The organism is Sphingopyxis sp. QXT-31, assembly GCF_001984035.1.
Taxonomy (GTDB): domain Bacteria; phylum Pseudomonadota; class Alphaproteobacteria; order Sphingomonadales; family Sphingomonadaceae; genus Sphingopyxis.
In genome coordinates, this window is sequence record NZ_CP019449.1 from 2142766 (window position 1) to 2199389 (window position 56624).

At 66.8% G+C, this 56624-nt stretch carries 50 protein-coding genes, 1 other RNA gene, 1 pseudogene and 2 riboswitches (1 of these 54 running past the window's edge); of the genes and pseudogenes, 38 read left to right on the top strand and 14 right to left on the bottom strand.

What is annotated here, in order from left to right; translation table 11 throughout:
- The 3 genes from BWQ93_RS10275 to BWQ93_RS10285 all read right to left on the bottom strand — a co-directional run.
- Positions 1–594, bottom strand: the 5' portion of a protein-coding gene (locus tag BWQ93_RS10275) for a dipeptidase (protein ID WP_077030464.1). It extends 549 nt beyond the left edge of the window; the window shows 594 of its 1143 coding nt (coding positions 1–594); its start codon is at positions 592–594; its stop codon lies beyond the left edge, outside the window.
- A 178-nt stretch (positions 595–772) separates the two neighbouring features.
- Positions 773–1780: a dipeptide epimerase gene (locus BWQ93_RS10280; RefSeq protein WP_077030465.1), complete on the bottom strand. Its 1008-nt coding sequence runs from the start codon at positions 1778–1780 to the stop codon at positions 773–775.
- Positions 1780–3759, bottom strand: a complete 1980-nt coding sequence (locus BWQ93_RS10285; RefSeq protein ID WP_077030466.1) for a serine hydrolase domain-containing protein — start codon at positions 3757–3759, stop codon at positions 1780–1782. The genes BWQ93_RS10280 and BWQ93_RS10285 overlap by 1 nt, the downstream gene beginning before the upstream one ends.
- 140 nt (positions 3760–3899) lie before the next feature.
- Here BWQ93_RS10285 and BWQ93_RS10290 point away from each other — a divergent pair, with 140 nt between their 5' ends.
- Entirely contained in the window at positions 3900–4541 is a 642-nt protein-coding gene (locus tag BWQ93_RS10290) for a helix-turn-helix domain-containing protein (RefSeq protein ID WP_077032321.1), read from the top strand.
- 179 nt (positions 4542–4720) lie between these two features.
- Here BWQ93_RS10290 and BWQ93_RS10295 read toward each other — a convergent pair whose 3' ends face one another.
- Entirely contained in the window at positions 4721–4981 is a 261-nt protein-coding gene (locus BWQ93_RS10295; protein ID WP_077030467.1) for a hypothetical protein, read from the bottom strand.
- Positions 4982–5096: 115 nt separating this feature from the next.
- Here BWQ93_RS10295 and BWQ93_RS10300 point away from each other — a divergent pair, with 115 nt between their 5' ends.
- The 3 genes from BWQ93_RS10300 to BWQ93_RS10310 are packed head-to-tail and all read left to right on the top strand — an operon-like array spanning position 5097 to position 8744.
- Positions 5097–6566 (top strand): ATP-binding protein, encoded by a 1470-nt coding sequence (locus BWQ93_RS10300; protein ID WP_077030468.1) that lies wholly within the window; start codon positions 5097–5099, stop codon positions 6564–6566.
- Positions 6567–6620: 54 nt separating this feature from the next.
- A complete protein-coding gene (locus BWQ93_RS10305) occupies positions 6621–7247 on the top strand; it encodes a LuxR C-terminal-related transcriptional regulator (protein WP_077030469.1) in 627 nt (208 codons plus the stop codon).
- On the top strand, positions 7248–8744 hold the full coding sequence (locus tag BWQ93_RS10310; protein ID WP_077030470.1) for a hypothetical protein: 1497 nt from the start codon (positions 7248–7250) through the stop codon (positions 8742–8744). It abuts the gene before it with no gap.
- A gap of 137 nt (positions 8745–8881) precedes the next feature.
- On the opposite strand, the gene BWQ93_RS10315 is transcribed toward BWQ93_RS10310, so the two are convergent.
- Positions 8882–10891, bottom strand: coding sequence for a transglycosylase domain-containing protein (locus BWQ93_RS10315; protein WP_156878347.1), 2010 nt, complete (start codon positions 10889–10891; stop codon positions 8882–8884).
- A gap of 336 nt (positions 10892–11227) precedes the next feature.
- A riboswitch (cobalamin riboswitch) is annotated at positions 11228–11450 on the top strand.
- A 177-nt stretch (positions 11451–11627) separates the two neighbouring features.
- Here BWQ93_RS10315 and BWQ93_RS10320 point away from each other — a divergent pair.
- From BWQ93_RS10320 to BWQ93_RS10395, 16 genes are all read left to right on the top strand, one after another.
- Positions 11628–13478 (top strand): TonB-dependent receptor plug domain-containing protein, encoded by a 1851-nt coding sequence (locus BWQ93_RS10320; protein WP_077030472.1) that lies wholly within the window; start codon positions 11628–11630, stop codon positions 13476–13478.
- A complete protein-coding gene (gene cobO, locus BWQ93_RS10325; RefSeq protein WP_077030473.1) occupies positions 13478–14089 on the top strand; it encodes a cob(I)yrinic acid a,c-diamide adenosyltransferase in 612 nt (203 codons plus the stop codon). The genes BWQ93_RS10320 and cobO overlap by 1 nt, the downstream gene beginning before the upstream one ends.
- A complete protein-coding gene (locus tag BWQ93_RS10330; protein ID WP_077030474.1) occupies positions 14086–14943 on the top strand; it encodes an ABC transporter substrate-binding protein in 858 nt (285 codons plus the stop codon). The genes cobO and BWQ93_RS10330 overlap by 4 nt, the downstream gene beginning before the upstream one ends.
- Positions 14940–15941, top strand: a complete 1002-nt coding sequence (locus tag BWQ93_RS10335; RefSeq protein ID WP_077030475.1) for a FecCD family ABC transporter permease — start codon at positions 14940–14942, stop codon at positions 15939–15941. Before BWQ93_RS10330 ends, BWQ93_RS10335 begins: the two co-directional genes overlap by 4 nt.
- Positions 15935–16711, top strand: a complete 777-nt coding sequence (locus BWQ93_RS10340) for an ABC transporter ATP-binding protein (RefSeq protein WP_077030476.1) — start codon at positions 15935–15937, stop codon at positions 16709–16711. Before BWQ93_RS10335 ends, BWQ93_RS10340 begins: the two co-directional genes overlap by 7 nt.
- A gap of 30 nt (positions 16712–16741) precedes the next feature.
- Positions 16742–16931, top strand: a riboswitch (cobalamin riboswitch).
- Between the two features lie 147 nt (positions 16932–17078).
- Positions 17079–19016, top strand: coding sequence for a TonB-dependent receptor plug domain-containing protein (locus BWQ93_RS10345; RefSeq protein WP_077030477.1), 1938 nt, complete (start codon positions 17079–17081; stop codon positions 19014–19016).
- The gene (locus tag BWQ93_RS10350; RefSeq protein WP_077030478.1) at positions 19016–19558 is read left to right on the top strand and encodes a hypothetical protein; all 543 of its coding nucleotides are present in this window, start codon (positions 19016–19018) and stop codon (positions 19556–19558) included. Before BWQ93_RS10345 ends, BWQ93_RS10350 begins: the two co-directional genes overlap by 1 nt.
- 10 nt (positions 19559–19568) lie before the next feature.
- A complete protein-coding gene (locus BWQ93_RS10355; RefSeq protein ID WP_077030479.1) occupies positions 19569–19976 on the top strand; it encodes a DUF1636 domain-containing protein in 408 nt (135 codons plus the stop codon).
- Positions 19973–20989, top strand: a complete 1017-nt coding sequence (cobT, locus tag BWQ93_RS10360) for a nicotinate-nucleotide--dimethylbenzimidazole phosphoribosyltransferase (RefSeq protein ID WP_077030480.1) — start codon at positions 19973–19975, stop codon at positions 20987–20989. The genes BWQ93_RS10355 and cobT overlap by 4 nt, the downstream gene beginning before the upstream one ends.
- Complete coding sequence (locus BWQ93_RS10365; RefSeq protein ID WP_077030481.1) at positions 20986–21546, top strand: histidine phosphatase family protein; 561 nt, start codon at positions 20986–20988, stop codon at positions 21544–21546. The genes cobT and BWQ93_RS10365 overlap by 4 nt, the downstream gene beginning before the upstream one ends.
- Entirely contained in the window at positions 21543–22262 is a 720-nt protein-coding gene (locus BWQ93_RS10370; protein ID WP_077030482.1) for an adenosylcobinamide-GDP ribazoletransferase, read from the top strand. The genes BWQ93_RS10365 and BWQ93_RS10370 overlap by 4 nt, the downstream gene beginning before the upstream one ends.
- Positions 22259–23233, top strand: a complete 975-nt coding sequence (locus BWQ93_RS10375; RefSeq protein WP_077030483.1) for an aminotransferase class I/II-fold pyridoxal phosphate-dependent enzyme — start codon at positions 22259–22261, stop codon at positions 23231–23233. The genes BWQ93_RS10370 and BWQ93_RS10375 overlap by 4 nt, the downstream gene beginning before the upstream one ends.
- Complete coding sequence (cbiB, locus tag BWQ93_RS10380; RefSeq protein WP_077032322.1) at positions 23226–24164, top strand: adenosylcobinamide-phosphate synthase CbiB; 939 nt, start codon at positions 23226–23228, stop codon at positions 24162–24164. The genes BWQ93_RS10375 and cbiB overlap by 8 nt, the downstream gene beginning before the upstream one ends.
- Positions 24152–25609 carry a cobyric acid synthase gene (locus BWQ93_RS10385; protein WP_077030484.1) on the top strand — a complete coding sequence of 486 codons (1458 nt, stop codon included), beginning with the start codon at positions 24152–24154 and terminating at the stop codon, positions 25607–25609. Before cbiB ends, BWQ93_RS10385 begins: the two co-directional genes overlap by 13 nt.
- On the top strand, positions 25606–26139 hold the full coding sequence (gene cobU, locus BWQ93_RS10390) for a bifunctional adenosylcobinamide kinase/adenosylcobinamide-phosphate guanylyltransferase (protein ID WP_077030485.1): 534 nt from the start codon (positions 25606–25608) through the stop codon (positions 26137–26139). Before BWQ93_RS10385 ends, cobU begins: the two co-directional genes overlap by 4 nt.
- A 57-nt stretch (positions 26140–26196) precedes the next feature.
- Entirely contained in the window at positions 26197–29721 is a 3525-nt protein-coding gene (locus BWQ93_RS10395; RefSeq protein WP_077030486.1) for a DUF2339 domain-containing protein, read from the top strand.
- A gap of 46 nt (positions 29722–29767) precedes the next feature.
- On the opposite strand, the gene ssrA is transcribed toward BWQ93_RS10395, so the two are convergent.
- Together ssrA and mscL are read right to left on the bottom strand one after the other, a co-directional pair.
- Positions 29768–30125, bottom strand: a transfer-messenger RNA (tmRNA) gene (gene ssrA / locus BWQ93_RS10400).
- Positions 30126–30159: 34 nt separating this feature from the next.
- Positions 30160–30576 carry a large conductance mechanosensitive channel protein MscL gene (gene mscL / locus BWQ93_RS10405; protein WP_077030487.1) on the bottom strand — a complete coding sequence of 139 codons (417 nt, stop codon included), beginning with the start codon at positions 30574–30576 and terminating at the stop codon, positions 30160–30162.
- A 123-nt stretch (positions 30577–30699) separates the two neighbouring features.
- Here mscL and BWQ93_RS10410 point away from each other — a divergent pair, with 123 nt between their 5' ends.
- The 5 genes from BWQ93_RS10410 to BWQ93_RS10430 all read left to right on the top strand — a co-directional run bounded on the left by BWQ93_RS10410 (position 30700) and on the right by BWQ93_RS10430 (position 34018).
- On the top strand, positions 30700–31296 hold the full coding sequence (locus BWQ93_RS10410) for a LemA family protein (RefSeq protein ID WP_077030488.1): 597 nt from the start codon (positions 30700–30702) through the stop codon (positions 31294–31296).
- 2 nt (positions 31297–31298) lie between these two features.
- Positions 31299–31841, top strand: a complete 543-nt coding sequence (locus BWQ93_RS10415; protein WP_077030489.1) for a TPM domain-containing protein — start codon at positions 31299–31301, stop codon at positions 31839–31841.
- Complete coding sequence (locus BWQ93_RS10420) at positions 31838–32662, top strand: TPM domain-containing protein (protein ID WP_077030490.1); 825 nt, start codon at positions 31838–31840, stop codon at positions 32660–32662. The genes BWQ93_RS10415 and BWQ93_RS10420 overlap by 4 nt, the downstream gene beginning before the upstream one ends.
- A gap of 13 nt (positions 32663–32675) precedes the next feature.
- Positions 32676–33356, top strand: a complete 681-nt coding sequence (locus BWQ93_RS10425; protein WP_077030491.1) for a TPM domain-containing protein — start codon at positions 32676–32678, stop codon at positions 33354–33356.
- 113 nt (positions 33357–33469) lie between these two features.
- Complete coding sequence (locus BWQ93_RS10430) at positions 33470–34018, top strand: NUDIX hydrolase (RefSeq protein WP_077030492.1); 549 nt, start codon at positions 33470–33472, stop codon at positions 34016–34018.
- 94 nt (positions 34019–34112) lie between these two features.
- On the opposite strand, the gene BWQ93_RS10435 is transcribed toward BWQ93_RS10430, so the two are convergent.
- The 3 genes from BWQ93_RS10435 to carB all read right to left on the bottom strand — a co-directional run bounded on the left by BWQ93_RS10435 (position 34113) and on the right by carB (position 38658).
- Positions 34113–34748, bottom strand: a complete 636-nt coding sequence (locus BWQ93_RS10435) for a rhomboid family intramembrane serine protease (protein WP_077032323.1) — start codon at positions 34746–34748, stop codon at positions 34113–34115.
- A 16-nt stretch (positions 34749–34764) separates the two neighbouring features.
- Positions 34765–35241 (bottom strand): transcription elongation factor GreA, encoded by a 477-nt coding sequence (gene greA / locus BWQ93_RS10440; protein WP_077030493.1) that lies wholly within the window; start codon positions 35239–35241, stop codon positions 34765–34767.
- Positions 35242–35337: 96 nt separating this feature from the next.
- Entirely contained in the window at positions 35338–38658 is a 3321-nt protein-coding gene (gene carB / locus BWQ93_RS10445; RefSeq protein WP_077030494.1) for a carbamoyl-phosphate synthase large subunit, read from the bottom strand.
- Positions 38659–38741: 83 nt separating this feature from the next.
- Here carB and BWQ93_RS10450 point away from each other — a divergent pair, with 83 nt between their 5' ends.
- Positions 38742–39098 carry an endonuclease domain-containing protein gene (locus tag BWQ93_RS10450; RefSeq protein ID WP_077030495.1) on the top strand — a complete coding sequence of 119 codons (357 nt, stop codon included), beginning with the start codon at positions 38742–38744 and terminating at the stop codon, positions 39096–39098.
- Positions 39099–39268: 170 nt separating this feature from the next.
- Here BWQ93_RS10450 and BWQ93_RS10455 read toward each other — a convergent pair whose 3' ends face one another.
- Positions 39269–39574 carry a hypothetical protein gene (locus tag BWQ93_RS10455; protein WP_077030496.1) on the bottom strand — a complete coding sequence of 102 codons (306 nt, stop codon included), beginning with the start codon at positions 39572–39574 and terminating at the stop codon, positions 39269–39271.
- The gene (gene carA / locus BWQ93_RS10460; protein WP_077030497.1) at positions 39571–40767 is read right to left on the bottom strand and encodes a glutamine-hydrolyzing carbamoyl-phosphate synthase small subunit; all 1197 of its coding nucleotides are present in this window, start codon (positions 40765–40767) and stop codon (positions 39571–39573) included. The genes BWQ93_RS10455 and carA overlap by 4 nt, the downstream gene beginning before the upstream one ends.
- A 132-nt stretch (positions 40768–40899) precedes the next feature.
- Here carA and BWQ93_RS10465 point away from each other — a divergent pair, with 132 nt between their 5' ends.
- From BWQ93_RS10465 to BWQ93_RS10500, 8 genes are all read left to right on the top strand, one after another.
- Positions 40900–41352, top strand: coding sequence for a GatB/YqeY domain-containing protein (locus tag BWQ93_RS10465; RefSeq protein ID WP_077030498.1), 453 nt, complete (start codon positions 40900–40902; stop codon positions 41350–41352).
- Positions 41353–41407: 55 nt separating this feature from the next.
- Positions 41408–43207, top strand: coding sequence for a DNA primase (gene dnaG / locus BWQ93_RS21240; protein WP_232314585.1), 1800 nt, complete (start codon positions 41408–41410; stop codon positions 43205–43207).
- A gap of 245 nt (positions 43208–43452) precedes the next feature.
- Complete coding sequence (gene rpoD, locus BWQ93_RS10475; RefSeq protein ID WP_077030499.1) at positions 43453–45474, top strand: RNA polymerase sigma factor RpoD; 2022 nt, start codon at positions 43453–43455, stop codon at positions 45472–45474.
- A 299-nt stretch (positions 45475–45773) separates the two neighbouring features.
- Positions 45774–46625 carry a polysaccharide deacetylase family protein gene (locus BWQ93_RS10480; RefSeq protein ID WP_077030500.1) on the top strand — a complete coding sequence of 284 codons (852 nt, stop codon included), beginning with the start codon at positions 45774–45776 and terminating at the stop codon, positions 46623–46625.
- The gene (locus tag BWQ93_RS10485) at positions 46622–47395 is read left to right on the top strand and encodes a formyltransferase family protein (protein ID WP_077030501.1); all 774 of its coding nucleotides are present in this window, start codon (positions 46622–46624) and stop codon (positions 47393–47395) included. Before BWQ93_RS10480 ends, BWQ93_RS10485 begins: the two co-directional genes overlap by 4 nt.
- A 318-nt stretch (positions 47396–47713) precedes the next feature.
- Positions 47714–48010 carry a PspC domain-containing protein gene (locus BWQ93_RS10490; protein ID WP_077030502.1) on the top strand — a complete coding sequence of 99 codons (297 nt, stop codon included), beginning with the start codon at positions 47714–47716 and terminating at the stop codon, positions 48008–48010.
- Positions 48011–48227: 217 nt separating this feature from the next.
- A complete protein-coding gene (locus tag BWQ93_RS10495; RefSeq protein WP_077030503.1) occupies positions 48228–48896 on the top strand; it encodes a DUF6975 family protein in 669 nt (222 codons plus the stop codon).
- An 86-nt stretch (positions 48897–48982) separates the two neighbouring features.
- On the top strand, positions 48983–49828 hold the full coding sequence (locus BWQ93_RS10500; RefSeq protein WP_077030504.1) for an AAA family ATPase: 846 nt from the start codon (positions 48983–48985) through the stop codon (positions 49826–49828).
- A 147-nt stretch (positions 49829–49975) separates the two neighbouring features.
- Here BWQ93_RS10500 and BWQ93_RS10505 read toward each other — a convergent pair whose 3' ends face one another.
- Together BWQ93_RS10505 and BWQ93_RS20810 are read right to left on the bottom strand one after the other, a co-directional pair.
- Positions 49976–51373, bottom strand: coding sequence for a methyl-accepting chemotaxis protein (locus BWQ93_RS10505; RefSeq protein ID WP_077030505.1), 1398 nt, complete (start codon positions 51371–51373; stop codon positions 49976–49978).
- Positions 51374–51477: 104 nt separating this feature from the next.
- Entirely contained in the window at positions 51478–51810 is a 333-nt protein-coding gene (locus tag BWQ93_RS20810; RefSeq protein WP_156878203.1) for a hypothetical protein, read from the bottom strand.
- 443 nt (positions 51811–52253) lie between these two features.
- On the opposite strand from BWQ93_RS20810, the gene BWQ93_RS10510 reads away from it, so the two are divergent.
- The 4 genes and pseudogenes from BWQ93_RS10510 to BWQ93_RS10525 form a co-directional block, all read left to right on the top strand.
- The gene (locus BWQ93_RS10510) at positions 52254–52682 is read left to right on the top strand and encodes a hypothetical protein (protein WP_156878204.1); all 429 of its coding nucleotides are present in this window, start codon (positions 52254–52256) and stop codon (positions 52680–52682) included.
- Positions 52683–53313: 631 nt separating this feature from the next.
- Positions 53314–54492, top strand: coding sequence for a vWA domain-containing protein (locus tag BWQ93_RS10515; RefSeq protein WP_077030507.1), 1179 nt, complete (start codon positions 53314–53316; stop codon positions 54490–54492).
- 188 nt (positions 54493–54680) lie between these two features.
- Positions 54681–55487, top strand: coding sequence for a lipid II flippase Amj family protein (locus BWQ93_RS10520; protein ID WP_077030508.1), 807 nt, complete (start codon positions 54681–54683; stop codon positions 55485–55487).
- Positions 55480–56328 (top strand): annotated as a pseudogene (locus BWQ93_RS10525) (DUF817 domain-containing protein); the annotation flags it as partial. The gene BWQ93_RS10520 and the pseudogene BWQ93_RS10525, both read left to right, overlap by 8 nt.
- Positions 56329–56624 lie beyond the last annotated feature (296 nt).

Consider the following 56624-nt stretch of genomic DNA (forward strand, 5'->3'; position numbering starts at 1 on the left):
CGCGGCGCCATAGTCGCTGACCCCGCCGTCGACGCGCTCGGTGCTGCCGGATCCGATGCGGTTCTGGCTGTTGTAGGTGAGCTGCGCGCAGCGCAGGCCAAGGCGGCGGAAGGTCGCGACATCCTCGACGCGCGCAAAATGCTCGGCATTCTGGATGCCCATGACGACGGCGCATTTCCTGTCGGCCTTGGCGCGATCGAGGTCGGCGACGTCGCCGACGATGGTGAAGACATGCGCATTATGCCCGGCGAAATGCTGCCACGCGGCGAGATATTCGAGCGCCTGTTCGCGCGCATCGGGGCCGCCGAGGCCATAGGCGTTGTGGAATCCCGTGATCCCGCTGGCACGGAACTCGGCGGCTTCGGCGTCGGTCAGGCGGCGCGTCACATAGTCGGGCGACAGCGTGATCTTGAGCGGCGCGAGCATGTCGATGACCAGCGACGAGGCGACGAGATCGACCGCGCGGCGCGAATAGCGCTTCGCCGACGCGCCCGCAAAAGCGAAGGCGCCCCGATTGATCATCGGCGCGGACAAAGCGGCACCGACCGCACCCGCGATGACCGCGCGGCGCGTTACTGGGAATGACGTTGCCATCCCGATCCGACCTCCTGAAATTACAAATTCGAGACTATTGTCCTAATCAGAGAATTGTCAACCCAAATAGGACATCCATCTATCTATTTTCGTCACCCCGGGCTCCACTCGGGGTCCGCTCGGCCACATCGAATAGCGGGACCCCGGATCAAGTCCGGGGTGACGGAGGGGCTGGACCTCAGCCACCCCAGATTGCGTCCGGGCAATGGATCATCCCCCCGCGATATTCGACGCCCGGTTCGCGGTCCCGCGCGAGGAAGGTCGGGCCGTCGAGGTCGACGATGTCGCAGAGCTGACCCACCAGATAGGAGGGCGCCATCGACAGGCTGGTGCCCATCATATTGCCGACCATCACGTCGAGCCCGAGTTTCTTCGCCTGCCGCGCGATCGCGAGCCCCTCGGTCAGCCCGCCGCATTTATCGAGCTTGATGTTCACCACATCGAAGCGCCCGACGAGCGAGGCGGTGTCGGCGAGCGTCAGCGCGCTTTCGTCGGCGACGAAGGGGAGCGGGCGTTTCAGCCCGTCGAGATCGGCCTCGCGCCCGCGCTTCAGCGGCTGTTCGAGCTGCGCGACGTTATTTGCGGTCAGTATCGGGAGCAGTTTGCGCAGGGTGGCGACATCATAGCCCTGATTGGCATCGACCCCGATCCAAGCGTCCGCCCGTGCGGCACGGATCGCCTCGACGCGCGCGATATCGTCGTCGAGATCGCCGGTGAGCTTCACCTTTACCGGCGCCTCGGGATCGATGGCGAGCGCTGCGCGTGCCATCTTGCCCGGTTCGTCGGCGCCGAGGGTCAGCGTCGAGCGCAAGGCCTTGGGCGCGTCCAGCCCGGCGAGCTCCCACACGGGCCGCCCCGCCTGTTTCGCCTCGAGCTCCCAGAAAGCGCAGTCGAGCGCGTTGCGCGCGCCGCCCGCGGGGAGCAGGCTTTGTAATTCGGCACGCGTCGCCCCCGCCTCGATCGCCGCACGCACGCTCTGCGCCTGGCCCAGCATATGGTCGATATCGTCGCCGAGATAATAGACCCCCGCCCCCTCGCCGCGCCCCGCGTGCGTGCCGTCGGAAAGCTCGGCGACGAGCAACGCGGTCTCGGTGAAGACATGCCCCGAGATGCGGAAGGGCTGGTGGTAGGGAAAGCGCTCGACCCGAAGGTCGAGCGCCAGTTTCTGCCGGTCCATCGTCGCCATCAATACACCATGTCGAAGCCGTAGAGGTGGAAGACGAGCGTCACCCAGACGAGGACCAGCGCGGCGAGCACGAGCAGCACCGCGCCGAGCTTCATCGTCCAGGCGCGCTTGTCCTTGAAGGTGCGCATCAGATGCCAGCCCGCCGTCGCCAGCAAACCGAAGCTCGCGAGCGGGGTCAGGATGCGCAGCAGGTGGATCAGCCAGTCGAGCGGCCCGCCGATGCTGCCGATATCGGCCGAGAAGGCCGCGATCAGCGCGCCCCAGCCGACCAGCGCCGCGATAACCAGCCACGCGAAGACGCGCGACAGCCGGTACGCGCGAAGCGACGGCCCGGTGAGCGCGAACTCGGCCTTGTAGCTCCGCCGCACCAGCGAGCGCACCGGCCAGGCGAGCGCGGCGAGCACCACCATCGCCAGCGCGAAGAGCATCGCGGGGCTGAGCCAGGCGCTGTTGGTCGCCGCGGGCGCGGGTTCGAATACCATGAAGGGCGAGCCCGCGTCGACGCTCATCCGCACGACGCGGCCGTCCTTGACCTCGGCGGCGAGCCGCTCGCCGGTGCCGGTGTCGCGCCACACGAAGGGTTCGACCTCGACCCAGTCGCGCGCGCCCGCGCCGAGCCCGTCGAGCGCGGGGAAGCTGAGCTTGCCGTCTTCGGTCACCCCGATCTGCGCCTGCCCGAGCAGGCCGAGCACGCTCAGGAAGTTGGTGAAGCTGCCGCGGCTGCTGACATAATGGCCGACCATCATCTGCGCGTGCTGCTTCGCGGTCTTGGCGTCGACGGTACCGGGCTTTTCGGTGCCGGGCAGGTAGCGGTCGGCGAATTTGTGGAACAGCGCACTGCGCACCGCGCCCGCATCGCCCGCCTTCCCCGGGGCGTTCATCGAGATATAGACGCCGATGTCGCTGTCAGGGAAGAGCCACAGATAGGAGTGGAACCAGACGGTGTCGCCGCCGTGCGCGATCGCGCGGTGGCCGTTGACCCATTGCTCGTAGAAACCGAGCGCCATGCTGTTGAGCGGACCCACGCCGGGCGCCTTGTAATCGTGCATCATCTTCGCGGTTTCGGGCTTCATCAGCCCGGCGCCGTCGTTGAGGTGCGCGATCATGAACTTGGCCATGTCGGCGCCCGACGCCGACAGGCTGCCCGCGGGTGCGGGGATCACCATTTCGAAGGGCTGCGCCTTCTGCGTGATGTCGGGATAGCCCTTCGACATATGCGCTTCGAGGGCCTTGGGCAGCGGCTGGCGGAAGGTCGCGTGCGTCATGCCGAGCGGCTTGAAGACATGGTTTTCGACATAGCTATCGAAATCCTCGCCGCTCACCCGCTCGACGATATAGCCCGCGAGCGCGGTGGCGTAGTTCGAGTAAGCGGGGGTCGTGCCCGGCGCGAAGACGCGTTCGGGCAGCGCCAGCGGCATCTGTTTCTTCAGCGTCATCACCGCCTTGGGATCGCTGCTGATCAGGTGGCGCACCGATTCCTCGAAGCCCGCGGTGTGCGTCATGATGTTGCGCATCGTGATCGGCTTGCCCTGATAGGCGGGAATCTTGAAATCGAGATAGGCGTTGACGTCCTTGTCGAGGTCGATCTTGCCCTGCTCGACCTGCTGCATCACCGCGGTCCAGGTGACGAGCTTAGACACCGAGCCGGGGCGGAAGAGCGTCGATTCGGGGAGCACCGGCGCGCGTTTCGCGACGTCCGAATAGCCATAGCCCTTCTCCAGCACGACCTGACCGTCCTTGACGACGACAACCACCGCGCCCGGAATACGCCCGCGTTCGAGCGCATAAGGAAGATAACCGTCGAGCCACGCCTCGAGATCGGCGCGGTCGAGCGCGACCGGCGCGGCGGGCACTTTCACCGCGGGCAGCGCGGGCGCCTCGGCCTTTTTGACGGGCGGCGCGGGAACCGGCCCCTGCGCCATCAGCGGGACCGCGGCGAGCGCCGCCAGTCCGATCATCAGCTTGCGAACGAAACGCATCGCCACCTCCCTTTTTGCGGCGCCCTCACTGGCCCTTGCAGCGAGCGGCGCGACCCCTTACCAAGGACCGACACATGTTAGCCCAATAGGGACATAATGATCCTGATTAGAAAATTGTCAAACGGCTTATGGCGACCTTGATGGCAAACCGCACCAAACCGCCGACGCTCGGCGAGGTGATGCGCGGGATAAGGTCGCGGAATCGCTGGACGCTCAAGGAAATGAGTGCGAAATCGGGCATCCCCGTGTCGACGCTGTCAAAGGTCGAGCACGACCGGCTGACGCTCAGCTATGACAAGCTGCAGCAGCTCAGCCAGCGGCTCAACATGCGCATGTCCGATCTGTTCGCCGAAGAATCGGAAGAAAGCTCGCCGCGCGTGACCGGGCGGCGCAGCGTCGGCACGATCGACAATGCGGTGCGCGTGACCACCGACAATTACGATTATCATTATCTGTGCACCGATCTCCGCCAGAAACGGATGATCCCGATCCTGACGCGCATCCGCGCGCACAGCGCGACCGAATTCGGCGAGCTCGTCCACCATCAGGGCGAGGAGTTCATCTATGTTCTCGAGGGCCGGATGGCGGTGCACACCGAATTCTACGACCCGATCGTGCTCGAGGTCGGCCAGGGCATCTATCTCGATTCGTCGATGGGCCACGCCTATGTCGTCGCCGAGGGTTGCGACGAGGCGCTGGTGCTGGGGGTATGTTCGAGCGCCGACGACGGGCTGATGGATTCGCTGATGAGCCTTCACGCGGAGGGGGAGGGGGGGCTGTAAAGCCCTCTCCCCTTGAGGGGAGAGGATAGCGCAGCTTGCTCCGTCAGGAGCTAGCGAAGCTTGGAGAGGGGTGCTTGGACGCTGGCGGTCGGAAACCCCTCTCAACTCCGGCTAGGCAGCAAGCTGCCAAGCCTGCGCATCTCTCCCCTCAAGGGGAGAGAACAACGCTTCGCTCCGACTCAGCCCTCCCCAGCCCTATCAATCAGATCCATGAAATCGCGCGCCGAATTGCGGTCGGCCTCGTCCTTGAAAGCCACATCCAGATCGGGCGCCGCGCCGAGCATGTAGAGCAAGGCCCACAAGGCAAAGCGCCGCGCGCCGTTGGTTTCGAGCCCGAAATCGACCTGCATCCGCTCGGTTCCCGCGGCGAGCGCCGCAGGCGGGATCGCGCCGAGGTCGGCGGTGCCGAAATAGCGGCGGAGCTGGTCGTCGAAGTCCATGGCCGCCCTCCTCGCCCCGCGCGAGACGCTTGGCAAGCATCGACCGCGTAAAAATCCGACGGACCGCGCCGCGCTCCGGTTGTCATCGGCATGGGCGCCCGATAGGGCGGCGCGCGTGAATATCAGCATCGACATCGGAACCGACGCCGGGGGGCAGCCGGTGCAGATCGACGTCCAGGAACTGCTGGCGACGCGGTTGCTCGTCCAGGGCAATTCGGGGTCGGGCAAGTCGCACCTGCTGCGCCGCCTGCTCGAGGAAAGCGCTGCGATGGTGCAGCAGGTGATCATCGATCCCGAGGGCGATTTCGTCACCCTCGCCGACGCCTACACCCATGTCGTGATCAACGGCGGCGACTATAACGAGCGCGAGATCGCGGCGATGGGCGCGCGCATCCGCGAGCATCGCGCCTCGGTCGTGCTCAGCCTCGAATCGCTCGACCTCGAGGCGCAGATGACCTGCGCCGCGGCGTTCCTCAACGCATTGTTCGATGCGCCGCGCGAGCACTGGTTCCCCGCTTTGGTCGTAGTCGACGAGGCGCAGATGTTCGCGCCCAGCGTCTCGGGCGACGTCTCCGACACCGTCCGCCGCGCCAGCCTGAGCGCCATGACCAATCTGATGTGCCGCGGGCGTAAACGTGGTTTGGCGGGCGCGATAGCGACGCAGCGGCTCGCCAAGCTGGCGAAGAATGTCGCCGCCGAGGCCAGCAATTTCCTGATGGGGCGCACCTTCCTCGACATCGACATGGCGCGCGCCGCCGACCTGCTCGGGATGGAGCGCCGCCAGGCCGAGGCGATCCGCGACCTCGAACGCGGTCATTTCCTGGGGCTCGGCCCCGCGATCTCGCGCCGCCCGCTGTCGGTGCGCATCGGCGCGACGCGGACCGCGACGCGGATGGGGACGCACAGCCTGATGCCGCTGCCGAGCGCCGACGGCGCCGACATGCGCTCGATGCTGTTCACCGAGATGGAGGCGCCCGTCGCGCCGCGCGTCGCGCCCGAGCCCGAGCCGGTGGCGGCGGATGAGCTGCTCGAACGCATCGCCGCGCAGGACGCGCCGCACGAGGGCGAGGAAGGCCCGCCGGTGCTCGACATCGTCGCGGCGGTGGAGGTGGCCGAGGCGAGCGACGCCGTGATCGTCTCGACGCTCGAGGAAATGCTCGCCGACCCCGATTGCGCCTTCCACCCCGAGGCGTTCCTCTACCAGGATTTCACCGTCCGCTGCCGCATGCAGCGCCTGTCGAAGGTGCCGCTCGACCTCGCCGCCTTCCGCCGCCGCTTCGCGCTCGCCAAGGGCGGCGTGCTCGACCCCGGCGAGACGCGCTGGCGTGAGGCGCTGGTCGTGGCGGGCCGGCTGCCCGACGAGATGGTCGCACCCTTCCTGCAGATCGTGCGCGCCGCGATGGACGGCGAGCCCTGCCCCGACGACGAGATCCTCGGCCGTGCCTATGGCAGCCGCTCGCCGGGGCGCATCCGCCGGCTGGTCGAGTATATGGAAAAGCAGGGCGCGATCGTCGTGCGCTCCGATTTCGGCGGGCGCCGCTCGATCGGCATCCCCGAACTGGGGCTGAGCACCGAGGCCGAATAGCGCTGGAAACGCCGGATCCTTTTCCGTAGCTTGGGTGCGGGGGGAACAGCGGCCATGCAGGTCCTGATTTGCGACGATCATCCGTTCATGGCGCGGGCGCTCGCGATGGCGATGGAGCATGCGCTCGATGCTGAGGTGACCGTCGTTCACCGCTTCGCCGACGCCGCCGCGACCGCCGCGACGCTGAGTGACCTCCGCCTCTGCCTTGTCGATTTCCATATTCCCGGCGAGGATAGCGCCACGGGGCTCGGCGCCTTGCGCGCGGCGGCGCCGGAGTCGCGGCTGCTCGTTTTTTCGGGGTCGGAGGCTGACGCCGATTTGCGTATCGCGCTCGCGGCGGGGGCGCATGGTTTCCTGCCCAAATCGGCATCGCCCGATGTGATCGAAGCGGCGGTGAAGCTGGTCCTCGCGGGCGGGCGCTACCTGCCCGAGCGCGTCGTGACGCTGGCGTTCGGTACGGCCGAAGCAGCCCCGGCCCTGCCCCGCGCCGATACGCTCACCGGCCGCCAGCGCGACGTGCTCGATCATGTCGCGCGCGGACTGTCGAACAAAGAAATCGCACGCGAACTCGCCATCTCGCCCGCAACGGTGAAGGTGAATGTCGCGCAGATCATCGGCATCTTGGAGGCGAGCAACCGCACCGAGGCCGTGGCGAACGCGCGCCGCGCCGGGCTGATCTGATTGTCCGCGGCCGATCCCTTAACTGACGAACGGCAGGTCCACCGCGAAATCCGCGCGAGCGAATCGCGGCTCGAATTCGCGATGGCGGGCATCTTCACGATCCTGATCGCGGGGACGCTCACCTATGTCTACCAGCTGTTCGCGCCGCTGGTGCCTGCGACGAACCTCCACATATGGGCGTCGTTCACCGCCTTCGTCACGCTGGTGATGGCGGTGACGCCGATTATCTTCTTCATCCGCCGCCCGAGCGAGCAAGCGATCGAACGTTACTGGAGCCCCTTCGGCAAGCTCGTCGCGATCCTGTTCGACCTGTCGGCGGCGGCGAGCGTGTGGCTGCTGCTCCCTTTCGCCAGCGAACCGCTGCAACTCTTGATGGTGATCTTCTATTCGGCGGCGATCAGCGGACAGGTGATCTCGACCGCCGAATCGATCGGCACCAATGTCTTCGCGGTGCTCAGCATCTTCGGCTCGGCGGCGATCTTCTTCCTCCAGGCCGATACCGAATATGCGGGGTCGGTCGCGGCTTTCCTGATGGCGTTCGGCGGGCTGATGATCGTCGTCGCATTGATTTTGAAACAGGCGATCCGCTCGGCGATCGCCAGCCGCCTCGCCGCCGAAAGGCTGTCGGGCGAACTCGCGATCGCGCTCGAGGATGCGCAGGACGCGCGCGAAGGCGGCGACGCGCTGCGATGCGGCGTCGGCCGGGTCGAGCGCGATCGCCCGCTCGGCCGCCACCCCCGTGAGCCCGAGGTCGCCGTTCATATAGGCCGCCGACGCCAGCGCCGCGAGCGCGCGACCGTCGGCGGGACGGAGCAGCGCGGCGCGCGCAAAATGGTCGGCGGCCTGGTCGTATTTCCCTTGGTCGAAGGCGACGCGCCCCGCCATCGCCGCGGGCCAGTACTGCCCCGGCTCGGCGCGCCCGGCGAGGTCGTAGCCCGCCTGCGCGAGGTCGAGGGCCTGGGCGTCGGTCTCGCCGCGCATCTGCCAAGCGAGCGCGAGCAGCGCCTGATTGCCGCCGTGGCGCGGCTGGGGCGCTACGAGTTCGGAAAGCAGTCCGATCGCCTTGGCGCTGTCACCGCTGCGCAGCGCCGCGGCGCCCTGCCCCGCCAGCGCCGCGGGGCTTTCGGCCGAGAGGTCGACGGGCGCGGGTTCGCGCTTGCGCGCTTCGGCGGGCGGCGCCGCGAAGGCGAGCAAGGACGCGCCGGCGAGCGCCAGCCTCAGCGAATGACGGTTCATGATTTTTCCGCTGAGCCGCGGGGCGCCGGACGCAGCGATCGGCGCGCCCCGCGGCGTCGATGCGATAGGTGTCGTTTTCGCGCGGGCAGGTCGTGGGCAGATAGCCCATCGCCATCGGCTGGCCCGTGCGGTTCAGGCTGGCGCCGCACACGTCGCGCCCTTCGCGCACGAGCAGCCGTTCGTGGCTCGCGCGCTGGCAGACCGGCGGGACCGAAGGCTCGGCAGCGGCGATGGCAGGCAGTGCGCCTGCTGCCGCGATGATCGCGATGATCAAACCCACTGCAGGATCAAGCCGCATTGCCGACTCCCCTTTCACGCAGGAGGAGTGTGCGGCGCGGCGGCGGCGGGCGCATCGCCCGGACGGGCTAGCCCGATGGCCTAGCCCGGCTGCCCTTGGCCTATGGAGGCTGCGGCTGGGGTTCGGGCGGCGGCGGCTCGGATTTGGGGATCGGGAGCTTCAAGTCGATGCGCGTGCCGCCGATCTCGGTCGTGATCACCGCATTGCCGTCCTGCACGCCGACCTGCGTCGACTCGCCCACCGGGATCGCGCCGATGTCGGGGACGTCGAGCGGCTGGACGGGGTCGGTGGGGCGGCTCTTCACCGGCGCCGCACGCTGGCCTTTGCCCGACGCCTGCACCATGAAGTCGCGCCAGATGCGCGCGGGGATGCTGCCGCCGGTCACCCCCGCGAGCGGGGTGTTGTCGTCGTTGCCGACCCACACGCCGACGACGAGCCCGTTGGCATAGCCGACGAACAGCGCGTCGCGGCTATCCTGGCTGGTCCCGGTCTTGCCGAAGTTGGCGGTCGGCAGCCGCGCTGCGCGGCCGGTGCCGCGATTGACCGCGGCGCGCAGCAATTGTTCGATCGCCTCATGATCGCCCGACGAGAAGCTGTCGGGGCCCGACATGAGGCTCTCGAACCAGCCCGGCTCCTCAGCCTTGAAGGCATGCGGCTCGACCGGGTAGCGGTTGCCGGCCACCCCGGCATAGGCCGCGGTGAGTTCCATCAGCGTCATGCTCGACGTGCCGAGCGCGAGGCTGGGGTCGCCCTCGGCGAGCGGCGCAGTGACGCCGAGCGCGCGGGCGAGCGCGATGACCTTCTCGCTCCCGACCTCGTTGAACAGGCGCACCGCGGCGACATTGCTCGACGTGGCGAAGGCATCCTCGAGCGTGATGGTGTCCGAATAGGCGCCGCCAGCATTCTTGGGCCGGTACGAACCCGTCTCGATCGCCCGATTGTCGATGGTGTCGTCGGGGTCCCAGCCGGCTTCGAGCGCGGCGAGATAGACAAACAATTTGAAGGTCGAGCCCGGCTGGCGCCGCGCCTGCGTCACGCGGTTGAAGGGCGAGGCGGCATAGTCGCGCCCGCCTACCATCGCGACGACCTCGCCATTGGGGCGCATCGCGACCAGCGCGACCTGCGCCTTGCCGAGCGCCGCGCCGTTCACCGCGCGCCGCGCCGCGGCCTGCAGCCGCGAATCGAGCGTCGTGGTGATCGTCTGGCGCGAATAGCCGACGTCGCTCTGCTTGCGCGCTTCGGGCAGCGCCCAGTCGGCGAAATAGGTCCCCGTGGGCAGCGTATTGCGCGTGCGGACGTCGATGCGCGGGGTGCGCATCGCCTTGGCCTCGGCCTCGGTCAGGTAACCGACGTCGGCCATCGCGCCGAGCACCAGCCGCATCCGCGCTTCGGCGAGCTTGGGGTTCTTGGTCGGCGCTAGCCGCGAGGGCGCCTGCACCAGCCCCGCGAGCATCGCCGCCTGCGCCTTGGTCAGCTTTTCGGGCTGGCGATAGAAATAATGCATCGACGCGGCGCGCAGCCCATAGGTGTTGTCGCCGAAATAGGCATTCGAGAGATAACGCTCGAGGATCTCGTCCTTCGAAAGCCAGGCCTCGAGCCAGAAGGCGATCAGCGCCTCGCGCGCCTTGCGGCCGAGCGTCTTCTTGGGCGAGAGGAAGGTGAATTTCGCGAGCTGCTGGGTGATCGTGCTGCCGCCCTGCGTGCGCCCGCCGGTGACATTGGCCCAGACGGCGCGCGCGATGCTGCGCGGATCGACCCCCCAATGGCTGTAGAAGCGCCGGTCCTCGATCGCGAGAAAGGCCTGTTTCACATGGTCGGGCAGCGCGTTCGCCTTCACCGGATCGTCGACGATCGCCCCCATGCGCGCGATCGGCGTGCCGTCGGAGGCGAGCAGGGTGATCTGCGGCGGCGCGATCGGTTCGAGCGACTTGGACAGGGGCGCGGTGATCGCGAGCCAGCCGACGAGCAACAGGAAGAGCAGGAAGGCGATGCCGAGGACGCGGCGCACGCGCCGCCAGCGGCGCCGGCGCGGCGATTCAGGTGTAGGCGCGGGCCCGGCGCCGGGGTCGGGGATCGGCGCGAGGCCCGGCTCTTCGGTCGCGGGCGGCATGGTCACGGGACGGCGAAATGAAAACATCTTCGGCGCCGTATTAAATGGCCAATACAGCCTTGGCAAATGACTTGGTGGGTTGGGGGTGTGAGGGCGCTGGCGAGCGGCGGCTTTGGGGTGGGGAGCTGCCGTTGATTTTATGGATCGTCATCCCGGCGAAGGCCGGGATTTCACCCTATCCGCCTGACGCACCGTTGAGATCCCGGCCTTCGCGGGGATGACGATAGTGGAATAGGCGAATGTCCACTTCCGCCCGAAACCCGCCACGCCCCATCCGCAAAAGCCGATTGCCAAAACCTCCCGCTCGTTTATGGGCACCCCCGCGAAAGCCTCGGCTTCCGCAAAGATCGCGCCGGTGCCCGAAAGGGCTTAAAATGGGAACGCGGTGAGAAGGGCCTGCCACCAGGGCCTTCGATTCCGCGGCTGTCCCTGCAACTGTAAGCGGCGAGCGCGATGCACCGGTCCGGCACCGTCGGGCCAGCCACTGGGGCAACCTGGGAAGGCGTGCATCGAGCCCTGACCCGCGAGCCAGGAGACCTGCCGGCGTGGGTCGCTCAATGCCTCGGTCCAGGGAAAGGCCATGGCACGGAGACTTCCGTCGAGCGACGACCAAGGCGGGCTGGAGCCGCCTTCGGTGCGGGGGATCAGGCGAATACGCCCGTCCGCCCCTCGCCCGGTCGGTCGCGTCCGCGCTCGGCAGGCTCCCGCCCACGCTCATGGCGTGCGGGGGTTTCCCATGTTTAAGACTATGCTTCTTTCCACCGCCGCGCTTGCGGTCTCCACCAACGCGCTCGCCGCCGAAAGCCCCGAGGACGAGATCGTCGTCACCGCATCGGGCATCGAGCAACCACGCGACGAGACCGGCCAGGCGATCACCATCATCGACGCCGATACGATCGAGACGCGCCAGACGGTCGACGTCGTCGACCTGCTGGCGACCACGCCCGGCGTGCGTTTCAGCCGCAACGGCAGCACTGGATCGGTCGCGGGCATCTCGCTGCGCGGCGCCGAGACGACGCAGACGCTGGTGCTGATCGACGGGGTCAAGGTCAACGACCCGAGCGGTATCGGCGACGGCTATGACTTCGGCCATCTGCTCACCGCCAATATCGACCGGATCGAGGTGCTGCGCGGTTCGAACTCGGTCGTCCATGGCAGCCAGGCGATCGGCGGCGTCGTCAGCCTGACGACGGCCCGCCCCGCCGAGGGCTTCGCCGCCAACGCCTCGGCCGATTATGGCTATAGCGACACTTTGGGCGCCAAGGCCGATGTATCGGGCACGACGGGCCGCATCTCGGGCGGTATCGGCGGCGCCTATTTCCGCACCGACGGCATCTCGTCGGCCGCAGTCGGGACCGAGAAGGACGGCTACAAGAATTTCGCGGGCAATGCGCGGCTGAAGGTTGCGTTCAGCGATGCGCTTAGCCTCGATCTGCGCGGCTATTATATCCACGCCGACCTCGATTACGACAGCTTCTTCGGCGCGCCCGCCGACAGCCCCGACGTCGCGAAGCTCGGCCAGTATACCGGCTATGCCGGGCTCAATCTCGCGCTGTTCGACGGCCGCTTCACCAGCCGCGCGGCGGTGACCTGGCTGCAGAACGACCGCGATTATTATTTCGTGCGCGGCACCGCGCCCGATTACGGCTATTCGGGCACCAACCTGCGTTTCGAATATCAGGGCGTCGTCGCGCCGAGCGAGACGGCCAAGCTGATCTTCGGTTACGAGCATGAGCGCCCCGATTACGACTTCTTCGGCTTCGGATCGACCGACAGCCAGAAGGCGGATATCGACAGCGTCTATGCGCTCGCCATCGTCCAGCCGCTGACCGGCCTGGCGCTGACCGGCGGGGTGCGCCACGACGACCATAGCCAGTTCGGCGGCGCCACCACGCTAGGTGCCAATGCCAATTATTCGCCGAACGGCGGCGCGACCAACATCCGCGCGAGCTATGGCGAGGGTTTCAAGGCGCCGTCGCTCTACCAGCTGTTCGACGCGTTCAGCGGCAATGCGGCGCTGCGCCCGGAACGCTCGAAAAGCTATGACGTCGGCATCGACCAGAATTTCGCCGAGGGCCGCGCGACGCTCTCGCTGACCGCCTTCCTGCGCAACACCACCGACCAGATCAACTTCGACAATGCGACCTTCACCTATGGCAATATCGACCGCACGCGGGCGAAGGGTGTCGAGGCGGCGCTGGCGCTGCGCCCGGTCGACGCGCTGAACCTCAGCGCCTCCTACAGCCTGATCGACGCGCGCGACCGCTCGGGCCGCCCGGCGTTCGACGGCAACCGCCTGCCCCGCCGCGCCGAGCATGCCGCCAGCCTGTCGGTCGATTATGACTGGGCGTTCGGCCTGTCGACCGGCGCGACGCTGACGATGGTCGGCGACAGCTTCGACGATTTCGCGAACAATGTCCGCCTCGACGGTTACGCGCTCGCCGGGGTGCGCGCATCCTTCCCGATCGGCGAAAAACTGGAGCTTTACGGTCGCATCGACAATCTGTTCGACGCCGATTACGCCACCGCCTTCAACTACGGCACCTATGGCCGATCGGCCTATGGCGGCGTGCGGGTGCGCTTCTGATGAAGCCCGCCCGCACCGACGCCGAGCATAAGGCGAAGATGCAAAAGCTGCAGGCGGCGCAGGCGAAGAAGGTCGCGACCAAGACCGTCGAGAAGGGGCTGGTCATCGTCCACACCGGGCCGGGCAAGGGCAAGACCTCCGCCGCGCTCGGCATGGCGATCCGTGCGATCGGCCATGGCATGAAGGTCGGCATCGTCCAGTTCGTCAAGGGCGCGATGGCGACCGGCGAGAAGGCGGTGTTCGACCGCTTTCCCGAGCTTGCCGAATTCAAGCCGATGGGCGAGGGCTTCACCTGGGACACGCAGGACCGCAGCCGCGACATCGCGGTCGCGCGCGCCGCATGGGAAGAGGTCAAGCGCATGATCGCCGACCCCGCGTACAAGATGGTCATCGCCGACGAGCTCAACATCGTGCTGCGCTACGACTATCTGCCGGTCGATGAAGTGCTGGCGGCGCTCGCGGCCAAGCCCGTAATGACGCATGTCGTAATCACCGGGCGCAACGCGCCGCAGGCGCTGATCGACGTCGCCGACCTGGTCACCGAAATGGCGCAGGTCAAGCATCCCTTCCGCGAACAGAATGTCCGCGCGCAGGCGGGGGTCGAGTTTTGAAGCCGGCCGGGCTTGGCGGTGCGGCACTGCTGCTCGGAGGCGCGGGCGCGTTGTGGGCGGCCGTCCCGGCCCCGGCCGCCAAGGCACCCGCGCTCCCGCAACGCATCGTCTCGATCAACCTCTGCGCCGACCAGCTCGTGCTTGCGCTCGCCGATCGCGGGCAGATCGCGGGGTTGACCAAGAATGCCACCGACGTCGAAATGTCGGGCGAGGCCGCGAAGGCACGCGGCATCCCCCAACTCAGCAATTCGGCCGAGCAGATTCTGGCGATCGAACCCGATCTGATCGTCGGCATGCCCGCGAGCCGCAGCGCGGCGCTCGCGGCATTACCGCAGGCCGATTATCCGCTGCTCGACCTCGAGACCGCCGACCGGCTGGACCAGATCTATGCGTCGATCCACCAGACCGCGACCGCCGTCGGCCACCCCGCGCGCGGTGAGGCGCTGGTCGCGCGCATGCGGGGCGAACTGGCAGGATTGCCCAGACCCGGGCGCGGGCGGGTCGCGGCCTATTATCAGCGGCGCGGCTATATGACCGGCACCGGCACGCTGATCGACGAACTGATGGGCCGCGTCGGGCTGGTCAATCTCGCGGGCAAGCTCGGCAAGCCGCCGCTGTCGCAATTGAGCCTCGAGGAGATGGTCGCGGCGCGCCCCGACTTCCTGATCGTCGAAAGCGCCACCGACATCGTCACCGACCAGGGCAGCGAGATGCTGCACCATCCGGCGCTGAAGGACATCCCGCGGATCAGCGTACCGCAGGCGTGGACCGTCTGTGGCAGCCCCGCTTATACGCAGGCCGCGCGCAGCATCGTGGACCAGATCGCGCGCCACGATGCGGGAGGCGCATCATGAGCCGCTTCGCTCCGCCGCGCTGGACGCTGGTCGCGTCGCTCGCCGCATTGACGCTGGTGGCCGCGGTCGCGTCGCTGCTCTTCGGCGCGGTCGATCTGTCGGTCGCACGCCTGCTCGCCGCCGCGACGGGCGATGGCGACAGGGTCGCGACGATCATCCTTTTCGACCTCCGCCTGCCGCGCACCTTATTGGCGCTAGCGGTCGGCGCGATGCTCGGGCTCGCGGGCGCGGCGTTGCAGGGCTATCTGCGCAATCCGCTCGCCGAGCCCTCGGTGCTCGGCACCTCGAACGCCGCCGCGCTCGGCGGGGTCGCGGCAATCTACTTCGGGCTCGCCGAGTTGCATCCGCTGATGCTGCCCGTGCTGGCCACCGGCGGCGCTTTGCTGTCGCTGCTACTGCTCTTCGCGCTCGCGGGCCGCGCCGAAAGCCCGCTGACCTTGATCCTCGCCGGCATCGCCGTGGGAACGCTCGCAGTCGCGGGGACCAGCCTCGCGCTCAACCTGTCGCCCAATCCGTTCGCGGCGATGGAGATCATGACCTGGTTGCTCGGCAGCCTCGAGAACCGATCCTTCGACCATGTCTGGATCGCGCTGCCCTGCATCGTCATCGGCGGCGCGATGCTGCTGTGGAATGGCCGCGCGCTCGATGCGCTGACGCTTGGGGAAGACGCGGCGCAGGCGCTCGGCACCGATATCCGCAGGTTGCGGCTGCGGCTGCTGGTGGGCACCGCGATCGGGGTCGGCGGCGCAGTCGCGGTGTCGGGGGCGATCGGCTTCGTCGGGCTGATCGTGCCGCACCTGGTCCGCCCGCTCACCGACCGCAGCCCCTCGGCGATCCTGCTGCCCTCTGCAATCGGCGGCGCGGCGCTGCTGACCTTCGCCGACCTCGGCGTGCGGATCATTCCGACCACCAACGAGCTCAAGCTCGGCGTCGTCACCGCCTTCCTCGGCGTGCCGGTCTTCCTCCTCCACCTGATGCGGGAGCGGCGGATATGGTGAGCCTGACCCTCGAAAACGTCGGCGTGACGCTCGGCCGCCGTGCGGTGGTGAAGAGCGTCAGCGCCGCCTTTGCGCCCGGCACGCTCAGCGGCATCGTCGGCCCCAATGGCGCGGGCAAGTCGACGCTCGCGCGGGCGATGCTCGCGCTGGTCCCCGCAACCGGGCGCGTGCTGCTCGATGGCCAGGATGTCGCGGCGACCCCGCGCGCCACGCTCGCACGGCGGATCGCCTATCTGCCGCAGGGGCAGACGTTACACTGGCCGCTCACGGTCGAGCGGCTCGTCGAATTGGGCCGGCTGCCCCACCTCGCCCCGATGTCGAAGATCGCCGAAGCCGACAGCGCCGCCATCGCCCGCGCAATGGAGCGCGCCGACGTCCTCGATCTGAAAGGCCGCATCGCGACCGAATTGTCGGGCGGCGAGCGCGCCCGCACGCTGTTCGCGCGCGCGCTGGCGGTCGAGGCGCCCGCGCTGATCGCCGACGAGCCGCTCGCGAGCCTCGATCCCGGCCACCAGATCGACGTGATGGAGCTGATGCGCGCCGAGGCCGACGCCGGCGCGCTGGTGATCGCGGTGCTTCACGATCTGACCATGGCGGCGCGCTATTGCGACCGGCTGCTGCTGATCGACGGCGGCCGCGTCGCCGCGGACGGGACGCCCGCCGAGGTGCTGACGCCCGAGTTGTTGCGCCGGGTCTATGACATCGAGGCGCGGGTCGAGACCGGCGGCGACTGGCCCACGGTCACGACCTTCGGCCGCGCGCCGCGCTAGGCAATTGACCGCCGCCCCGGAATCGCGTTAGGGGCGCCGCCAGCGACAGGTTCCCCGAGAGGGGATCAAAAGGGAATGGGGTGTAAAACCCCGGCTGCCCCTGCAACTGTAAGCGGAGAGCCACTGGGCCATATGCCATTGGGACTTCAAGTCCTGAGAAGGCGGCCCGGACCGGCACCGACCCGCGAGCCAGGAGACCTGCCCGTCGCCGTCGTTTTTCGCGCGGACAGGGTGTGCCGGGCGGACGGGGCGTGAACCCGAATGACGACAAAGGTGGCCGTGCATGGGCGCGGGCCGATGTCGCGCGTCCGCTCCCGGACCACCGCATCGACCGCGCGCATGGGCGGCCTTGTCGATGGGGTTACCAATGTTCAGGACTGTTTTTCGTACCACCATTTCCGTGGCCGCCGTCGCGGCCGCGCTGCCCGCCCTCGCCGAAGAGGCCGGCGAAGCCGACAGCATCATCGTCACCGCAACGCGCGCGCCGCTGACGCTCGACGAGATTCCCTCGTCGGTCGCGGTGCTCGACAAGGAAGCGATCGACCGGGCCCAGGATATCGGCGTCACCGAATTGCTGCTGCGCACCCCTGGGATCAGCATCGCGCGCAACGGCGGTTACGGCACCGCGACCTCGCTGCGCATCCGCGGCGCCGAATCCGAACATACGGTCGCGGTGATCGACGGGGTGAAGCTCAACGATCCCTCGTCGACCGGCGGCGGCTTCAACTTCGCCAATCTGCTCGTCGGCGACATCGGCCGGATCGAGGTGCTGCGCGGGCCGCAGTCGATCCTGTGGGGCAGCCAGGCGATCGGCGGCGTGGTCAACATCGTCACCGCCTCGCCCGAAAAGGCGATCGAAGGCAGCTTCGACCTCGAGGCCGGATCGCGCGACACGGTGAGCGCGCGCGCCGCGCTCGGCGGCAAGTCCGGCCCGCTCGCGTGGCGCATCGGCGGCCAGCGCTTCACCACCGACGGCATCTCGTCGCACGCCAAGGCCTTCGGCGGGGTCGAGGCCGACGGGTATCGCAATACCAACCTCTCGGGCCGCGCCGAACTCACCCTTGCCGACAATGTCAGCGTCGACGTGCGCGGCACTTATTCGAGCGGGCGGGTCGAATTCGACGGCTTCAACACCGACAGCGCCGACTATGGCCTCAACAAGGAGTTCGTCGGCTATGCCGGGCTGAACCTCGACCTGGTGGACGGACGCTTCCGCAACCGTTTCGCTTACGCCTATACGGACACCAACCGGGACAATTTCAACCCGACGCGCGCGCGGCCGCAAAGCTTCGAGGCAGACGGCCAGAACAAGCGCTTCGAATATCAGGGCAGCTTCGACCTGTCGGATCGCATCACCGCGATCTTCGGCGCCGAGAACGAGCGCTCCACCTTCCGCAGCCGCTCGCCGTCGGCGTCGCTTGCGGTGCCGGTGCCCGCCTTCGCGCGCGGCAAGGCCGAAATCACCAGCGCCTATGGCCAGCTCAGCGTCGAGCCGATCGCCGGGCTGACGCTCAACGGCGGCGTCCGCACCGACGATCACGACCGCTTCGGCAGCCAGACCCTGTTCGCCGTGGGCGGCGTGTGGCGGCTGTCGACCGGCGCCGTGCTGCGCGCCAGCTATGGCGAGGGGTTCAAGGCACCCAGCCTGTTCCAGCTGTTCAGCGAATTCGGCAATAGCGCGCTCGACCCCGAGGAGGCCAAGGGCTGGGAAGCGGGCATCGAACAGCAATTGTTCGATCGCAAATTCGTCATCGGCGCGGCTTGGTTCGACCGCCGCACCACGAACCTGGTCATCTTCAACAGCTGCAGCGGTACGTCGACCAACCCGCTGTGCTTCGTCCCCGGCGATCCGGCCACGCGCCGCTCGGGCTTCTACTCGAACGTCGCGCGCGCCGAGGCGCATGGCGTCGAGGCCAGCGCCGCGCTGACGCTCGGCGGGTTCAGGCTCGACGGCAACTACAGCAGGATCGTCGCCGAGGACCGCTCGCCCGGCGGCGCCAATTTCGGCAAATGGCTCCCGCGCCGCCCGCGCAACACGGCGCACGGGTCGGTCAGCTATGGCTTCGATTTCGGGCTCGAACTCGGCGCCGCGCTTCGCTGGTCGGGGAAGAGCTTCGACAACGCCAGCAACGCGCAAAGGCTCGACGACTATACGCTCGTCGACCTGCGCGCCGAAGTGGCGCTGTCGAACGAAGTCAAGCTGTTCGCGCGCGCCGAGAATATCTTCGACGAGACCTATATGACCGCGTTCCGCTACGGCTCGATCGGGCGGAGCTTCTACGCCGGCATCCGGGGGCGCTTCTGATGGCGGCGCTCCGCACAAGCGGCGCCTCGGCGCTCTGGGTGGCGCTGCTCACCGCGGCAAGCACGGCGACGACGCTCGTGCTCGCCTGCGCGACGCCCTTCCCCTCGCTCGCGGCGCTCGTGGCGGTGCATATGCGCCGCCGCGACGGCTTGGCGCTGATGCTGCTCGCCTGGGCGGCGAGCCAGTTTATCGGCTTCTTCCTGCTCGGCTATCCGCGCGACGGCAGCACGCTGGCGTGGGGCGTGGGGCTCGGCAGTGCCGCGGTGGGTTCGGCGCTCGCGAGCTATGCGGCGCTGCGCGTAGCAGGCTATCGCTCGGTCGCGGCGCAGCTGAGCCTTGCCTATGCGGCGGGCTTCACCGCGTTCAAGGGGATCATCCTGCTCTGGGCGCTCGTGCTCGGCGGGCTGCACACCGCGATGGCGCCCGATTTGCTGGTCGAGCAGTTCCTGCGCAACGGTGCGATCCTGATCGGGCTCTACGCGCTCTATCGCCTGCTGGTCTTCGTGGGCGTGCCAGCGCCTCCCAAGGCGGTGACGGCATGACGGGCGGCATATGCTGATCCCGGTCGACCCCGGCCCCGCGGTCGTGGCGTGCAGCACCTGCCGCCACGACCGTTCGGCGCGCACCGATGCAGAGGGCGTCACCGGCGGCGCGCGGCTGGTCGAGGCGCTGGATCGCGTCAGGGCCGGCGACGTGCGCTACACCGGCATCGCGGTGCAGGCGATGCCGTGTCTCTTCGCGTGCCAGGATCATTGCACCGTCCACCTGCGCGCGCCGGACAAGCTCGGTTATGTCCTCGGCCGCTTCGCCCCCGACGACGAGGCCGCGCGCGCGATCCTCGATTACGCCATCGAATATGCCGCCAGCGAGCATGGCCGCGTCGCCTATGCCCTGTGGCCCGAGGGCGTGAAGGGCCACTTCATCACCCGTACCCCGCCGCCGGGATTTATCGCCGAATGACCATCTTTTCCTCCATCGCCGCCTTCGAGGCTGCGCTCGCCGATCTGCCCGGTCCCGATCACGCCGCGCAGGATGCCGCGCGTGCACGGCAGGCGCAGCTCACCAAACCCGCGGGCTCGCTGGGGCGGCTCGAGGAGATCGCGATCTTCCTCGCCGGCTGGCAGCGCCGCGAGCGCCCGCGGCTCGATCAGGGCCGCGCCGCGATCTTCGCGGGCAATCACGGCGTCACCGCGCACAGCGTCAGCGCCTTTCCGCCGAGCGTGACCGAACAGATGGTCGCGAATTTCCGGAGCGGCGGCGCCGCGATCAACGCACTAGCGCGCGCGGCGGGGTTGGAACTGGTCGTCGTCCCGCTCGACCTCGACCGCCCGACTGCCGACTTCACCAGCGGTGCGGCAATGTCCGCGACCAAGTGCCTCGACGCGCTCAACGCGGGCGCCGCGGTCGTCGACGAAGGCCTCGACCTGCTGCTGCTCGGCGAGATGGGGATCGGCAATTCGACCGCGGCGGCGGCGCTCTGCGCGCGCAGCTTCGGCGGCGCGGCGGCCGACTGGGCCGGACCCGGTACAGGGGTCGATGGCGATGGCATCGCGCGCAAGATCGCGGTGGTGGAGCGCGGACTCGAAGTCCACGCCTATGCCGCGACCTCGGCATTCGAGACGTTGCGCCGCGTCGGCGGGCGCGAGATCGCGGCGATGGCGGGGGCGGCGCTGCGCGCGCGCCAGCTCGGCGTGCCGGTGCTGCTCGACGGCTTCATCGGCTGTGCCGCGCTCGCCCCGCTCGCCGCCGACAATCCCGCCATCGTCGATCACTGCCTCGCGGGGCATTGCTCGGCCGAACCCGGCCACCGGCGCCTGCTCGACCGCCTCGGGCTCGACCCGATCCTGTCGCTCGGCATGCGGCTCGGCGAAGGCAGCGGCGCGGCGGTCGCGGCGAACATAGTCCGCGCCGCGCTCGCCGCGCATGGCGAGATGGCGACCTTTGCCGAAGCCGCGGTGTCGGAATCGCTGTGAAGCCCTATACGCTCCACCTCCTCCGCCACGGCGCGCCCGAGGTGCCGGGGCTGCTGCTCGGCCGCACCGACACGGCATCGACCGCCGAAGGCATTGCCGCCTGCGCCGCGCAGGCCAGCGGCCTCGCCGTCGAAACATTGATCAGCTCGGACCTGACGCGCTGCCATGCTGCCGCCACGGCGATCGGCGAAGCTAGCGGTCTGCCCGTGACCACCGATCCGCGGTGGCGCGAGCTGGACTTCGGCGACTGGGACGGGCTTCCCGGATCGGCGATCGACGCCGAGGCGCTCGGTCGCTTCTGGAGCGATCCCGATGCCCATCCGCCCCCCGGCGGCGAAGCGTGGTCGGCTTTGGCGGTACGCGTGTCGGCGGCGCTGACCGACCTCGAACCACACCCGACCCTCGTCGTCACCCACGGCGGCGCGATCCGCGCCGCGCTGCACCGGCTCTGCGGCTTCGATCAGCGCCAGCTCTGGTCGTTCGACCTGCCCTATGGCGTGCTCGTGTCGCTGCAAGTGTGGCCGGGCGCGGCGCATTTGGTAGCGATCCGGCCATGAAGGGGCTCGTCGTCGCGATCCAGTTCCTGACGCGCCTGCCGACGCCGCGCATCGCCGTGAGCAGCGAGGAATTCGCCGCCTCGATGCGCTGGTTCCCCGCCGCCGGCCTGATCGTGGGCGCGCTCGTCGCGGCGGGCGGCTGGGCGGGCGCTATGCTCGATCCCTGGACCGGGGCTCTCGCCGCGCTGTTGCTCTGGGTCGCGGTCACCGGCGCGCTGCACCTCGACGGCCTCGGCGACATCGCCGACGCCGCGGGCGCGGCGCACAAGGAGCGCGCGCGCATAATCACCGTCATGGCCGATCCGCATGTCGGCAGCTTCGCGGTCGTGACCATCGCGCTGCAACTCGTAGCCAAGCTTATCCTGCTACGCGCATTGATCGAGGGCGAGGCCTTTATCGCGATCGCGCTTGTCCCTTTCGCCGCACGCATCGGGCCGCTCGCTTGGTCGCGCTGGCTGCCCGACCTCCACGCCGGGCTCGGCGCGCGCTTCCGCGGCGTGATCCGCCCCGTCGATCTCGCGATCTGGGCGCTGCTCCTCGCCGCCGCCGCATGGTGGTCGCCGTCGCTGCTGCTCGCACCGCTGCTGCTCGCCGGATGGGGCTGGTGGCTGCTTCGCAAGATCGGCGGCATCTCCGGCGACGGCCATGGCGCCGGGATCGAGATCGTCGAAAGCGCGCTGCTCCTCGCCGCGCTCATCTGGCTGCATTTCGCATGACCGAGGCCTGGACCTGGCACGGCGGCAACCTCGCCGCCGCCAAGCGCCACTTTGGCGGGGACGACTGGATCGACCTCTCGACCGGGATCAATCCGCTGCCCTGGCCGGGTGCGGACCGGGTCGCCATCGACTGGCAGCGGCTGCCCGACGGCGAAGCGCTCGCGCATCTGGAGGCAGTGGCGGCCGAATTTTTCGGCGTCGCCCCGCGCCATATCGGCGCAGTCCCCGGCACCGAGATCGGACTGCGCATCGCGGGACGGCTGATCGGGGGCGAAGCGCGTCACGCAACGCCGAGCTATCGAACCCACGGCGAGATGATCGCAGGCAGCCTCGCAACCGCCGACGCCGACCTCGCGGCACAAGGCGGCACGATCATCCTCGCCAACCCGAACAACCCCGACGGGCGGATCCTCGCTCCGGAAGCCCTCGACGCACTGCTTGCAACGCGCGGCGACACCGGCTGGCTGCTCGTCGACGAAGCCTTCGCCGATTGCGACCCCACGCTGAGCATCGCCGCGCGGATCGCCGACGACCGGCGCCTGCTCGTGTTCCGCTCCTTCGGCAAATTCTTCGGCCTCGCCGGCGTACGTCTCGGCTTCATCCTCGGCCCCGCGCCATTCGTGCAAGACCTGCGCGCGACGCTCGGTGCCTGGCCGCTTTCCGCCGCCGCCATCGCGATCGGCACCGCCGCCTATGCCGACGCCGAATGGTTTGCGGCGACGCGCAGGCGCCTGCCCGAGCAAGCGGCCGCGCTCGACGCTGTGCTGACTGGCGCCGGCTATCGGCCCCAAGGTGCCTGCCCGCTGTTCCGGCTGATCGAAACCGGAGCCGCGCCAGCATTGTTCGACCGCCTCGCCCGCCGCTCCATCCTCACCCGCCCCTTCGCCGACCAGCCGCATTGGTTGCGCCTCGGCCTGCCCGCCGACAATGCGGCGCTCGCCCGCCTCGCCGACGCGCTCGCCGATGGCTGAACCCGTCGCCCTCGCCGCGCTCGCGCTCGACGCCGCCTTCGGCTGGCCCGCCGCCCTCTACCGCCGCATCGGCCACCCGGTCGGCGTCTTCGCGCGCCTGATCGACGGACTCGAGCGGCGCTGGAACCAACCCGAGCGCAGCTTCGCGACCCGCCGCCTGCTCGGCCTGCTCACGCTGCTCCTGCTCGTCGTGCTCGTCAGCGGTGCCGCATGGCTCGTCCAATGGACGCTGCTGAGCCACGTCGGTGCCTATGGCTGGGTTGCGGTCGCGCTCCTCGCCTGGCCCGCGTTCGCGCAACGCAGCCTTTTCGAACATGTCCGCGCCGTCGCTGAGGCGCTCGAACAGCACGGCCTGCCCGCCGCGCGCAACGCCGTCGCCGCCATCGTTGGCCGCGACACGGCAGAACTCGACGAAAGCGGCGTCGCGCGCGCCGCGATCGAAAGCCTCGCCGAAAGCTTCAGCGACGGCGTCGCCGCGCCGCTCTTCTGGCTGCTCCTCCTCGGCCTCCCCGGCGCCTGGATCTACAAGGCGGTCAACACCGCCGACAGCCTGATCGGCCACCGCGAGCCCCGCTGGCGCGCCTATGGCTGGGCCGCGGCCCGCACCGACGACGCGATGAACCTCATCCCCGCGCGCCTCGCGGGCGTCCTGATCTGCCTGGCGGGCGGCGGCGGATGGCGCATCATGGCGCGCGACGCGCACAAGCACGCGTCGCCCAACGCCGGCTGGCCCGAGGCGGCGATGGCGGGCGCATTGGGGCTTCGGCTCGCGGGGCCCGTCGCCTATGACGGCGTCATGCATGACAAGCCCTGGATCGGCGAAGGCGGCCCCGCCGCGACGCCCTTCGACATCCGCCACGCGCTGCGTATCTATCTTATCGCCTGCGCGCTGCTCTGGCTCATCGCGGGAGGCGCCGCATGGCTACGCTGATGCTGCAGGGCACCGGCTCGGACGTCGGCAAGTCGGTGCTCGTCGCTGGCCTCTGCCGCGCCTTCGCCAACCGCGGGCTGACGGTGCGCCCCTTCAAGCCGCAGAATATGTCGAACAACGCCGCGATCACCATCGACGGCGGCGAGATCGGCCGCGCGCAGGCGCTGCAGGCGCTCGCCTGCCGCACCGAGCCGCACAGCGACATGAACCCGGTGCTGCTCAAGCCGCAGGCCGACCGGACGTCGCAGCTGATCGTCCACGGCCACGTTCGCGGCACACTCGGCAGCGGCAATTTCCGCGAGGCGCGCGGCAGCCTGCTGGCCGAGGTCATGCAGAGTTATGACCGCCTCCGCACCCAAAGCGACCTCGTCGTCGTCGAAGGCGCGGGCTCGCCCGCCGAGATCAATTTGCGCGCCGGCGACATCGCGAACATGGGCTTCGCGCGCGCCGCCCACGTCCCCGTGATCCTGATCGGCGACATCGACCGCGGCGGGGTGATCGCCTCGGTCGTCGGGACCAAGGCGGTGATCGAGCCCGAGGATGCCGCGATGATCCGCGGCTTCCTGATCAACAAGTTCCGGGGCGACCCCGCGCTGTTCGACGACGGCTATCGCGAGATCAAGGTCCGCACTGGCTGGCCGGGCTTCGGCGTCATCCCCTGGCTCGCCGCCGCCGCACGGCTGCCGAGCGAGGATGCGATGATCCTCGAACGCCCCGCCGACCCGCGCGAGGGGCGCAAGCTCATCGCCTGCCCGATCCTGCCGCGCATTTCCAATTTCGACGATCTCGACCCGCTCAAGCTCGAGCCCGCGGTCGAGCTGGTGATGATCCCCCCCGGCCGCCCGATCCCCGCCGAGGCGGCGCTGATCGTTTTGCCCGGATCGAAGGCGACGATCGCCGACCTCGCCGCGCTGCGCCGCGAGGGCTGGGACATCGACATCAAGGCGCACCACCGCCGCGGCGGCACGATCCTGGGCCTGTGCGGCGGCTACCAGATGCTCGGCCGCAGCGTCGCCGACCCGCTCGGCATCGAGGGCGAGGCCACGCACGCCGAGGGGCTCGGCCTGCTCGACGTCGAGACGATCCTCTCGCCCGCCAAGCAATTGCGTCATGTGAAGGGCGAAGCGCTCGGCGCCCCGGTCGCGGGCTATGAAATGCATATGGGCGAAACGCACGGGCCGGGCACCGCGTATCCCTTCGCCCGCCTCGACGACGGTACGAGCGACGGCGCGGTGAGCGCCGACGGCCGCGTCCTCGGCTCCTATCTCCACGGTCTGCTCGCCGCTCCCGACCTGCGCCACGCCCTGCTCGCCCGCCTCGGCCTTGGCGGCAACGGCCGCGACCACACGGCCGACGTCGACGCCGCGCTCGACGACATCGCCGCCGAACTCGCCGATCACGTCGATCTCGACGCGCTGCTCGCGCTCGCGCGGGGCGGCGCATGAGCAGCCTCTTCGTCCTCGGCGGCGCGCGCTCGGGCAAGAGCCGCCATGCGCAGGCGCGGGCAGAGGCCATTGCGGGGCGCCATATCTTCGTCGCCACCGCCGAAGCCTGGGACGACGAGATGCGCGAGCGCATCGCGCGCCACCGCGCCGACCGCGACGCGCGCTGGACGACGGTCGATGCGCCTTACGACCTGCCCGCCGCCATCGCGGGCCACAGCGCCCCTGACGCCGTGCTGCTCGTCGACTGCCTGACGCTCTGGACCTCGAACCTGCTGCTCGCCGGGCACGACATCGACGACGCGACCGCCGACCTGTGCGCGTCGATCGCGCATTTCGAGGGGCATATCCTGCTCGTCGCTAACGAGGTCGGGCTCGGCATCGTCCCCGACAATGCGCTCGCGCGCGCGTTCCGCGACGCGGCGGGGCTGCTCAACCAGAAAGTCGCGGCGACCACCGCCGAGGTCGTGCTGGTGACCGCGGGCCTGCCGCTGACGCTCAAGGCGCCGCCGTCCTTTCGCGAGCAACGATAACAAGTTGATCGACTTCGCTCCGCCCGCTGTTAGGATGGCGCCAGCTTAGGGGATCGCATGCTCGGCTTTTTCGCTTTCCTGTCGATTGTCGTTCTTTTCCTGCTGTTGATGGACGCACGGGCCCGGCTCAAGCGGGCCGAGGCGACGCTTGCCGAAGCCGCCAAGCGCATCGGCGCGCTGCAGCGCCACGCCGGTTTGCTGCCTCCGAAGGAAGGCGAGAGCCCCGAACAGGCGCGCGCCAATGCGGCCGCGCCAATGCGCACGGCGACCCCGTCGCCCGCTCCCGCACCAGTTCCCTCGTGGGTCGCGCCCTCGCCCGAAACGATCGACCGCTGGAAGCCCAAGCCCGACGTGCCGGCTGCCGAGGAGCCCGTGCCCGCCGAACCTGAAACCGAAGACGTGCCCGCACCGGTCGCCGCCGCGAGCGCACCGCTGCCGTCGATCGAGCAGGAGGTCCCGGTCGAGGACGAGCCCGCCGCTCCCGAAACCGCTGCCGCCGAGCCCGTAGCCCCGGAACCGGCCGCCGCCGAACCCGAAATCGAGGAACCCGTCCTCGAGGCTAAGTTGCCCGAGCCCGAACCCCCTGCCGGACCGCCCCCCGCCCCGCCCGGACCGCCGCCGACGATGGCGTCGCGTTTCGAGAATCTCTTCGGCAAGACGCTGCCGATCTGGGCCGGTGGCATCACCCTCGCGATCGCGGGCGTGCTGATCGTCCGCTATGCGATCGACGCGGGCTTCTTCGCGCGCGTCTTCACCCCCGGCGTCCAGGTGATCGCCGGCATGCTCTTCGGCCTCGGGCTGATCGGCGGCGCCGAATATGCCTGGCGCAACGAGGACAAGGTCCGCGACCTGCGCGTGCCGCAGGCGCTCTCGGGCGCGGGCATCGCGACGCTTTATGCCGCCATCCTGGTCGCGGCCAATGTCTATGGGCTGATCGGTCCGCTCGCCGCCTTCGTCGGGCTTGCGCTCGTCACCGCCGCCGCGCTCGGCCTGTCGCTGCGCTTCGGCCCGCCCAGCGCGCTGCTCGGGCTCGCGGGCGGCCTCGCCGCCCCCGCGCTCGTCGGCGCTATGGAACCCAATGTGCCGCTGCTCGCGGTTTATCTCGGCCTCACCATCGCCGGGCTCGCTGGGGTCGCGCGGATGAAGCGCTGGCCGTGGCTCGCGCTCGCCGCCTTCTTCGGCGGCGTGGGCTGGAGCCTGTGGATGCTGCTTGCGACCACCGCGCTCGATACGCTCGGCTCGCTGTCGATCGGCGGCTATGTGCTTCTCCTCGCGCTCGCGCTGCCGATGATCGCCTTCGACGGCCCGCGTGCCGCGCTGCTCCGCGCCGGGTCGGCGATCGTCGGCGCGTTGCAACTCGCCCTGCTCGTCGGCATCGGCGGCTTCGCCCCGCTCCACTGGGGGCTCTTCATCCTGATCGCCGCGGCGGGCCAGTGGCTCGCCTGGCGCGAGAAGGATTTTGCGATCGTCCCCTCGATCAGCCTCGCGCTGTCGGTGCTGCTGCTTGCGGTCTGGCCCGATCCGGCGGCGGGCTGGTTCGCGACCATCGGCCTCGCGCTCGCCGCGATCCACGCTTTGCCCTTGCTCGCGAAGCTGTGGGGCGAGACGCGAACGCTGCGCCGCACGCTCGAGCTTTGCGCGCTGGCGCTCGCCGCGCCGCCGCTGGTCAAATGGCATTTCTGGGATATCGCCGACAGCGGACTGGCGCTCGTCGCGCTCGGCGCCGCGCTGGTCGCCGGCGCGGGCATCGCGCTCGGCTGGAAGGTCGAGGACCGCACCGGCGATAGCCGTTTCGCCTGGCTGACCGCCGTGACGGGCATCCTCGTCGCGGTCGCCGCCTGCCTGATCGCGCCCGACTGGACTGCGCCGCTCGCGGTCGGCGCCGTCGCGGCCGCATTGCTCTTCTTCGGCAAGGCGGCAAAGGACCGGCGCATCGAGCCGATCGCCGCGAGCTTCGTCGCGCTCGCGCTGGTCGCGCTGATCGCCACCCCGCTCGCGCTGGTCGAACTGCCGCGGCTGGTGGTCGGGGCCGGCGACGCCTTCGCGGGGCAGGCGCTGGTCCGCTGGGGCGGGCTGACCGCGCTGCTCGGCCTGTTCGCGGCCAGGGCCGTGGACCGCTACCTACGCTTCCTCGCGCTGACGATCGCCGGCGGCCTCGCTTATGGCGCGCTCGCACAGCTCGTCCCCGCCTGGAGCCTGACGCTCGCGATGGGCGCGATCGCAGCGGCGCTGTTCGCGCTCGCGCGGCGCCGCGGTACCCTGCCGATCGAGGGCCTGTCGCTCGCCTATGCGCTGCTCGCCGTGCTGCTGCTCGCATCGACGGGCCCCGGCGTCATTGCGCAATGGACGCGCCTCTATGGCAGCGATGAGGTGGCCACCGGCACCGCCATCCTGCGCTGGGGCGGCCTCACCCTGCTCGGCCTGCTCTACGCCGCCCTGTCGGCGCAGCCCGCGATCCGCCGCGTCGGCCAAGTTGCCGCCGCGCTGCTCGCCTATGGTGCGCTCGCGCAGGTCGTGCCGGGGGCGTATCTGATGTTGGTCCCCGCACTCGGCGGTGCAGCGATGCTGCTCGCGGCGCGCCGCATCGACCTCGCGCGCGTCGATGCCGCGGCAGTCAGCTTCGCGGCAGTGAGCCTTGCTTGGGCCGTGCTGCCCGTCGGGGTCTGGGCGACCAAGGCCGTGCTCTCGCTCGGCGGCGTGCCGATGCTGTTCGACGCCCCTGCGCTCGCCATCGACCAGCTGTTATTGCGCCTGCTGCTCCCTGCCTTGCTCTTCGGCGCACCGCTGCTGCTGCTGCGCGAAGCGCTGCCGCGCTGGCTGTTGATCGGGGCTTTCGCGGTCATCGGCATCCTGGCCGGGATCGCGCTCCACTGCCTCTACCGCCTCGGTTTCGCGGCGGCGTTCGGCGGCGATTTCGTCGCCACCGGGGTCGCGCAGCGCATCGTCTGGGGCGCCCTGCTCGTCGGCAGCGGCTGGCTCGCGATGCGCCGCGGCCTCACCAGCCTCGCGCGGCCGCTCGTCGTCGCGGGGACCGCGCATGCGATCTGGTACGGCCTGCTGCTCCACAACCCACTGTGGACCGGGCAGGCAGTCGGATCGCTGCCGATCGCCAACTGGCTCGCCCCGCTCTTCCTGCTGCCGGGTATCGGCCTGGTGCTCATCCGCACCCTCTTCCCCGACGCGCGCGCCGCGCTCGACCGGATCGTGCAGGTCGCGGCGATGCTGCTCGTCGCGGGTTTCGCCTGGGCGACGCTGCGCCAGATCTTCCACGGCGGCCTGCTGGTCGCACCAGGGGTCACCGCGAGCGAGAATATCCTGCGCTCGATCCTGATCCTCGCGCTCGCGATCGGCTTCCTGCTCTGGGGCATCAGGCAGAACCGCCACGACTGGCGCATCGCGTCGCTGATCCTGATGCTCGGCGCGGTGGGCAAGGTCTTCCTGTTCGACGCCTCGGGGCTCGAAGGATTGCTGCGCATCGGCTCGTTCGTGGTACTGGGGTTCAGCCTGATCGGCATCGGCTGGCTCTACAGCCGCCAGCTCGCGCGGCCGGCAGCGCCGGCGGCACCCGAAAGGACAGAATGAAGGGAAAGGTGGGACGATTCTGTTGCCCGGCTCGTCCCCAGCCGCTGGTATCCGATTCTGTTGCCCGGTTCGGTCCGAACCGCGTTCTATTTGAATAACCTTAGGCCGTGAGGCTTATCGGTTACGCAGCCAGAGCGAGTGCTTCGTTATCGTTAGCACTTATTGGTTTTGAGCCTTTAACGGGTTACTCAGCCCGGAAGAAACTACCGTCTTTGAACACACGTCGATCCTAGTTCGGCCCCGTCAGAAACCCGCGCACCCCTTCACAAGGGCGCGGGTTCGTGGTGGAGCCGCCGGGTACTGCCCCCGGGTCCGCTGTGCCTATTCCACGGCAACATTTATCCTCATAGTCGGCCGAAACCGACCTTCCCCATATAGGAAGCCCGCCCGCACTTGGAAAGAGCGCGGACGGGCTAGGCCTTGAAAAGCGGTGGAAAATTATTTCTTGCGCAGTTCGTCGCGGATTTCGGTGAGGATATCGACCTCGGTCGGGCCCGCGGGGGCATCGGGCGCCTTGCGCACGACCTTGTTCACCGTCTTGACCAGCAGGAAGATGATCCACGCCAGAATCAGGAAGTTGATCGTCGCAGTGATGAACGCGCCATAGCCGAACATCGCGACCCCGGCTTCCTTCAGCTTGGCATAGTCGGTCGGCGAGACGCCCGCGGGCACGTCGCCCAGCAGGATGAACATGTTCGAAAAATCGACCCCGCCGAAGATCCAGCCGACGACGGGCATGATCAGATCTTCGGTCAACGACTTGGTGATCGTCGCGAAGGCGCCGCCGATGATGACGCCGACCGCCAGGTCGATGACATTGCCGCGCGCGATAAATTCCCTGAACTCTGCCAACATCTTGGCTCTCCCCGGAGGATTGGTCCTGCGCCCCGAAAGTGCCGCGCGGATTGCACAAAGGCAAGCGCCATCCTATTATCTGTATTGTTGCGGCAAAACGCCGCCGGAGGGAGCCTTAAGACCATGACCATGCGTTCCGCCCGCTGGATGATCCTGCCCGTCGCCGCGATGAGCCTGTCCGCCTGCGGCATCAACAGCGTGCCCACCAAGGAAGAGGCGGCGAAAGCGCGCTGGGCCGAGGTTCAGGCCGCCTATCAGCGCCGGTCCGATCTGATCCCCAATCTGGTGGAGACCGTAAAGGGCGCGGCAGGCATGGAGAAGGCGACGCTCGAGGGCGTGATCCAGGCGCGTGCATCCGCGACGCAAGTCACGCTGAGCGCCGACGATCTCAGCGACCCGGCCAAGGTCGAGGCCTTTCGCCAGGCGCAAGGCAATGTGTCGAGCGCGCTCGGTCGCTTGCTCGCGATCTCCGAGCAATATCCCGACCTCAAGAGCCAGGGACGCTACGCCGTTCTGATGGTCTCGCTCGATTCCACCGAGACCAAGATCAACACCGCGATCCGCGATTACACGCTGGCGGTGCAGGATTATAATACGACGATCCGCACCTTCCCCGACATCATCGGGGCCAAGATCGTGCATGGCGCCAAGCCGATGATCCCCTATGAGGCGGTGACCCCGAACGCCGAAATCGCGCCCAAGGTCGATTTCGGGCAATAGCCATGGCAGCCGCCGCCCGCGCGGTTCTGCTCGCCATCCTGCTGGTCGTCGGCGGCTGTCAGGCCTCGCCGACCGTCGATCCGGAAGACGCCCCGCACTCCCGGCTCGCACCGGCGGCTTGCGATGGCGTGCCGCCGGTTGCTCTGCGCGGGAGGATAACCGACGCAGCCGATATCTTGACGCCCGAAGTCGAAGCCTCGCTGTCGCAGCGGCTTGCCCGCTATCAGGAACGGACGCAGCACCAGATGGTCGTGGCGACGACGACCGACCTGAACGGCGTCGATGTCGGGAATTTTGCCACCTGCCTGGGCAATCGCTGGGGAATAGGGCGCAAGGGGCATGACGACGGTATCGTCATCCTGCTGGCGCCGAAGGAAAAACAGATGCGGATCGCGACCGGCGACGGACTGCGGAAGCAACTGACCGACGAGCGGGCGCTTTCGATCGTGAACAGGATGACACCCCGGTTCCGGCAGGGCGATTATTCCGGCGGTCTCGAATTGGGTATCGACTCGATCGCCGCACAGACGGGAGACCGGCCATGAAAGCGATCTTGTTCAGCTGGGCCATCGCGCTGTCCCTGATCTCCGTTCCCGCGGCGGCGCAGACCTATCCGGCATTGACCGGCCGTGTCGTCGACGAGGCCAACGTCATACCCCCTGCCGAAGAGGCGGCGCTCGACACCCAGTTGGAGGGGATCGAGACCCGCACCGGCCACCAGTTCGTCGTGGCGACAGTCAAGGATCTACAGGGCTATGACGTGGCCGATTATGGAATCGGGCTCGGGCGGCACTGGGGCATCGGCAAAAAGGGCGCCGACGACGGCGTCCTCCTGCTGGTCGCGCCCAATGAACGCCGCGTCTACATCGCGGTGGGATATGGGCTGAACTCGGTTTTTACCGACATCCATGCGGGCCGCATCATTCGCGGCGATATTACACCGCGCTTCAAGGACGGCGACATGCCCGGCGGCATTCAGGCGGGCGTAAACGCCATCGCTGAGCAGATCCAACTCACCCCCGAGGAAGCCGCGGCGCGCGCCGCGCAGATCGAGGCCGAGGAGCGCGACCGCGCCGACGACGGCGATATCGGCGGGCTGATCTTCGTCGCGATCATCATCTTTTTCTTCTTCATACTGCCGATCCTGTCGAGCCTCGGGCGCAAGGGCCGGAAGCGGCGCCGCAAGAACAGCCCGTGGGGCGCCCCGATCATCATCTGGGGCAACGATGACGACTGGGGCGGCGGCAGCAGCGGCGGATCGTCATGGGGTGGCTGGAGCAGCGGCGGCGGTGGCGGGGGTGGCTTCGGCGGCTTTTCGGGCGGCGGCGGCAGCTTCGGCGGCGGCGGCGCGTCGGGCGGCTGGTAAGGGGTAGCGGACCATGAAAGTCAATCACGTCAGCGCCGCCGATCACGACCTCGTCACCGCCGCGGTCGCCGCGGCCGAGGCGCGCACCAGCGGCGAGATCGTCACGGTCATCGCCGCGCAATCGAACGATTATGACGACATCGCGCTCGTCTGGGCCAGCGTCATCGCCTTTATCGCGATGTCGGTGATCGCGCTCTTCCCCGAATATTATCGCGGCCTCTACGACCGGCTGACCGGCGGCTGGGGCTATGACCTCACCGCGAACGAATGGCTCGACAGCGTGATCGCAATCGGCGTCATCAAATGGATCGGTATTTGGCTGATCCTGCTGTGGCGCCCGCTGCGGCTGTGGCTGACCCCACGCGCGATCCTCGCGGGCCGCGTCCGTGCGCGAGCGGTGGATCTGTTCAAAGTGGGGACCGAGGCGAAGACCCTCGGCCGCACCGGCGTGCTGCTCTACGTCAGCCTGAAGGAGCATCGCGCCGACATCGTCGCCGACGAAGCAATCGCGGCGAAAGTGTCGCCCGACGTGTGGGGTGACGCCATGGCGGCGCTGATCGACCATGTCCGTGCCGGGCGCCCCGGCGAAGGCATGGCCGAGGCGGTACGCCAGATGGGCGTCGTGCTCGCCGAGCATTTCCCGCGCGGCAGCGAAAATCCGAACGAGCTGCCCGATCGGCTGATCGAATTGTAAGATTCCCTTTCAGCCGTTCGTGCTGAGCTTGTCGAAGCACCGTTCTTGCCTCTAACGTCGAAAAAGAACGGCCCTTCGACAAGCTCAGGGCGAACGGACTTGGAAGGATCAGCATGTCCCGCCCCGCCCCCGGCACCCCCATCGAAACGCGCTGGGAGGGCCGCTTCGTCACGGTCAAGCAGCAGGGGACGTGGGAATATGTCTCGCGCGCGCGCGGCATTCATGCCGCGGTGATCCTAGCGATCGACGACGGCCCCGACGGGCGGCATATCATCCTGGTCGAGCAATATCGCGTGCCGATGGGCATGAACTGCGTCGAGATGCCCGCGGGGCTGGTCGGCGACGACACCGCGGGCGAAGCCGCCGAACTCGCCGCCGCGCGCGAACTCGACGAAGAGACGGGCTATGCCGCCGCCCACTGGCGCACCGTCGGCGAATTCTACTCCTCGCCCGGCATGGTCAGCGAAAGTTTCACCCTGCTCGTCGCGACTGGGCTGACGAAGATCGGCGAAGGCGGCGGGGTCGACAGCGAGGACATCATCGTCCACCGCGTGGCGCTCGCCGGGATCGAGGATTTCATCGCAGCGAAACGCGCCGAAGGCTGCGGCATCGACGTGCGCGTCGCGATGCTGCTGGTGGGCGGGTTATTGGCCCATATCTAATTCCCGTTCGTGTCGAGCGAAGTCGAGACACGTCTGGCGTGGTGTCGGCGTGTCTCGACTTCGCTCGACACAAACGGAACGGGGAAGCTGGGCCTCAGCGCCCCTTGAAGCGCCAGCGCAGCAGCGGGCGCGCCAGCAGCAGCCCGGCGAGGAAGCCGCCGACATGCGCCCAGATTGCGATATTGGCGAAGTCCCCGCCGCCCGCGAAACCGATGAGCAGTTGCAGCCCGATCCACGCCGCGGCAAGCCACAGGGCGCGCACCCAATGGCCGGGGATCGGCCCGATCGCCGCGGTTCGCGTGCGGCTGAAGATCAGCGCATAGACCGCGAGCAGCGCCGAAATCGCCCCGCTGGCGCCGATCACCACGACGAGCGAGCCGGGGTTCGCGATCCACTGCGCGAGCGCGCCGGCATAGGCCCCCGCGACGAGCAGGAAGGCGGTCGCCGACGAACCGAGCGGCGCTTCGAGCTGGCGTCCGATGAAGATCAGCATGACCATGTTGAAGACGAGGTGCAGCACCCCGGCGTGCAGGAAGGCCGAGGACAAGGGCGTCAGTATGAACGGCAGCAGCGTCCCCGGCGGCGCGATCAACTCGCTGCCGAACCGCCCCGGGATGAACCCCGCGCCGACGAAGGCCTGCTGCTCATAACCGGTGATCGCGAGCAGCACGAAAACGACGGCGCACGCCACCGCATAGCCGGTGATGACGGGTGTCCGGGCGGCGTTCATCGACGCGGGCACCCGGTCAGACGAATTCGATCTTGGTCACCACATAATATTTGTCGCCCGCGGGCACGGTCACCTCGATCTCGTCGTCGACGCGGCGCCCGATCAGCGCGCGGCCGAGCGGCGAGTTGTAGCTGATCTTGCCGTCCTTGGCATCGGCCTCGGCCTGCCCGACGATCTGGTAACGGATCGGCTTGTCGTCCTCGTCGGCGAGAGTGACGGTGGCGCCGAACACGATGCGGTCGCCCGACAGCGTCGTCGGATCGATGACCTGCGCGCGCGAAAGCTTGTCTTCGAGGTCGCCGATCGTCGCTTCGACCTGGCCCTGACGCTCTTTCGCGGCGTGATATTCGGCATTTTCGCTAAGGTCGCCATGCGCGCGCGCTTCCTCGATCGCATCGACGATCAGCGGCCGCTCGGCCTTGAGCGCACTGAGCTGCGTGCTCAGCTTCTCATAGCCTTCTGCCAGCATCGGCACCTTTTCAACGCTTGCCATTATCCTGTTGTCCTTCGTCAATAATCCTGCCCCGGCGGGAGAGCGCCGGGCGGCAGAGCCGCTGGTTCCGTCGATGTCGGGGGGTGAAGCGGTCCCTCAATAATAGTCCTGAAGCGGCTTCACTTCAAGACTGTGCGAGCGCAACGCTCCAATGGCCTGAGTGGCTGCATCGCTGGCCGCCGCGGTGGTATAATATGCGATGTCGGCCGCCAGCGCCGACGCGCGGATCGACTGCGAGTCCTGAAGGCTCTGCCACCCCTCGGTGGTGTTGAAGATCAGTTGCACGTCGCCGTCCTTGATCCGGTCGACGATATGCGGGCGGCCCTCGGCGACCTTGTTAACGCGTTCCACCGCTATGCCCTGTCCGTCGAGATAGTCGGCGGTGCCGCCGGTCGCGATGACGCGCCAGCCCCAGGCGCGAAGCTGGCGGACCGCGCCCACGATGCGTGGCTTGTCGCTGTCCTTGACCGACACGAACAGCCGCCCGTCGGTCGGCAGCCGGTCGCCCGCGCCGAGCTGTGCCTTGGCAAAGGCCAGGTTGAAATTACTGTCGATTCCCATGACTTCGCCGGTGGACTTCATTTCGGGCGACAGCACCGGGTCGGTCCCGGGGAAGCGCGCGAAGGGGAAGACCGCTTCCTTCACCGCGACATGCGCGATGTCGCGGTTGATCTTCGGCAGGTCGGCAAGCTTCTCGCCCGCCATCACCCGCGCCGCGATCTTCGCGATCGGCGACCCGACGGCCTTGGCGACGAAGGGCACGGTGCGGCTCGCGCGCGGGTTGACCTCGATGAGGTACACCTCGTTGCCCTTGACCGCGAACTGGATGTTCATCAGCCCGCGAACCTCGAGCGCGCGCGCCAGCGCATCGGTCTGACGCTCGATCTCGGCGACGATCTCGGCCGACAGGCTGTAGGGGGGGATCGAGCAGGCGCTGTCGCCCGAATGGACGCCGGCTTCCTCGATATGCTGGAGCACGCCCGCGACGACCACGTCGGTGCCGTCGCAGAGCGCATCGACGTCGACCTCGATCGCGTCGCGCAGATAGCGGTCGATCAGCACCGGCGAATCGCCCGACACCTGCACCGCGGTCTCGATATAATTTTCGAGCTGCGCCTGATCGTCGACGATCTCCATCGCGCGGCCGCCGAGCACATAGGAGGGGCGCGTCAGCACCGGGTAACCGATGCGCGCCGCGACCGCGACGGCTTCCTCGCGGCTGCGCGCGATGCCGTTCTCGGGCTGTTTCAGGCCGAGCTTGTTGACCAGCGCCGCAAAGCGCTCGCGGTCCTCGGCGAGGTCGATCGCGTCGGGCGAGGTGCCGAGGATCGGGATGCCCGCGTCGGACAAGGCTTGCGCCAGCTTCAGCGGCGTCTGCCCGCCGAACTGGACGATGACCCCGACCAGCGTGCCCTTCGACATTTCGACGTGCAGGATCTCGAGCACATCCTCGGCGGTCAGCGGCTCGAAATAGAGGCGATCCGAGGTGTCGTAATCGGTGCTCACCGTCTCCGGGTTGCAGTTGATCATGATCGTCTCGTAACCCGCTTCCTCGAGCGCGAAGCACGCGTGGCAGCAGCAATAATCGAACTCGATCCCCTGCCCGATCCGGTTCGGGCCGCCGCCCAGGATGACGATCTTCTGCCGCTCCGACGGGTTCGCCTCGCACTCGGGGGTGCCGAAGGTCGGCGCCTCATAGGTCGAATAGAGATAGGGCGTCTGCGCCTGGAACTCGGCGGCGCAGGTGTCGATGGTCTTGAACACCGGGCGCACGCCGAGCTTGTGGCGCAGCGCGCGCACTTCGGCCTCGGTCACCCCGCCGGTCATCGCCTTGACCGCCTCGTGGATCAGGCCCGAACCACGCGCGGTCGCGCGGCGGGTGCCAGGGTGAAGGTTCGCCGACTGGAGCGCCAGATAGGCGAGCCGCTTGTCCGAAAAGCCCATCGCCTTCAGCTGGCGCAGCCCTTCGGCATCGCGCGGCAGGCCGTCGCGGCACACTTGCTTCTCGGCGTCGACGATTTCTTCGATGCGTTCGAGGAACCACATGTCGTAACCGGCGACACGGTTGATCTCGGTCAGCGGCAGCCCTTCGCGGATCGCCTGCGCGGCGTTGAGCAGCCGGTCGGGGGTGCGCTTGGCGAGCTCGCTGCGCAGCACGTCGTGGCTCGCGCCGACCAGCCGGTCGACGAAATTGAAGCCCGACAGGCCGGTCTCCAGCCCGCGCAGCGCCTTCTGCAGGCTCTCGTGGATGGTGCGCCCGATCGCCATCACCTCGCCGACCGACTTCATCGCGGTCGACAAGGTCGCCTCGGCGCCCTTGAACTTCTCGAAGGCGAAGCGCGGGATTTTGGTGACGACATAGTCGATCGTCGGTTCGAACGACGCCGGGGTGACCCCGGTGATGTCGTTCATGATCTCGTCGAGCGTGTAGCCGACCGCGAGCTTTGCCGCGACCTTGGCGATCGGGAAACCGGTCGCCTTCGACGCCAGCGCCGACGAGCGCGACACCCGCGGGTTCATCTCGATCACGATCAGGCGGCCGTCGGCCGGGTTCACCGCGAACTGGACGTTCGACCCGCCGGTTTCGACCCCGATCTCGCGCAGGCACGCGATGCTCGCGTTGCGCATGATCTGATATTCCTTGTCGGTCAGCGTCAACGCTGGCGCGACGGTGATGCTGTCGCCGGTGTGCACGCCCATCGGATCGACGTTCTCGATCGAACAGATGATGATGCAATTGTCCTTGCGATCGCGCACCACCTCCATCTCATATTCTTTCCAGCCGAGGAGCGATTCCTCGATCAGGACCTCGGTCGTCGGCGAGGCGATCAGGCCGCCCCGGACGATATGCTCGAATTCCTCGCGGTTGTACGCGATGCCGCCGCCGGTGCCGCCGAGCGTGAACGACGGGCGGATGATCGAGGGCAGTCCGGTGCGTTCGAGCACCGCAAAGGCTTCGTCGAGCGTGTGCGCGACACCGCTGCGCGCGCTTTCCAGCCCGATCTTGTCCATCGCGTCGCGGAACTTCTGCCGGTCCTCGGCCTTGTCGATCGCCTCGGCATCGGCGCCGATCATCTCGACGCCGTACTTCGTCAGCGTGCCGTCGTTGAACAGCGCCAGCGCGGTGTTGAGCGCGGTCTGCCCGCCCATCGTCGGCAGCACCGCGTCGGGGCGCTCCTTGGCGATGATCTTCGCGACGATCTCGGGCGTGATCGGCTCGACATAGGTCGCGTCGGCGAGGTCGGGATCGGTCATGATCGTCGCCGGGTTGGAGTTGACGAGGACGATGCGATAGCCCTCCTCCTTCAACGCCTTGATCGCCTGCGTCCCCGAATAGTCGAACTCGCACGCCTGGCCGATAACGATCGGGCCGGCGCCGATGACGAGGATGGATTGGATGTCGGTTCTTTTGGGCATTATGGCACTCTATAAACGCCCTCGCCCCCTTTAGGGGGAGAGGGAAGAGCCGCGAAGCGGCGAAGGGAGAGGGGGAACAGCAGATGACGAAGCGCGACATCCCGACCCGAAATTTTGCGAAGACGCTGCGTACGGAGCAGACGCCGCCCGAAGCGGCGTTGTGGAATATCGTTCGCGCCAAACGCCTCGGCGGCGTCAAATTCGTCCGCCAACTCCCGATCGCGCCGTATGTCGCCGACTTCGCGGCGCGCGAGGCGCGACTGGTGATCGAACTCGACGGCGACAGCCACGCTGGGCGTGAAGCCTATGACGCGGCGCGCACCGCCTTCATCGAGGGCAAGGGCTACCGCGTCATCCGCTTCACCAACGGCGACGTGCTGACCAACCCCGCAGGTGTCGCCCGCGCCATATTGGTCGCGCTCGGCAACGACTTCACCTAACTCCCTCGCCCCCTTAAGGGGGAGAGGGACGGCGACCGCAGGGAGCCAAGGAGAGGGGGCATGCAAGAAGCGCAGGCCAAGGACGCGAACTCGCCCCCTCTCCCTTCGCCGCATACGCGGCTTTTCCCTCTCCCCCTGAAGGGGGCGAGGGAGAAAGGCTGCATGATCGCTCACTGCACATTCCGATCGACGCCGATCTGCGGGTCGGTCCCGCCGACTTCGGCGATGAAGTCGAGCACCGGCCGCGCCGTCGCCGCGACCCACGCCGCGTCGGGCACGACATCCGCATATTCGAAGATCAGGTGATGCCGCCCGACCCCCCGCGCTTCGCCGAACCCGCGCGCCTCGGCGAGCTGCACCGCCTCATAGGGCAGCCGCCGCGCGCAAGTGATGTTGAGCCGCACCCCCGCGCCCCAGCGCTCGGGATGCGCCGCCGCATCGGCCGCCAGCGCGTCGAGCTGGTCGGCGAAGCTCATTTCAGCCCGCCCACGAACTTCTCGAACAGGTAGAAGCTGTCTTGCGGCCCCGGGCTCGCCTCGGGGTGATATTGCACGCTGAACGCATTCTTCCCCGTGATCGCGATGCCGCAGTTCGACCCGTCGAACAGGCTGCGGTGCGTCTCGACCACGCCCTTGGGCAAGGTCGCGGTGTCGACCGCGAAGCCGTGGTTCATGCTGGTAATCTCGACCACGCCGTCATCGAAATCGCCGCCGACGCGCTGTACAGGATGGTTCGCGCCGCGGTGGCCTTGATGCATCTTTACGGTCTTGGCGCCCGCCGCCAGCCCGAGCAGCTGATGGCCGAGGCAGATGCCGAAGATCGGCACGTTACGCTCGAGCAGCCCCTTGATCACCGGCACCGCATATTCGCCCGTCGCGGCGGGATCGCCCGGGCCGTTCGACAGGAATACGCCTGCGGGGCGCAGTGCCATGATGTCGTCGAGCCCGGTCTTGGCAGGTACCACCGTGACCCGCGCGCCGGCCTTGACCAGGTTGCGGAAGATATTGTCCTTCGCGCCATAGTCGACCGCGACGACATGCGGCGCGGCGTCGCCCGCGCGCTTGTGGTCCGAGACCTCATAGCCCGAGCCGAGGTGCCACACGCCCGCGTCCCACGCACCCTGCCGTTCGCGCGTCACCGTCTTGGCGAGGTCCATGCCCTCCAGCCCCGGCCAGCCCTGTGCCAGCAGCAGCAGCCGGTCGATGTCGAACTGGCCGTCGGGGCTGTGCGCGACGACGCCGGTCGGCGCGCCCGCGTCGCGGATGCGGCGGGTCAGCGCGCGCGTGTCGATGCCGGCGAGCCCGATCAGCCCCTGCGCCTTCATCCAGTCGGGCAGCGTCTGCACGCTGCGAAAGCTGCTCGGCGCCGTCGGCAGCTCGCGCGTGATGCAACCGATCGCGGCGCGCTTTTCACGCTCCATATCCTCGGGATTCGCGCCGACATTGCCGATGTGCGGAAAGGTGAAGGTGATGATCTGGCCCGCGTAAGAGGGGTCGGTCAGGATTTCCTGATAGCCGGTCATCGCGGTGTTGAAACAAATCTCGCCTACGCCCGCCCCTGCGGCGCCATAGCCCAGCCCCCACAGGATCGTGCCGTCGGCCAGGACGAGGACGCCGGTGGCACCGGCAGGGGGCGTTTTGGGCGCGGCAGAGGGGTTGGCTGGTGCCATTCAACATGCTCCGGACGGGGGGCTAAACGGCCGACCAAGTAGGCGGCAAAAAAGTGATTCACAAGCTATCCGATTCGGAAACTTGCCGCTAGAGAGGGCCTTTCCGAAATTTGCAGCGCATGGGAACACGCAATGATTCGTGACGACATCAAGGCTGCGCAGGTTGCCGCGATGAAGGGCGGCGACAAGGCGCGGCTCGGTACCATCCGGCTGATGCTGGCCAAGATCAAGGACAAGGACATCGAACTGCGCACCGGCACCGCGCCGGCCGACGACGACGTGCTCGTTACCGACGTGCTCCAGAAGATGGTGAAACAGCGCCGCGAGTCGATCGCGATGTACGAACAGGGCGGCCGCCAGGAACTCGCCGACATCGAGGCGGCGGAAGTCGCGGTGATCGAGGACTTCCTGCCCGCGCAGCTTTCGGACGAGGAAGCAACCGCCGCGATCAAGACCATTGTCGACGAACTCGGCGCGACGAGCCTCAAGGACATGGGCAAGGTGATGGCCGCGGTGAAGGACCGGCTGGGCTCGCAGCTCGACATGAGCAAGGCGAGCGGGTGGGTGAAGGCGGCTTTGAGCTAAACCCTAACGCCCCGCCCCGCTTGCGGGCGGGCGCGGGGGTGGGCATATCCATATTATGGCGCTCACCCCGCAATGGCTGGACGAACTGCGTTCGCGCATCACGCTGTCGACCCTGATCGGGCGCTCGGTGAAGGTCACGCGCGCCGGCCGCGAATATAAGGCCTGCTGCCCCTTCCATAACGAAAAGACGCCCAGCTTCACGATCAACGACGAGAAAGGCTTCTACCATTGCTTCGGCTGCAGCGCCCACGGCGATGCGATCCGCTGGATGACCGATCAGCGCGGCCTCTCCTTCATGGACGCGGTCAAGGAACTCGCCGCCGAGGCCGGCATGGAGGTCCCCGCCGCCGACCCGCGCGCCGCCAAAAAGGCCGAGGAGGCAGCGAGCTTGCGCGATGTTGTCCAGGCCGCGGCCGACTGGTTCACCCAGCAGCTCGGCAGCAGCAACGGCGCCCCGGCGCGCGACTATCTGGCGAAGCGCGGCATCTCGGAGGCGACGCGCAAGGCCTTCGGCTTCGGCCTCGCCCCCGACAGCCGCAGCGCGCTCAAGGAAGCGCTCAAGAAATTCCCGACCGCGATGCTCGTCGAATCGGGCATGCTCATCGCGGTCGATGAGAAGGAGCCTTACGACCGCTTCCGCGGCCGGCTGATGATCCCGATCCGCGACGCGCGCGGCCGCGTGATCGCGTTCGGCGGGCGCATCCTCGGCGACGGCGAGCCCAAATATCTGAATTCGCCCGACACGCCGCTCTTCGACAAGGGGCGCACGCTCTACAATCTCGACAAGGCCTCGCCCGCCTCGCGCCAGACGAACCGCATCATCGTCGTCGAGGGCTATATGGACGTCATCGCGCTCGCCGAGGCGGGGATCGTTGACGCCGTCGCGCCTCTCGGCACCGCGCTGACCGAGAACCAGCTCGGCATGATCTGGCGCATGGTAGACGAACCAGTTCTCTGCTTCGACGGCGATAACGCAGGAACGAAAGCGGCAAGGAGAGCCGCGAACTTGGCAATCAAGATTTTGCCTAACGGTAAAACCGTAAAAATTGCACAATTGCCTCCGGGCCAAGACCCGGATGATGTGGTCCGGAATCAAGGAAGCCAAACATTTGAAAACCTGATTGCGGGCGCTGTACCGTTGTCAGAGTTCACTTATCAGTCAACGCTTCTGGAAACAAACTTCAACGTCCCTGAAGGAAGAGCCAAGCTTCTAAATTCGCTCACTGAAATCGCGGATTCTACGCCGGACAAGGTGATCTCAGATCAGTACAGGAGCTGGTTCAAAACACGCTTTTATCAGGATTTCGGATGGAACGCGAAAGACCGACACACCATCTACCAGTCAGCTATCGCGACTTCCGAAAAACAGAACATCGTTCTGTACAAATCATACGTGAGAAGCGCATTCCACGCCGCTTCGCGGTTCCCGCAATTCTTGCTGAATCACTATGAAAGCATTGGCGCGATCAAGATGCTCGACGACAAAATTTACGATGACCTGAAGCGCTGGCAGGACGTCATTTGTGATTTCTTGTTCAAAAACCCTGGAAGTGACGATGACGCCATTGCTCAAATCGTGGCGAGGGGCGAGTTCGATTCAATTCACAAATTTGATCTCCAAAAGGATCTTCGATTTAGCTGGAACATAGAGCCTGAACTCGTCCAAGAACGCCTGCCAAAATTCATAAATTTCCTTGCCGTTGAGACCGATTTGAATCTGGAATTCGAGAGGCTGGATAGAGACCTGATCAACAACTTCTCCCCTGAAACATACGACGCGATCCAAAGGCGCCAACAGCTTCTGAGGGCCGAGCGCTCAAGGCTCTATGGTGAGGCGTTGGATTGGATGGACTAAGCGCCGGTGGGCTTGACAACTCAAGCCGTCGCGAAGGGCTTGATTGCGAGGGGTTGCTTGCCATATTGGGGGCAATGAAAGTGTATAATAGGGCAACGACATTGCTTAGAGCCCGCGGATTGCACTTCTCATTCAATCGATGGCTGGAAAGCGACAGAGGCCGAAGTGGCGCGAAAACTGCGGCACTCCACCTCCAAACGTGCAGTCCGAACAGCTCATTAGTGCCCCTTAGGCAGGAACCGTAAATGGCCACCAAGAACACCGACACCGATACCGACACCGACGGCCCGCTGATCGACCTGAACGAGGCCGATGTCAAAAAGCTGATCGCGCGCGGCAAGAAGCGCGGTTACCTGACCTATGACGAGTTGAATGCGGCGCTGCCGCAGGACGAGATGTCGTCGGAGCAGATCGAGGACATCATGTCGGCGATCTCCGACATGGGCATCAACATCGTCGAGAGCGACGAGGACGTCCAGGAAGAGGCCGACCAGGAACCCGACGACGAGGTCGACGTCAGCGCCGGCACCGGTTCGCTGTCGAACCCCGCGATCGAGAAGAAGAAGGAAACGGTCGATCGCACCGACGATCCCGTCCGCATGTACCTGCGCGAAATGGGCGCGGTCGAACTGCTCAGCCGCGAGGGCGAAATCGCGATCGCGAAGCGCATCGAGGCGGGCCGCGACACGATGATCCTGGGACTGTGCGAAAGCCCGCTGACCTTCAACGCGATCATCGAATGGTCGAACGCGCTCAACAACGGCGACATGCAGCTGCGCGAGATCGTCGATCTCGAAGCGATGCTGTCGAAGGATCCGGCGCCCGAAAACCTCGAGGAAGAGGGCGCCGAGGATGACGGCGAGATCAGCGAAAAGACCGCCGGCGTCTCGTTCAAGGACGAGGACGAGGTCGAGGAAGAGCCCGCCGCCAGCGATGACGACGAGGACGGCGAAGGCACCTCGGGCAAGCGCGAGAGCTTCGAGGAAGACGACGAGGACAATACGCTGAGCCTCGCGGCGATGGAGGAATTGCTCAAGCCCGACGCGCTCGAGAAATTCGCCAACATCACCAAGAGCTTCAAGGCCTTTTCGAAGCTGCAGGAAACCCGGCTAGACGCGCTGTCGGGCATCGGCGAATTTCCGGCGGCATCGGAAAAGAAATATCACAAGCTGCGCGAGGACCTCACCGCGCAGGTCGAAGGCGTGCAGTTCCACAACACCAAGATCGAATATCTCGTCGACCAGCTCTACAGCTACAACCGCCGCCTGACCGCATTGGGCGGCCAGATGCTGCGCCTCGCCGAGCGCCACAAGGTGCCGCGCAAGGCGTTCCTCGACAATTATGTCGGGCGCGAGCTCGAAGAAACCTGGCTCGAGGCGGTCGGTTCGATCGACAAGAAATGGGCCGCCTTCGCCGAGAACGAAGCGAGCGCGGTCGATCGCATCCGCGTGGAAATCAGCGAAATCGCCCAGGCCGCGGGCATGAGCCTGACCGAATTCCGCCGCGTCGTGAACATGGTCCAGAAGGGCGAGCGCGAAGCCCGCATCGCTAAGAAGGAAATGGTCGAGGCGAATTTGCGCCTCGTGATCTCGATCGCCAAGAAATACACGAACCGCGGCCTGCAGTTCCTCGACCTCATCCAGGAAGGCAATATCGGCCTGATGAAGGCGGTCGACAAGTTCGAGTACCGCCGCGGCTACAAGTTCTCGACCTATGCGACCTGGTGGATCCGGCAGGCGATCACCCGCTCGATCGCCGACCAGGCGCGCACGATCCGTATCCCGGTCCATATGATCGAGACGATCAACAAGCTGGTGCGTTGCAGCCGCCAGTTCCTCCACGAGAGCGGCCGCGAGCCGACGCCCGAGGAAATGGCCGAGCGCCTGTCGATGCCGCTCGAAAAGGTCCGCAAGGTGATGAAGATCGCCAAGGAGCCGATCAGCCTCGAAACGCCGATCGGCGACGAGGAAGACAGCCACCTCGGCGATTTCATCGAGGACAAGAATGCCGTCATCCCGGTCGATGCCGCGGTGCAGTCGAACCTCAAGGAAACGGTCACGCGCGTGCTCGCGTCGCTCACCCCGCGCGAGGAACGTGTCCTGCGCATGCGCTTCGGCATCGGCATGAACACCGACCACACGCTCGAGGAAGTCGGCCAGCAGTTCAGCGTGACGCGCGAGCGTATTCGCCAGATCGAGGCGAAGGCGCTGAGGAAGCTCAAGCACCCGAGCCGCAGCCGCAAGATGCGGTCGTTCCTCGACCAGTAAGCGCGGTTTGCTGGGTTAGATTTAGGGCGCGGGGTAAGATCCGCGCCCTTTTTCTTTTGGGGCGCAAGCGCGAGGGCCGCTTTCGGGCGAGAGCGGACGTTGATCTCCCCTCCCTGCAAGGGAGGGGCCGGGGGTGGGTGGCCGCCGAAGGCGGCGCTCTGCCTCTTGCTCGCTACGCTCGCTACCCACCCCTAACCCCTCCCTACAAGGGAGAGGAATGGCTTAGTTCCAACCCAAAGCCGCCACCCCCACGACAAATACTTTGAACCCCGCCCCCAGATTTGCCATTGGCATCAACGATGCCCGCCACGCCGACCTTTGCCGAAACCGCCGCCGAGGCCTGGCCCCCCATAAGCGGCTGGGGCGCCAGAGCGCGCAGCGCGGCCCGCGCCGCACGCATCCGGCTCGAAGCGCTGAAGCAGCGCCGGCAAACGGAGCCCTTCGTCCGCTGCCTCTATGCCCATGCGGTTTTCCCCGACACCGTCCCGACCTTCCGCGCTTTCCTGAAGGCCGCGAAGCAGGAGGGCGAGTTCGTCGACACGCCGACGCTCCGCGCGATCATCGCGGACGGCAGGCCAAGCGACGGTCGCTTCTTTCACCTGAGCTTCGACGACGGCTTCGCCAGCGTCTATGAAGCCGGCGGCCCGGTGATGGAGGACGAACGCGTTCCCTATATCATGTTCGTCGCGACCGACCTGATCGACGCCGATCCCGACACGCTCGCCGCCTATTTTGCGCATATGCCCGCTTACCAGGCGCGCGTCCGCACGCTCGACTGGGACCAGGCAAAGGCCGCCGCTACGGGCATCGGCGAGATCGGCTGCCACACGCGCACCCACGCGCGGCTGTCGAAGATCGGACACGATCCCGCACGGCTGACCGATGAGATCGCGGGTGCCAAGGCGATCATCGAGGGGCATATCGGCCAGCGCTGCGACAGCTTCGCCTGGCCCTATGGCACCGCGAGCGACATCGACGAGCACGGCCGCGCGGCGATCGCCGACGCGGGCTTCACCAGCAATTTCAGCGCGGTGCGCGGCGCCGTCCGCCCCGGCGTAACCGACGTCATGGACATCCCGCGCCACCAGCTCGAATTCCACTGGCCGCTCCACGAATTGATGGTCTGGGCGCGGGGTTTCCGCGAGGCATGACCTTGCGCGTCGCCTTGATGACCAGCGGGCCGATCGGCGGCTCGGGCGTGGTGCTCGAACGGCTGACGCGCGTTCCCGAGGTCGAACTTGTCTGCCTGATCGTCTCCGAAACCATCGTCGCCAAGCGCAGCCGCAAGAAGATGCTCCAGAAAATCTGGAAGATCGGGCCGCTGGGTGCGCTCAACGGCATCCGCATCCGCAAATGGTTCGGGCACGATATGCGCACCGACGCGCGCGAGGTCGCCAAGGCGCACGGCATCCCGATCGTCACCGTCCCGCGCGTCAATTGCGACGAAACCGTCGAGGCGCTGAAACACTACGCCCCCGACGTCGGTCTGTCGGTCGGCAACTCCTATATCGCCTCGCGCGTGTTCAGTGTGCCCGTCCAGGGCTTCGTCAATTTCCACGGCGAGCTGCTCCCCGAATATCCGGGCGCGCAGAGCGTCGTGTGGCCGATCTATTTCGGGCGGACGCAGTCGGGCTATACGATCCACCGCATCAACAAGGGCATCGACACCGGCGACATCCTCTACAAGCGCGCGGTCGACATCGATTTCCAGCCGAGGCTCGCCGACACGATCCGCCGCACCAACGACAAGGTGCGCGAAGAGCTGCCCGAGGCCTTTGCGGCATTGCTCGCCGACTGGGACGCGCACACCGCGGCGGCGACCCCGCAGCAGGCCGGGCGCCATTTCACCACCCCGACCTTCTGGGAATATCTGCGCATGGAGCGCAACAACAAGCGGCTGTGGCGCGAGAGCCAGCGCTGACGATCGGCGCCCGCGGTTGTGCACCGCACAATTATTTTTGCCAAGCCCCTTAAAATCTTCATCTTTGCGCCCCAGATAGCGCCCCGGCGATGATCGCGGCGGGGATATAGGCATTGTAACCAGCTGCCGTTCCGCTGCGAACAAATGGTCGATTTTCCCGTCCGATGGGAATTCGCCCGAGACCCAAAGCAGCGGCGCGCGCGGCCGAAACCGAAAAAATCCCGGAAATCCGGGAGAGCGCAAAATTGGCACGCCCATTGCTTAACATGGGACAGAGCCGCGGTATCCCCCGCCGCGGGCAAGAGGAAAGACAAGACGATGAGCCAGGACACGACCAGCACCAATCTCTTCCAGCGCCGCGACACGATGTTCGGCATCTGCGAAGCCGTCGGTCAGGACTTCGGCTTCAACCCGACCTGGCTGCGCCTGGCGTTCATCGCGCCGCTCTTCTTCTTCCCCGTCCAGACTTTCGCCGCTTATTTCGGCCTCGGCGCCGTCGTGCTCGCCTCGCGCCTAATCTTCCCCGCGAAGAAGGCCGCGGCCCAGCCCGCGCTGACCGCGGTCGAGGGTGCGCGACCGGCCGAGGCCACCGAGGAACTCGCCCTCGCAGCTTGATCGACGCCGGGCGGGCACTCCCTCTCCCCGCGCCCGCCCGCTTCGATCCGCAACCGGCGCCGGCAAGCATCCCCCGCTTGCCGGCGCCTTTGTGTCTCGCCCTGACACACAGATTCCGCAGATGGCGGACCCCTCATAAACGCGCTGTTTACTGCGTTGCTTTATGCCGTCCGGATGAAGTTCGGCAGCCGCGCTGCCCGCAGGCAAGGAAGACGCGTTGAGCCAGTCGCCCCAGCTCCAGTCGCAGGCGCGCAGCGTCGCCGAAATGCTCGATTCGCTGGTCGCCAGCGAGGGCACCGGCGCGCATCGCCACGTCCGCGCGGGCGGGCTGTCGAACGGCCCCGACGCCATGCGCAACCTCGCCGACGCCGTCCATTTCCTCTGCCTCCTCCACGGGCGCCATCCGGGCGTCATCGACCTCGCCGCGCGCAAGTCGGTCGCCCCCGCGTCGCGCGCGTGGATGGACGAGGCCGCCGACGCCTTCGTCCAGGAACGCGCCTTCCTCTCGAAGATCGCCGCCGCGGTCGGCCCGGTGCCCAGCACCCAAGGGCAGGACCAGTGCGAGGCCGCCGTCGCCGCGCAGCGCAAGGCGCTCGACATGCTCGCCGAATCGGACCGCCACGGCTGCGCCGTCGGTGCCGCGATCGCGCTGACGCTCGACTGGCGCACGATCCGCGTGCTGCTCGATATCAGCGCCCAGCGCCTCGACATGGCGCCGCCGCGCTGCGCCCTTCCCGACCTCCGCGACACCGCGCGCCTCGCCGGCGCGGTCGCCGATACCCCGGCGGCAGAACGCGCGCTCGTCTTCGGCGCACAGCAGCTGATCGCGCAGCACAGCGGCCTGTGGGACCTGCTCGAAGCCCGCGCCGCGAGCCGCAATCATTAACTGACGCCTCGTCAGGCGCGCTTGCGCCGCCCCGCATGCGCCGCTATGCCCCTTGACGTTCACGTTAAGGGAAAGGCTCTCCGCCCATGCGCTTCGAAGGAACCAGCGCCTATATCGCGACCGACGACCTGAAGGTCGCGGTCAACGCCGCGACATTGCTGCGCCGCCCGCTGCTCGTGAAGGGCGAACCCGGCACCGGCAAGACCGTGCTGGCCGAAGAAATCGCGAAGGCCTTCGATGCGCCGCTGATCACCTGGAACATCAAGTCGACCACCAAGGCGCAGCAGGGCCTCTACGAATATGACGCGGTCGCGCGCCTCCGCGACGGCCAACTCGGCGAAGAGCGCGTCCACGACATCCGCAACTACATCCGCAAGGGCAAATTGTGGGAGGCGTTCACCTCGCCCAAGCTCCCCGTGCTGCTGATCGACGAGATCGACAAGGCCGACATCGAATTCCCGAACGACCTGCTCCAGGAACTCGATCGCATGGCGTTCCACGTCTATGAGACCGACGAGACGATCACCGCCAAGGAACGCCCGATCGTCGTCATCACCTCGAACAATGAGAAGGAACTGCCCGACGCGTTCCTGCGCCGCTGCTTCTTCCACTATATCAAATTCCCCGACCGCGACACGATGGCGTCGATCGTCGAGGTCCATTTCCCCGGCATCCAGAAGACGCTCGTCAGCCGCGCGATGGACATCTTCTACGAAGTCCGCGACGTCCCGGGCCTCAAGAAAAAGCCCTCGACCAGCGAGCTGATCGACTGGCTGAAACTGCTCCTCAACGAAGACATGCCGCTCGAGGTGCTGCAGAACCGCGACGTCGGCAAGGCGATCCCGCCGCTCCACGGCGCGCTGCTCAAGAACGAGCAGGATGTGATGCTGTTCGAAAAGCTCGCCTTCATGGCCCGCCGCCAGGGCAGCTGACAACTCGATCCTCCCTGTCGCGGAGCGATGGGGAGGTGGCAGCGCGAAGCGCTGACGGAGGGGCCATGGCGCAACGTTGCTGGCCCCTCCACCATTCGCTTCGCGAACGGTCCCCCTCCCCATCGCTTCGCGACAGGGAGGATTTACTCAAAGCTGGTAGGCCACTTCGACGTCGCCCCAGCGGCGGCCGTTGATCACCACCGGCATATAGACGTTGCGCACCGTAACATAGTTGGTGCCGTCGCCCTCCTGGCGATAGACCGCCATGAAGAAGGGCGCGTTGCTCTTTTTCGCCGCCTTGTCGGTGTCGTCGAACAGGATGCGACCGTTGCGGCAATGCGCGGTATCGTGAACGACATCGCCCGTCGGGGCGCGCGAGCAGTCGGTGATATGCGTCGGCAGGAAACCGTTCATATCGCCCGCCGAGGACATCTTTACCTCGGGATGGTTCGCCACGACATGGTCGAACAGCGGCCGCCAATTGGTGTCGGCCCAGTCGCACAGCGTGGTGCGGAAACGTTCGGGGTTCGACCCCGGCACGCGCACATAATTGGTGTCGAACAATTGCTCCATCGACAGCTCGCCCTTGGCGAGCGCCAGTTCGGCGATCGCGACAAACTGGTCGCGCACGCGCGAGGCGAGCTCGACCACCGCCGAATCCTTCGGCGACACCCCGGCCGAGATCACCGCGTTGAACATGCGGTTCGACACATGCTCCATTTTCAGGATCGAATCGCGCGTGCCGTCCAGCGTGGCGCTATTGTCGCGCACCGACGCGACGACGCGGTCGACCGCGTCGCGCACCTTGGCGCCGTTTGCATGCACCATCGCGCTCGACTGCGCGATCCGGTCGCTCTGGTCGTCGAGCAGCGCGACGAGATGCGTCGCGTCGTGCAGCGCGTCGGTGATCGTTTCGAACTGCGCCTCGGCGCGGCTCGACTGTTCGACCCCCGACTGGATTTCGGTGACGAGGCCGCTGGCCTCGGTCGCGAGGCTGCCGATCGACCGGCGGATCTCGTCGGTCGCGCTGCGCGTATTCTGCGCCAATTTCTTCACCTCGGCGGCGACGACGGCGAAGGTGCGCCCGGCATCGCCCGCGCGCTCGGCTTCGATGGCCGCGTTCAAGGCAAGCATGTTGGTGGTCTTGGCGATCTGTTCGATCGACTGGCTGACCTGCTGCACCTGCGCCATCACCGCGGCGAAATTGGTGACATGCGTGCCGAGCCGCGCGACGAGATCGATGACCGAGCGGAACTCGCTGACCGCCGCGTTGACGCGCTCGGCGCCGGTGTCGAGCTGCTCGCACGCACGCGCCGACAGCAATTTCGCTTCATCGGTCGAATCGGCGATCTGACGCTGGTCGGCCTCGAGGCCGACGACGAACTCCTCGAGCCGCCCGAGCTCGACGATCTGACGGTCCATCTGGTCGGTCGAGCGCTTGATCCGCCCCGCCGCCTCGCTGCACCCGACGGCCAGCTCGCCGCAGTCGCCCGCCACCGATTGGTCGAGGATCGGAGCCGCCGGATTTATGGACTCGAATTTCATTGCGCCACCCACGTTCGGAATCATCCGCAGGTGATGACCGATAATGGTTAACGCAGGGTCAATGGGAAGCGAGAGCCAAAGGTCGGCTTCGGGGTGGGAAGCAGTCATTCGTTCGTAAGCCGATCGCCTCCCGCCACTAATGAGAACGCTCTGTCGGCGACAGTTTGAAGTGCTTCTATTGCATCGTGGCTGGGATGTTTAGAACGTAGATCCAATAGCGGGATCAAGGCGTTTCGAACCTCGGAGATCGCTTTCAGCTCATCAGAAGCATAGCCATCCGAATCCAAAAAATCCGACAAACGCTCGTTCATCGCGTCCAAATAATCGCTATAAGGCACTTTGCCGGCCATCTGCCTATTACCACGTAGCTGATTCAGCGCCTCTATTGCGCGTTCACGGATATCTTGGCGCGCCCATTCTGGTGATCTGTAAGGCATGATCCATCTTACGGCCCAACTTGAGCTTCCGCAATCGGTCGGAAGCGGACCCTATCGCAATGTGTGTTGATGGCGAATGTCTCTTTCGCTTGAGAGCGGATACACGCCTTCAGGTGTCAACCAGTCATCGACGCTCGGAGCCGCTGATTTAGGTTCGCCGACACCATTCCATAGGAGTCCAATCTCGTAAGGCTCCGCGTCGTCACCCCCAAAGAATTGATATTCAATTTGCCACCCGAGCCGAACTAATTCGGTGGCGTGCCGCGATGATCCTGTTCGCTGCAATCTGCCCATAGCGCCCCCAGCCGTTGGGCTGGAGGTTAAGATAAGGCACCACATTTTTCAACGTCCGGAATCGGTCGTTAGCGGTCATTCGCGCGAAATTGTCGCAACGACCGGTATCGACCGATTGTGGAGTTTCGTCAGCCCATTATACAGCTCTTGTGAAGCGCAAAGATTACACCCCGCAAGCTGAGGCTTTGTTCCAACGCTTCGCCGAACGTCACGGCCTTTCATACTCAGTTGCGCCAGAAGCACCTATTGAGACGCTTTGGATTTTTCCCGAGCAACAGAAACTTTCTATGCCCATCATGTTAGGTCTTCAGAACGGGGACGCGTTAAACTTCGGCGTGGCCGATTTTTGGTCATACTTCTCCCCTTTTGAAACAGTTGCGGAAGAATTTGACCGAGCGATCGATGCTTGGGTATCCGGTGACGCCCGGGTCGCGGTGCACCGCGGCCGGGGCCGGAAGCTTCAAATGCGCGATGGCGATAACTGGAAAACGCTCTACAGCGCGAACGGAGGCCTTTTTCCCATACTGTCCAATCCACTCCGCTTCATATCGAACCGGCCATTGAATCAGCAGCATTGAGGTCCGCGCTCTACTCGATCCCTCTCCTCTCTCGCGCGCTCGGCGTCGAATCGTCAGCAATCGACCGGTTGCGGACACATCCAACGATGTTATGTCTGTGTTGGCCCTGACACGGTCGGCGTGGGCGCAATAGCTTACTGTTGCGTCTCGGCGGGTTCGACTCCCGCCCGTGGGTCCGCTTCTTCTTCAACGCCGAAGGCCGCTCCCCACCCCATTTAGGCCAATCAGCCCCGATCCGGACGGAATGACCGCAACCGGTCGTCAGCGGCCATTTGCGCCAACCCGATCAAAAACCGCTTTCCGAATAAATCCCGCTGTGGCATGTTCTTCTTTCGTTCTTTGATTCCGTGGATATCCGCCCGCCGTCCCCGCCGTCCGGGGGCAATCCTCGTGGTCGGCCACCGGAGACAAAACCCGTCGCCCAACCAGCAGGGAAGACCTCGAAAAAAATGCGTCATTGGGCTGAACTTTCCTGAACTTTGCCCCGGCGCCGGTTAAAAATCGCGCCGCATCGCTAATTCGCGAATGAAGGTGCGCCGTTTTCCGCCACTCTGTCGCGATCCAATGGCGCGCACTTTCCGTTTACGTAAAGCAGTTGCGCCCGCCCCCGCGACCGTTTACGCTTTGCCCCATGCTGTTCGGCTTCCTCGAAGAACTCCGCACCGCGGGCATTCCCGTAAGCATGAAGGAGCATCTGCTGCTGCTGGAAGCGCTCGACCGCGAGGCGATCGATCGCAGCCCCGAGCAATTCTATTACCTCAGCCGCGCCATCTATGTGAAGGACGAGGGCCTGCTCGACCGCTTCGACCAGGTGTTCAACAAGGTCTTCAAGGGCCTGCTCACCGATTATGGCCAGAACCCCGTCGACGTCCCCGCCGACTGGCTGCGCGCGGTGGCCGAGAAATTCCTGACCCCCGAGGAGATGGCCGCGATCGAATCGCTCGGCGACTGGGACAAGATCATGGAGACGCTGAAGGAGCGGCTCGAGGAACAGCAGAAGCGCCACGAGGGCGGCAGCAAATGGATCGGCACGGGCGGCACCTCGCCCTTCGGCAATTCGGGCTATAACCCCGAGGGCGTGCGCATCGGCGGCGAGAGCAAGCACAAGCGCGCGCTCAAGGTCTGGGAAAAGCGCGAGTTCCAGAACCTCGACAACACCAAGGAACTCGGCACCCGCAACATCAAGATCGCGCTCCGCCGCCTGCGCAAATTCGCGCGCGAGGGCGCGGCCGACGAACTCGACATCCCCGGCACGATCGACGGCACCGCGCGCCAAGGCTGGCTCGACATCCAGATGCGCCCCGAGCGGCGCAATGCTGTCAAGCTGCTGCTGTTCCTCGACGTCGGCGGCTCCATGGATCCCTTCATCAAGCTCTGCGAAGAACTCTTCAGCGCCGCGACGACCGAGTTCAAGAATCTCGAATTCTTCTATTTCCACAATTGCCCGTACGAAGGCGTGTGGAAGGACAACAAGCGCCGCTGGTCCGAACGCCACCAGATGTGGGACATCCTCCACAAATATGGCCATGATTATAAAGTGATCTTTGTCGGCGACGCGTCGATGAGCGCCTATGAAATAACCCATCCGGGCGGCAGCGTCGAACATTTCAACGAGGAATCGGGCGCGGTCTGGCTCCAGCGGATAACCCATGTCTATCCCGCCGCGGTGTGGCTGAACCCGGTGCCCGAGGCGCATTGGGGCTACACCCAGTCGGTCAAGCTGATCAAACAGCTGATGAACGACCGCATGTATCCGTTGACGCTCGAAGGGCTCGACAAGGCGACGCGCGAGTTGACGCGGAAGCATTGACGGCGGCCCACTTAGGCCGTGACGATTTCAAGCCGATCCCCTAATCCCGTTCGTGTCGAGCGTAGTCGAGACACCCATCGGTAGCGCACGGCATCGGGGTGTCTCGACGAAGTTTACCCAGAGCGCCCGCCCTGCGGGCAGCCGAAGGGCTCGACACAAACGGATTTCATAAGTTCCGCTAGGCCCCCATGTTCGACCTCCCCCTCCTCACCATCCTCCTGCTCACCGGCTTCATCAACCTGATCGGCGCGCTTGCCTATGCCGCGCGCATCGCCGGGGTTCGGACGCGGCGGATCGCCATGTCCTTCGCGCTGTTCAACATCCTCGTGCTTTTCTCGCGCACCTCGAACAGCTTCCTCGGCCCCTTCCTCGCCAAGCGCATCGAGACGCGCATCCACGACGGCAGCGGCCTGTCGCTGTTCCTCGACATGCAGCTCGTGCTCGCGGCGGCGAGCGTCGCGACGCTGATCGGCATTTTGCTCGTCCCCACCGGCCAGCGCATGTTCGCCGCGGCGATCGGCTGGTACCAGGACAATCGTTCGACGACGCGCCTCGCGCTCAAAGCCGTCAGCCCGACGGGCTTTCGTACGCTCCGCCAGTCGCTGACCTTCCCCAGCCTCTCGCACCTCAAAAGCTGGAAGATGCCCAAGGGCATCGGCTGGGGCGTGCTGATCGCCAACTGCCTGGCGCAGTCGCTACTCGCCGTCGGCGTCGTCGCCTCGCTCTACGCCGGCTATCTCGCCCCCGAATTCCGCGTCACCGCGTCGCAGCTCTCGGCGTTGATCAACGGTTTCGCGACGATATTGTTGTTCGCCTTCATCGACCCGCAATTGTCGGTGATGACCGACGACGCGGTCGAGGGCAAGGTCGACGAGGCCGATTTCCGCCGCGCGATCACCTTCATCTCGCTGAGCCGCCTCGCCGGCACGGTCCTGGCGCAGGCGCTGCTGCTCCCCGCCGCGATGCTGATCGCCTGGGTCGCCGTGCATGTCTGAATGGCATGACGGTGCGGGACGCGGCCACAGCCGCTTCCACACCGTCCGCGCCCGGCTCGAGGCGATGGCGGTCGAGCCGGGGCTGCGCGGCTGGTTCCTTGAATTTCTCGTTTTCGGGTTCAAGCAGGGCTGGGCGTGCCTGTTCGGCGCGCTGATGCTCGCGCTGCTGCTCGGCACGCATCTCTTCTGGCCCGACAGCGCGCCGCTCCACCGCTACGACGCGATCACCATCGGCGCGGTCCTGATCCAGCTCGCCATGCTCGCCTTCCGGCTCGAGACGCCGAGGGAAGCGCTCGTCATCCTGATCTTCCACATCGTCGGCACCGTGATGGAGCTATTCAAGACCGCCGCGGGATCGTGGCAATATCCCGAGGCGAGCCTGCTCCACATCGGCGCGGTGCCGCTCTTCTCGGGCTTCATGTACGCCGCGGTCGGCAGCTATATCGCCCGCGTCTGGCGCATCTTCGACTTCCGCTACACGGGCTATCCGCCGATGTGGACGAGCTACCTCTTGGCGGCCGCGATCTACGTCAATTTCTTCGCGCACCATTGGGTGATCGACATCCGCTGGCTGCTTTTCGCCGCGACCGCGCTGCTCTTCTGGCGCTGCCAGGTGTGGTTCCGCCCGCTCCACGTCCACCGCCGCATGCCCCTGCTCGTCGGCTGGGGCCTCGTCGCGCTGTTCATCTGGTTCGCCGAGAATATCGGCACCTTCGCCCGCGCCTGGACCTATCCCAGCCAGGACGACGGCTGGCACATGGTCGGCCTCGAAAAGCTCGGCAGCTGGTATCTGCTGATGATCATCAGCTTCGTGCTCGTCAGCCTGGTCCAGCGGCCGAAGGCTCCGGATATCGGCGGAGAGGAAGCAACGTCCGGGCTGTATCCCGAATCGCTTTGGGTCGTGACGATCGAAGACGATGTGCTGACAGTCGCCGACGACAAGGGTGTGAAGCGGGCGATCGCCCTGTCCGCGCTGTCCAGCATCGTCATCGCGACCGACGACAGCGGGCCCTGGGGCGCCGACGTCTGGTGGCTATTCTACGACCCGCAAGGCCAGCTCGGCCCGGCCTATCCGCAAGGCGCGACGGGCGAGTATGTCCTACTGGACCGTCTCACTCAGCTACCCGGCTTCGATCA

Excerpts from the sequence above, each read along its gene's own strand:
- greA (WP_077030493.1), bottom strand. The coding sequence starts at position 35,241 with ATGGCAAGCGTTGAAAAGGTGCCGATGCTGGCAGAAGGCTATGAGAAG.
- BWQ93_RS20810 (WP_156878203.1), bottom strand. The coding sequence starts at position 51,810 with ATGCCTTACAGATCACCAGAATGGGCGCGCCAAGATATCCGTGAACGC.
- BWQ93_RS10500 (WP_077030504.1), top strand. The coding sequence starts at position 48,983 with ATGCGCTTCGAAGGAACCAGCGCCTATATCGCGACCGACGACCTGAAG.
- BWQ93_RS10505 (WP_077030505.1), bottom strand. The coding sequence starts at position 51,373 with ATGAAATTCGAGTCCATAAATCCGGCGGCTCCGATCCTCGACCAATCG.
- BWQ93_RS10320 (WP_077030472.1), top strand. The coding sequence starts at position 11,628 with ATGTTTAAGACTATGCTTCTTTCCACCGCCGCGCTTGCGGTCTCCACC.
- BWQ93_RS10355 (WP_077030479.1), top strand. The coding sequence starts at position 19,569 with ATGCTGATCCCGGTCGACCCCGGCCCCGCGGTCGTGGCGTGCAGCACC.
- BWQ93_RS10340 (WP_077030476.1), top strand. The coding sequence starts at position 15,935 with ATGGTGAGCCTGACCCTCGAAAACGTCGGCGTGACGCTCGGCCGCCGT.
- cobT (WP_077030480.1), top strand. The coding sequence starts at position 19,973 with ATGACCATCTTTTCCTCCATCGCCGCCTTCGAGGCTGCGCTCGCCGAT.
- BWQ93_RS10285 (WP_077030466.1), bottom strand. The coding sequence starts at position 3,759 with ATGCGTTTCGTTCGCAAGCTGATGATCGGACTGGCGGCGCTCGCCGCG.
- BWQ93_RS10295 (WP_077030467.1), bottom strand. The coding sequence starts at position 4,981 with ATGGACTTCGACGACCAGCTCCGCCGCTATTTCGGCACCGCCGACCTC.
- BWQ93_RS10305 (WP_077030469.1), top strand. The coding sequence starts at position 6,621 with ATGCAGGTCCTGATTTGCGACGATCATCCGTTCATGGCGCGGGCGCTC.
- carB (WP_077030494.1), bottom strand. The coding sequence starts at position 38,658 with ATGCCCAAAAGAACCGACATCCAATCCATCCTCGTCATCGGCGCCGGC.
- BWQ93_RS10315 (WP_156878347.1), bottom strand. The coding sequence starts at position 10,891 with ATGCCGCCCGCGACCGAAGAGCCGGGCCTCGCGCCGATCCCCGACCCC.
- BWQ93_RS10450 (WP_077030495.1), top strand. The coding sequence starts at position 38,742 with ATGACGAAGCGCGACATCCCGACCCGAAATTTTGCGAAGACGCTGCGT.
- BWQ93_RS10465 (WP_077030498.1), top strand. The coding sequence starts at position 40,900 with ATGATTCGTGACGACATCAAGGCTGCGCAGGTTGCCGCGATGAAGGGC.
- BWQ93_RS10395 (WP_077030486.1), top strand. The coding sequence starts at position 26,197 with ATGCTCGGCTTTTTCGCTTTCCTGTCGATTGTCGTTCTTTTCCTGCTG.
- BWQ93_RS10455 (WP_077030496.1), bottom strand. The coding sequence starts at position 39,574 with ATGAGCTTCGCCGACCAGCTCGACGCGCTGGCGGCCGATGCGGCGGCG.
- cobU (WP_077030485.1), top strand. The coding sequence starts at position 25,606 with ATGAGCAGCCTCTTCGTCCTCGGCGGCGCGCGCTCGGGCAAGAGCCGC.
- BWQ93_RS10520 (WP_077030508.1), top strand. The coding sequence starts at position 54,681 with ATGTTCGACCTCCCCCTCCTCACCATCCTCCTGCTCACCGGCTTCATC.
- BWQ93_RS10415 (WP_077030489.1), top strand. The coding sequence starts at position 31,299 with ATGGCAGCCGCCGCCCGCGCGGTTCTGCTCGCCATCCTGCTGGTCGTC.
- BWQ93_RS10370 (WP_077030482.1), top strand. The coding sequence starts at position 21,543 with ATGAAGGGGCTCGTCGTCGCGATCCAGTTCCTGACGCGCCTGCCGACG.
- BWQ93_RS10490 (WP_077030502.1), top strand. The coding sequence starts at position 47,714 with ATGAGCCAGGACACGACCAGCACCAATCTCTTCCAGCGCCGCGACACG.
- BWQ93_RS10480 (WP_077030500.1), top strand. The coding sequence starts at position 45,774 with ATGCCCGCCACGCCGACCTTTGCCGAAACCGCCGCCGAGGCCTGGCCC.
- BWQ93_RS10410 (WP_077030488.1), top strand. The coding sequence starts at position 30,700 with ATGACCATGCGTTCCGCCCGCTGGATGATCCTGCCCGTCGCCGCGATG.
- BWQ93_RS10485 (WP_077030501.1), top strand. The coding sequence starts at position 46,622 with ATGACCTTGCGCGTCGCCTTGATGACCAGCGGGCCGATCGGCGGCTCG.
- BWQ93_RS10335 (WP_077030475.1), top strand. The coding sequence starts at position 14,940 with ATGAGCCGCTTCGCTCCGCCGCGCTGGACGCTGGTCGCGTCGCTCGCC.
- carA (WP_077030497.1), bottom strand. The coding sequence starts at position 40,767 with ATGGCACCAGCCAACCCCTCTGCCGCGCCCAAAACGCCCCCTGCCGGT.
- BWQ93_RS10435 (WP_077032323.1), bottom strand. The coding sequence starts at position 34,748 with ATGAACGCCGCCCGGACACCCGTCATCACCGGCTATGCGGTGGCGTGC.
- BWQ93_RS10345 (WP_077030477.1), top strand. The coding sequence starts at position 17,079 with ATGTTCAGGACTGTTTTTCGTACCACCATTTCCGTGGCCGCCGTCGCG.
- rpoD (WP_077030499.1), top strand. The coding sequence starts at position 43,453 with ATGGCCACCAAGAACACCGACACCGATACCGACACCGACGGCCCGCTG.
- mscL (WP_077030487.1), bottom strand. The coding sequence starts at position 30,576 with ATGTTGGCAGAGTTCAGGGAATTTATCGCGCGCGGCAATGTCATCGAC.
- BWQ93_RS10350 (WP_077030478.1), top strand. The coding sequence starts at position 19,016 with ATGGCGGCGCTCCGCACAAGCGGCGCCTCGGCGCTCTGGGTGGCGCTG.
- BWQ93_RS10290 (WP_077032321.1), top strand. The coding sequence starts at position 3,900 with ATGGCAAACCGCACCAAACCGCCGACGCTCGGCGAGGTGATGCGCGGG.
- BWQ93_RS10385 (WP_077030484.1), top strand. The coding sequence starts at position 24,152 with ATGGCTACGCTGATGCTGCAGGGCACCGGCTCGGACGTCGGCAAGTCG.
- BWQ93_RS10375 (WP_077030483.1), top strand. The coding sequence starts at position 22,259 with ATGACCGAGGCCTGGACCTGGCACGGCGGCAACCTCGCCGCCGCCAAG.
- BWQ93_RS10430 (WP_077030492.1), top strand. The coding sequence starts at position 33,470 with ATGTCCCGCCCCGCCCCCGGCACCCCCATCGAAACGCGCTGGGAGGGC.
- BWQ93_RS10515 (WP_077030507.1), top strand. The coding sequence starts at position 53,314 with ATGCTGTTCGGCTTCCTCGAAGAACTCCGCACCGCGGGCATTCCCGTA.
- BWQ93_RS10425 (WP_077030491.1), top strand. The coding sequence starts at position 32,676 with ATGAAAGTCAATCACGTCAGCGCCGCCGATCACGACCTCGTCACCGCC.
- BWQ93_RS10280 (WP_077030465.1), bottom strand. The coding sequence starts at position 1,780 with ATGGCGACGATGGACCGGCAGAAACTGGCGCTCGACCTTCGGGTCGAG.
- dnaG (WP_232314585.1), top strand. The coding sequence starts at position 41,408 with ATGGCGCTCACCCCGCAATGGCTGGACGAACTGCGTTCGCGCATCACG.
- BWQ93_RS10420 (WP_077030490.1), top strand. The coding sequence starts at position 31,838 with ATGAAAGCGATCTTGTTCAGCTGGGCCATCGCGCTGTCCCTGATCTCC.
- cbiB (WP_077032322.1), top strand. The coding sequence starts at position 23,226 with ATGGCTGAACCCGTCGCCCTCGCCGCGCTCGCGCTCGACGCCGCCTTC.
- cobO (WP_077030473.1), top strand. The coding sequence starts at position 13,478 with ATGAAGCCCGCCCGCACCGACGCCGAGCATAAGGCGAAGATGCAAAAG.